We start from the raw sequence: 57,671 nt of genomic DNA, 5'->3' as shown, positions 1-57,671 counted from the left end.
GCAGCTCCATCGGGCGGGCGGCGAGGTTCTGGCCGCCGTTGGCCGGATTGGCCGCGTCGGGCGCGCCATCCATGGCCACCACATGGCCGCTGCCCGTTTCTGCGACAAAGCCCATTCCCGAGCGGGCGCCGCTCGCACCCGTCCACGTTACCGTGCATTCCATTGCAACTCTCCAAAAATCAGACGCCACAGTGTGGCAGATCTGCCCTGACCCCTGCTATTTGTTGCTGTCTATCAACAGCATTGGCAAAAAAAATGGTTGCGCACATTATTTTGCTGCAACGCAGCAGAAACATCGCTATACTTGGACTCATCTGCTGCTCCACAGCCAGGCGAAAGCCCCAACTGCTGGATGTAGCTTGCAAGTTGTCTCCTCCACCTCTCAAATGGTGGTTTCAAGCCCCTGATTCACATCAGGGGCTTTTTTTCTGCCCTGCGCCGGCGCAATTCCACCGCCGATCCGCTCCAGTGAATGCCAGCGGTTATAGTGCATCGGTCTCTCGATCACCTGATGCTCGCCACCCCGCCCATGCCGCCACCCGCGCATGCCCTGCTGGCTGGCGCATCAACCAGGCGCGCCATCCGCATGCGCTACCTTCTCGTTGCCTCCTTTCTCTAGCGTGCATCCCTATGCCCTCCAAGACTGCTGCCGCGCTGACGCCGGCCGATTACCTGAAGAAAATCCTCACTGCGCGTGTCTATGACGTGGCCATTGAATCCAGCCTGGACTCGGCCAAGAACCTCAGCCGCCGCCTGCACAACAAGGTGCTGCTCAAGCGCGAAGACCAGCAGCCGGTGTTCAGCTTCAAGCTGCGCGGCGCCTATAACAAGATGGCCCACCTGACGGCCGAGCAGCTCAAGGCCGGCGTGATCTGTGCATCGGCAGGCAACCATGCCCAGGGCGTCGCGCTGTCGGCCAGCCGCATGGGCACCCGCGCCGTGATCGTGATGCCCACCACCACGCCGCAGCTCAAGGTCGATGCCGTCAAGGGCCTGGGCGGCGAGGTGGTGCTGGCCGGCGAGAGCTTCAGCGATGCCTACGAGCACTCGCTCAAGCTGCAAAAGGAACAGAACCTCACCTTTGTCCACCCCTTCGATGACCCGGACGTGATCGCCGGCCAGGGCACGATTGCGATGGAGATCATGCGCCAGGTGCAGAAAATCGGCTCCTCGCCACTGAACGCGGTCTTTGTCGCGATTGGCGGTGGCGGGCTGATCGCAGGTGTCGCCAACTACATCAAGGCGGTGCGGCCCGAGATCAAGGTCATCGGCGTGCAGATGAACGACTCGGATGCGATGATCCAGTCGACCCGCGAAGGCAAGCGCGTGGCGCTGAACGATGTGGGCCTGTTTGCCGATGGCACCGCGGTCAAGCTGGTGGGCGAGGAGACCTTCCGCGTCGCGCATGGCCTGGTCGATGAATACATCACCGTCGACACCGATGCCGTCTGCGCCGCGATCAAGGACATCTTTGTCGACACCCGCTCCATCGTCGAGCCCTCGGGCGCGCTGGCCGTGGCCGGCATCAAGCAGTATGTGGCCAAGAACAAGACCAAGGGCGAGACCTATGCCGCCATCCTGAGCGGCGCCAACATGAACTTCGACCGCCTGCGCTTTGTCGCCGAGCGGGCCGATGTGGGCGAGGAAAAGGAAGCGCTGTTTGCCGTCACCATCCCCGAAGAGCGCGGCAGCTTCAAGCGGTTTTGCGAAGTTATCGGCAACCTGCCCGGCGGCGCGCGCAGCGTGACCGAGTTCAACTACCGCATCAGCGATGACCGGCGTGCCCATGTCTTTGTCGGCATCTCGACCAACAGCAAGGGCGAGTCGGAAAAAATCTGCCGCAACTTCCAGAAGAACGGCTTTGAAGCGCTGGATTTGACCTTTGATGAGCTGGCCAAGGAGCATGTGCGCCACATGGTGGGCGGGCGCTCCCAGCTCGCGCAGGACGAGCGCCTGCTGCGCTTTGTCTTCCCCGAGCGGCCCGGTGCGCTGTTCAAATTCCTGAGCCTGATGGCGCCCAACTGGAACATTTCGCTGTTCCACTACCGCAACCAGGGCGCGGACTACGGCCGCATCCTTGTGGGCATGCAGGTGCCCCAGGAAGACTCGCACAGCTTTGAGCAGTTCTTGAACAACCTGGGCTACCCCTGGATCGAAGAGACCCAGAACCCGGCCTACAAGCTGTTCCTGCAGGCCTAACGCCAAACGGGCCCAGCCGCAGCATGCAAGCCTTGCGCCATTTTCTGCTCGCGGTGCAGTTTTTCACCCGCATCCCGGTCACCGGCAAGCTGGGCGACTGGGTGGGCTACAGCCCCGAGATGCTGCGCGCCAGCGCCGGCCACTTCCCCGGCGTGGGCTGGATCGTGGGCCTGGTGGCCGCCGGGGTGCTGGCCGCTGGCAGCTTGCTGCTGCCGTCTGGCAATAGCTACAGCCCGCTGGTCGCCGCCGTGCTCAGCACCTTGGCCACCGTGCTGCTCACCGGCTGCTTCCATGAGGATGGCTTGAGCGATGTGGTCGATGGCCTGGGCGGGAGCCACGAGCGCCAGCGCGCACTGGAGATCATGAAGGACTCGCGCATCGGCGCCTATGGCGCGATGGCGATGGTGCTGGCCGTACTCAGCAAGACCGCTCTTGTCGCGCTGCTGGCCAGCCACAGCCTGGCGCTGGCGATGGCAACCTTGGTCACAGCCCATGTGATCGCCCGCCTCTGGCCGATGTTTGTCGTGCGCAGCCTACCCCATGTGGGCGACAGCGCCTCGTCCAAAAGCAAGCCTTTGGCGGCCTTTATCAGCCGCCAAGGCCTGGCCTGCTGCGTAGCCTGGTCCTTGCCCGCTGCCCTGCTGCTGGGCCTCGCCCAAGGCTGGGTGGTTCTGCTGCTGGCCCTGGTGCTTAGCGCCGCCGCCGCGCTGTGGATGCGCCAGTGGCTGCAGCGCCGCCTGCAAGGCTTTACCGGTGATGGCCTGGGCGCTGCCGAGCAGGTCAGCGAGATCGCGTTCTACCTGGGTGCCGCGCTGTCGCTGGGCCCTGCCGGCAGCTTGCTGGCCAAGGCGCTGGCATGACGGCGCTGTGGCTGCAGCGCCATGCCCAGCCCCTGGTGGCGCCGGGCATCTGCTACGGCCGCACCAACATGGCCGCCGATGACAAGGCCACCGCCGCCGCCGCACGGGCCCTGCAAAACGCCTGGGCCGCCGAGGCACTGCCGGCCGGAACGGTCTGGCATTCGCCACTGCAGCGCTGCAGCCAGCTGGCCATGGCCTTGCAGGCGCAGGCACCGGCATTCGCGCTGCGCGCCAGCGACGACCTGGCAGAAATGGACTTTGGCGCCTGGGAAGGCCAGCGCTGGGACGGCATCGCCCGCGAAGAGATGCAGGCCTGGACCGCTGACTTTATGGCCTATGCACCAGGCGGTGGTGAGGCGCTGGCCACGATGATGGCGCGCGTGGCGCGTGCGCTGGATGCCGCGCGCCAGCAGGCGCTGGAAACCGGCCAGCCTGTGCTGTGGATCAGCCACGCAGGTGTGGCGCAATGCACGCATTGGCTGCTGACAAGGGGCCAAAGGCTGCCGCTGGCCAAGGACTGGCCGTCAGTCAAGCTCGCGTATGGGGAATGGCTCCGATTGCCGCTGTTCGGCGAGGTCTGAGAGCCGCGCCAGGCCGCTCCCAACAAACTTTTACGTAAAGTGCCGGCGCCCCATCAGTCGCGCAGGGAGCCGGTGCTGCGGTCCACATTGGGCGCGGTGGGCGGCATAGGCGCTGGTACGGAAGCAGCTTGCGGTGCCGCAGCCACGGCATTTGTGGAATTCTGGGCATTGGGCGCATTCGGCACAGAGGCTGGGATCGGCGCAGCCACCGTATCCACTGGGCGCAAGGCCGGCAGGTTGATCGTCACAGCCGCCGGGCCATCAACACCAGCGCCCAGGCTCACGGCACGGGGCGCATCGCTGCGCAGGGCCTGCAGCACCAGGCCATCGGCCACGACCGTGCCCACGCGGAACACCTTGGCAGGCTGGTCATCCACGGCGATGACGGCCGCGCCGCCGCCACTGTCCTTGCCCACCATCACGCCCAGCAGGCGCCAGCGGGTGGGGGCAGCCGGGGCTGCAACAGGCGCGCCATCCTGCACCCCAAAGAGCCGCGCCATCGCAGCGCCATCGACCTGTACCTGGGCGGGGCCACCGGCCTGCGGGGCCGAGAGCACCTGGCGCGGCGCCGACAGCTTGAGTCCCCAGAACACCGCCAATGCCGCAGCGCCAGCCCACAAAAGGCCGGCCGCCAGCCGAGGAGACCAGGGGTTGCGTGATAGTGTCACCATTCGCAGATTATGATGCAGCCAGATGTCAGTTTCACCACTTTGACCCCCTTTGACCTGAGAGCATGATGTTTTCCTTCCGCCCGCAGTCGGCTGCACGCCGCATCCAAGCCAATATCCAGCGCGGCTTTACCCTGATCGAGCTGATGGTGGTGCTGGTCATCATCGGCGTGCTGGCCGCGCTGATCGTGCCCAATGTGATTGGCGCTGCCGACGAAGCACGCGTGACCGCCGCGCGCACCGATATCACCAACATCAGCGGCGCGCTCAAGCGCTACCGCCTGGACAACCAGCGCTACCCCACCGCCGAGCAAGGCCTGGCCGCGCTGATCAACCGCCCCAGCAGCGGCCCCGCGCCGATGAACTGGAAGCCCTATCTGGAAAAGCTGCCCAATGACCCCTGGGGCCACCCCTACCAGTACCTGAACCCTGGCGTCAAAGGCGAAGTCGATGTAATGAGCTTTGGTGCCGATGGCCAGGCCGGCGGTGAAGGCAACAATGCCGACATCGGCAGCTGGCAATAAGCGGCAATAAGCCCGCCTGATCGCTGCTTTCTGCCTTTTCCCGCTGCCCCGCTCTCCGGCCCCATGCCCTGCGCCCATGCCTCTTTCACACCCCTTCCAGCCGCGCCGCCAGCGCGGCTTTACCTTGATGGAGCTGCTGGTCGTCATCAGCTTGATGGCGCTGGCCAGCGCCGGCGTGGTGTTTGCGATGGGCGACAACAGCCAGGACCAGCTCCAGCGTGAAGGCCAGCGCCTGGCCGCGCAGCTCGAAGCCGCACGGGCCCAGTCCCGCGCCAGCGGCCAGCCGGTACGCTGGCGGGCCGACAGCCAGGGCTTTGTCATCGAAGGCCTGCAAGGCGGCACCCGCCAGGGCGCCTGGCTGCACCCGCCGGTGGCGGTGCGCAGCAGTGGCGATATCATCCTGGGGCCCGAGGCACTGATCGGCCCGCAGACAGTGCTGCTGGCCTACCCCAGCCGCCATGCGGGCAGCATTGCCGTGTCCACCGACGGTGTGCGCCCCTTTGAACTACAGGCCCCCTGAACCTTTTCCCGACCAGCCCCGCGTGCCCAGCAAGTCCTCGCCCCATTCCGGCTTCACCCTGATCGAGGTGCTGGTCGCGCTCGCCATTGTCGCGATCGCCTTGCTCGCCGGCGGCAAGGCGATGAACGCGCTGACCCAGACCGCAGGGCGGCAAAGCGATGTGATGCTCGCGCAGATCTGCGCCGAGAACCAGCTGATCGCCGCGCGCCTGTCGCAACAGCTGCCGGGCCTGGGCACGACCAGCGTGGCCTGCGAGCAGGCCGGCCGCATGTTCGATGTGCGCGTGGGCGTGTTTGCCACGCCCAACCCGGATTTCCGCCGCATCGATGCCCATGTGTTCTCCGGCGGCGCGCCTTTGCTGCGCCTGAGCACCATCGTGGGGAGGTACTGATGCAGCGCCCCCGTTCTAGCCAGCCACGCAGCCAGGGCTTTACCTTGATCGAGCTGCTGATCGCGATCTCCATCCTGGCGGTGATGACCATCGCCAGCTGGCGCGGTATCGACGGCATGGTGCGCGCCCAGCAGCAGGCCCGCGATTACAGCGAAGAGGTGATGGTGGTGCAAGCGGCACTGTCGCAGTGGAACACCGACCTCAATGGCATTGAGCGCGTCGCAGCTACCACGCCCATCGACTGGGATGGCCGCGTGCTGCGGCTCACGCGCCGCAGCAGCGACATCAATGAACAAGGCCTGCGCGTCGTCAGTTGGGCCCAGCGCAGCCTGGGCAACCGCGCCTACTGGGTGCGCTGGCAGTCCTCCCCGGTGCGTGATCTGCAGCAGTGGCAGCAGGCCTGGGACATGGCCGCCCATGCGGTCACCAACAGCGCGCTGACCAACAACTCCGATGGCGGCCCGCAGCAAACAGTGCTGATGCCCCTCAGCGGCTGGCAGCTGCTGTATTTTCGGGGCAACAGCTGGAGCAACCCGCTGTCCAGCCAGGGCGCCAATCCCCAGACCGATGCCAACAACCCCACCACGGTGGCGCTGCCCGACGGCATCCGCCTGCGCCTGGAGCTGCCCGCGCCCGGTGCGCTCTCCGGGGTCATCACCAACGACTGGGTCAACCCCATCGTGTCGGGGAACAAATCATGAAGCGGCTGCACCTAGCCCGCCGCAGCCAGCGCGGCGCAGCGCTGCTGGCGGCCATGCTCACCGTCACCCTGGTGGCCACGATTGCCGCCGGCGCTGTCTGGCAGCAGTGGCGCAATCTGGAGGTGGAAGGCGCAGAGCGCACCCGTGTGCAGGCCGCCTGGCTGCTGCTGGGCGGACTGGATTTTTCGCGCCAGGTGCTGCGCCAGGATGCGCGCGTGGGCGGCCCCGATTCGCTGTCCGAGCCCTGGTCGGTGCCGCTGGCCGAAGCGCGCCTGTCCACCTTTTTGCAGGCCTCCAACAACCAGAGCAATGCCGACGACAGCAGCATCGACGCGGCCCAGGCCTTTTTGTCGGGCGCGATTGTCGATGCCCAGGCGCGCCTCAATATCCGCAACCTGGTGTCCAACGGCCAGATCAATACCGTAGCGCTGCGCCAGTTCCAGCGCCTGTTCGAGCGCCTGGGCCTGCCCGGTGCCGAGCTGACCGTCCTCAGCCAGCAGGCACAGGCCGCGCTGCGCACCGAAGGCAAGGCCGCCAATGCGCCGCTGCTGCCGCGCACCTACAAGGAGCTGGCCTGGTGGGGCCTGTCGCCGTCTACGCTGACCCAGCTGGAGCCCTATGTGGTGCTGCTGCCCCAGGAGAGCAAGGTCAATGTCAACACCGCCTCGGCCACCGTGATCTGGGCCGCTGTCGAGGGCATGGATTTTGCAACTGCCCAGCAAATCGCCCAGCTGCGGCTGAACAAGGCTTTTGAGAGCAGCGCCGAGCTGCAGCAGCGCTTTAGCAGCAACAGCGCGCTCACCAATGCCAACGCGCTGCTCGATGTGAAATCGGTGTATTTCGAGGTCTGGGCGCGGCTGCGCTTTGACGACCTGGTGGTGCAGGAGAAATCCCTGGTCTACCGCCAGGGGCTGAATGTAACAACCGTGGTGCGCGAGCGCGGTGCCGCGCTGGCCACCAGCCTGATGGGCGATGGCAGCGCCAACCCGGTGGCGGCGCGCTAACAGGAACATGATGACAAACGTATTGCAGTTTGGTGAAGCCGGGCCCTCTACAATGCAGCGCACAACACGCTCATGAGTACATTACTGATTTCACTGCCGCTGGCCTCGGGGCCAGATACAGGGCCCAGCTCGGCCTGGAGCTACAGCTATGCCCTGTCGCCCGATGGCGTGACCATCGGCCAGCAAGGCAGCACCACCGCTGGCCTGCTGCCCCAACCCGGCCGCGCCGGTGAGGTGGTGGCCGTGGTGCCCGCAGCCATGCTGTCCTGGCAACGGGTCAGCCTGCCCCAGGGCGTCGGCCCGGGCTCGCCCCGGCTGCGTGCCGTGCTTGAAGGCCTCTTGGAAGAGCGCCTGCTCGACGACCCGGCGCAACTGCACTTTGCCTTGCAACCCGACACCCGTGCCGCCGGCCAGGGCGAGCCGATCTGGATCGCCTGCTGCCCGCGCCAGTGGTTGCGGGACCACCTGCAGGTGCTGGAAGCCGCAGGCCGCGCGGTGGCCCGTGTGGTGCCCAGCCATGCGCCGGGCGAGCCCGCTCCCGATGGCGCGCAGATCCTGGTCACCGGCAGCCCTGAGCTGGCGCAGGCTGTGGTGTTTGGCACCGACAGCGCCGATGCGGTGCTGGTGCTGCCCGTCTCGCGCGAGAGCGCAGCGCTGCTGCCCCCGCTCGGGCCCGACAGCATCGTGCATGCCGAGCCAGCCGTGGTCAGCACTGCCGAGCACTGGCTGCAGCGCCCGGTGCAGCTCTACAGCCCGGCGCAAACCATGCGCGATGCCGCACGCAGCGACTGGGACCTGGCCCAGCTCGAATTTGCCAACAGCGGGCGCAACCGCCTGCAGCGGCGCCTGGGCAGTGGCCTCAATGATGTGCTGCATGCCCCCGCCTGGCGCCCGGCGCGCTGGGCCGTGCTGGCCCTGGTCGTGCTTACGCTCGTGGGTGCCAATATCTGGGCCTGGCAAGAACGCCAACAACTGCAGGCCAAGGCCGCGCTGGTGCGCAGCAGCTTGACGCAGGCCTTCCCCAAGGTGCAGGTGGTTGTCGATGCGCCCGTGCAGATGGCGCGTGAAGTCGCCAACCTGCGCCAGGCCTCGGGCGGCTTGTCGCCATCGGACGCCGAACCGCTGCTGGCCGCCGCCGGCCAGGCGCTGTCCAGCCTGCCCGCCGGCACGGTGCCCAGCACGGTCGAATACAGTGGCGGCGAGCTGCGCCTGCGCGGCCTGCCCACCGATGGCTTTGATGCCTTCAGCCAGAAACTGCAAGCCCAGGGCCTGCAGGCCCAGATGCAAAACGACCAGTGGGTCATCCGCGCGCAGGCCCAGCCATGAAGAAAAATTCCTCCCGACCGTCGGCCTCTGCAGTAGCCAGCTCTTCGGCAGCCCAACTGCTGCGCCAACGCTGGCGCGCACTGGATGCGCGTGAGCGCCGGGGCGTCAGCCTGGCCGCTGGCCTGGTGCTGATTGCGCTCTTGTGGTGGCTGGCGATTGCGCCGGTGCTGCAGACCTGGCGCAGCGCGCCCGCCGCGCATGCCCAGCTCGACCAGCAGCTCGCCCGCATGCAGGCCTTGCAGGCCGAAGCGCGCCAGCTGCAATCGGCCACCACGGTCACCACCACGCAGGCGCGCCAGCAGCTTGAAGCCTCGCTCACGCAGCAGCTGGGCACCAGCGCCAAACTGGCCGTGCTGGGCGAGCGCGTGACCGTCACCTTGAGCCGCGCCTCGGCCGCCTCCACCCAGCGCTGGCTGGGCCAGGTGCGCGCCAATGCGCATGCGATTGCCACCGAGCTGCGCCTGACCCGCGACGAGCCAGCCAAGGGCGCAGGCCCGGCTGCCGCGCCCACTTGGTCGGGCAATATCGTCTTGCAGTTGCCGGCCCAGTAGGCGGCACACAAAGATGGCCCGGCAGCGCTTGAACCCCTCTTCGCCCCACGGTAGCGCCCGTGCGCCCTGGCGCTGGGCCGCCGTGGGCGCCTGCACGGGCGGCCTGGCTGCCTTGCTGCTGTTTGCGCCAGCACACTGGCTGGCGCAAGGCCTGGCCTGGGCCAGCCAGGGCCAGCTGCAGCTGCGCGAGCCGCGTGGCACGGTCTGGAACGGCTCGGCCCAGTGGGTATTTACCGGCGGCCAGGCCAGCCGCGACCAGATGGCCTTGCCCGGCCGGGTGGACTGGGCACTGCGCCCCAGCCTGCGTGGCCTCAACATGCGCTGGAATGCCAGCTGCTGCATGGCCACGCCGATGCCCATCCGCATCCAGCCCCATTGGGGCGGCGCCAAGGTGCAGCTGGGCGCCCATGAAAGCCGCTGGCCGGCATCGCTGCTGGTGGGCCTGGGCACGCCCTGGAACACCATCCAGCCCCAGGGCCAGCTGCTGCTCAAGACCCGTGAGCTGTCGCTGGCACTCAACGCCGGGCGTCTGCAGGTCGAGGGCGGCGCCGATCTTGATGTGATGGCGGTGACCTCGCGCCTGTCCACGATACAGCCGCTGGGCAGCTACCGCCTGCAACTGCAAGGCGGTGACAGCACCAGCTTGCAGCTGTCTACCTTGGACGGCGCGCTCCAGCTCAAAGGCCAGGGCCAATGGGTGGGCCAGCGCCTGCGTTTTCAGGGAGAAGCCTGGGCTGCCGAAGGGCGCGAGGCGGCTCTTGCGAATCTATTGACTATGATTGGGCAGCGCAGCGGAAGCCGCGTGCTGCTCTCGGTTGGCTGAACATATGATGCAATACCACTCTCCCATTTATCGATTTGCGCTGCACTCCATCGCAGCGAGCGTCCTTCTAATGGGCGGCAACGGCGCGGCGCTGGCGCAGACAGCCATCAACACCGGCACGGCCAGCATTCGCCCCGGTGAGCCGGTGACGCTGAACTTCGCCAACGCCGACATCGAGTCGATTGCGCGCACCATGGCCACCATCACCGGCAAGAGCGTGGTGGTCGATCCGCGCATCAAGGGCACGATGAACCTCGTGACCGACCGGCCCGTCTCGCCCCAGGCCGCGTTCGAGCAGTTCCTGGCAGCGCTGCGCCTGCAGAACTACACCGTGGTCGAGGCCGCAGGCCTGTACAAGGTGGTGCCCGAGGCCGATGCCAAGCTGCAAGGCGGCACGGTGCGCATCACCCAGGGCGGCGCGGGCGGCCAGGTGCCCGGTGGCGGCCAGATCGTCACCCAGATCTTCAAGCTCAACTTCGAGAGCGCCAACAACCTGGTGCCGGTGCTGCGTCCGCTGATCAGCCCCAACAACACCATCAATGTGAACCCGGGCAACAACTCCCTGGTCATCACCGACTACGCCGACAACCTGCAACGCCTCTCGCGCATCATCGCGTCGATGGATGTGGCCAACGCCAGCGATGTCGAAGTGGTGCAGCTCGAACACGCGGTCGCCACCGACATCGTGCCCATGCTGCAGCGCCTGCTGGAAGGCGGCCAGACCGTGTCTGCCAGTGGCAGCGCCACTGCCGGTGCAGCCCCCGGCGCCGCGCAGACCGACAATGCCTACCGCACCTCGGTGCTGGCCGACCCGCGCACCAACAGCATCTTGCTGCGCGCGGCCAACCCGGCACGCCTGTCGCAGGCCAAGATGCTGATCGGCAAGCTCGACAGCCCCAGCCGTGGCGGCAATGCCTCGGGCAACATCCATGTGGTCTACCTGCGCAATGCCGATGCTACCGCGCTGGCCACCACCCTGCGCGCGGCCCTCGCCGGCCAGGACGGCAACAGCGCCAGCCCCGCCACCAACCTGTCGAGCAGCGGCAGCAGCGGGGGCCTGAGCAGTAATACGCGCAGCGGTGCCACATCGCTGGGCGGCAGCACCAGCGGCACGCTGGGCAACAGTGCCAGCAGCAGCAGTGCGGGCGGCCTGGGCTCGGGCGCGCGCCTGGGCACCGGCACCTCGCTGGGCACTTCGGGGGAGAGCGGCAGCGCCACCGGCGGCATCATCCAGGCCGACACGGCCACCAACTCGCTGATCATCACCGCGCCCGAGCCGCTGTACCGCCAGATCCGCTCGGTCATCGACCAGCTCGACAGCCGCCGCGCCCAGGTGCTGGTCGAGAGCCTGATCGTCGAAGTCAGCGCCGAGAAGGCCGCGCAGTTTGGCGTGCAGTGGCAAAGCCTGCTGGGCCAGGGCAACAATGTTGTCGGCGTCATCGGCAACAACTTCACCGTGGGCGGTGCCAACCTGTTCAACCTGGCCGCCGGCATTGCCAACAACACCTACAGCACCCTGCCCAGCGCCGGCATGAACGCCGGCATCGCCTTCAAGCACAACGGCGAATATGTGCTGGGCGCGCTGGCCAACCTGCTGCAGTCCAACGCCGACGGCAATGTGCTGGCCACCCCCAACCTGCTGACCCTGGACAACCAGGAAGCGCAGATCCTGGTCGGCCAGAATGTGCCCTTTGTCACCGGCTCCTACGCCAACAGCACCGGCAGCAGCACCGTCAACCCCTTCACCACGGTGGAGCGCAAGGACGTGGGCCTGACCTTGCGCGTGCGCCCGCAGATCAATGCCAATGGCACCGTCAAGCTGACGATCTACCAGGAGACGTCTGACGTGCTCGCCGGCACGACCACCAATGCCAACGGCCCCACCACCAACAAGCGCTCGATCGAATCGACCGTGCTGGTGGACGATGGCTCGGTCATCGTCATTGGCGGCCTGCTGCAGGACCAGTACTCCGGTTCGGTGCAGAAGGTGCCTTACCTGGGCGATATCCCCGGCATTGGCGCGCTGTTCCGCAGCGACACCCGCTCGCGCAAGAAGACCAACCTGATGGTCTTCCTGCGCCCCGTGGTGATGCGCGATGCCGCCGCCACCCAGCAGGTGAGCATGGACCGCTACGAGCTGATGCGCGGCGCGCAGATCGCCGCCCAGCCCGAGCAAAGCACCCGCGTGCCGATCAATGAGTCGTCGATCATCACGCCGCTGGCCCAGCAGACCTCCGGCCTGCCGCTGGGCGCGTCCGAGACGCCGGTGATCGAATCGCGCCCCCTGACCGTGACGCCGCAAGGCATGCGCTTCGAGCCCTGATAGCGCCCACAGAGACCCGAAGCCATGCGCCACCCCCTGCCCTATGCCTTTGCGCGCAGCAGCCAGCTGCTGCTCGAAGAAGATGCCGGCCAGCACCTGCTGTGGCACGGCGCCCAGCCCCAGGGCTCGGCGCTGTCCGAGGTGCTGCGCAAGTACCCCGTGCAGCACCTGGCCCAGCTGGGCGATGCCGAGCTGGCCCAGCGCATCAGTGCCGCCTACTCGCACAGCGAATCGAATGCCGCCACCGTGATCAGCGAGGTGGAAGAAGGCACCGACCTCTCGCGCATGATGCAGGACATCCCCGCCGTCGAGGACTTGCTCGAGTCGGCCGGCGACGCGCCCATCATCCGCATGCTCAACGCCCTGCTCACCCAGGCGGCGCGCGACGGTGCCTCGGACATCCACATCGAGCCCTATGAGCGCCATTCCAGCGTGCGCTTTCGCATCGATGGCTCGCTGCGCGAAGTGGTGCAACCCCACCGCGCCTTGCATGCGGCGCTGATCTCGCGCCTCAAGATTATGGCCGATCTGGACATCTCGGAAAAACGCCTGCCCCAGGACGGCCGCATCAGCCTGCGCCTGGGCACCCGCGCCATCGATGTGCGCGTCTCCACCCTGCCCAGCGCCCATGGCGAGCGCGCCGTGCTGCGTCTGCTCGACAAGAGCGAATCCAAGCTCAGCCTGGGCTCGGTCGGCATGCAGGGCGAGACCCTGCGGCGCTTTGAAAAACTGGTGGCCCAGCCGCACGGCATCGTGCTGGTGACCGGCCCCACCGGTTCGGGCAAGACCACCACCTTGTATGCGGCGCTGAGCGGGCTCGATGCCAGCCAGGGCAACATCATGACGGTGGAAGACCCGATCGAATATGAGCTCTCAGGCATCGGCCAGACCCAGGTCAACCCCAAGATCGACCTGACCTTTGCCAAGGCCTTGCGCGCCATCCTGCGCCAGGACCCGGACATCATCATGATTGGTGAAATCCGCGACTTCGAGACCGCGCAGATCGCGATCCAGGCCTCGCTCACCGGTCACCTGGTGCTGGCCACCTTGCACACCAACGATGCGACCAGCGCCATCACGCGCCTGACCGACATGGGCGTCGAGCCCTTTCTGCTGTCCTCGTCGCTGCTGGGCGTGCTGGCCCAGCGCCTGGTGCGCCGCATCGACGACAGCGACCCCAGCGGCTACCGGGGCCGTACCGGCATCTTCGAGCTGCTGGTGGTGGACGAGGCCATCCGCGCCCAGATCCACGCCCAGGCGCCGGAGACCGAGATCCGCAACCAGGCGATGGCCGCCGGCATGCACCTGATGCGCGAGGACGGCGAGCGCCTGGTGCGCGAAGGCATCACCAGTGCAGAAGAAGTTGTGCGCGTCACGCGTGATTGACCACAATTCTCTAAGAACGTGTTTACGATCTCCTCGCGCCGCGACAGCGGTTTTGCGGGATGGGATGCTAGGCGCAACACCGCAGCAATAGCCGCGCTATTGCGAGGATTTGCAACGACGCAGACCGCCCGCAAAACCCCTGTCCCTACGGGTTGGAGTGAAATCGGGCGATTTCTGCGCGCTGACCCTTGTTTGCACCCCGGTGCAAGCTGCGGACCAGTCCTTCGAACTCATCCCGATTGCACTCCAACGCGGCTGCGTAGAGATCGTAAACACGTTCTATTACCCCGTAGGCGCCGCCCGCGCCAACGGGTATTGGCGATTTGACACAATCGCCCCATGTTGGAATCGCTCAATACCCTCGTAGCGCCCTATGGCGGCATGTTGTTTCTCTGGCTCACCGTGCTGGCCATCGTCAGCCTGGCAGCGCTGCGCCATTTCCAGCCGCGCATGTCCACCGCGCAGCTGCGCCGGCTGATGCGCATCGCCGGCCTGATGGCGCTGGTGATCTCCTGGTTTGCGATGCAGCAAGGCGAGCGCTACCTGGCGACCGCGCTGCTGGTGCTGCTCTGGGGGATTCTGGTGGGGATCAGCTGCGCGCGGGCGATTCGGCAGCGTTGAATTCAAGCGCCTTGCGCACGGCGGCGGTCTGCCAAAAACCAGGCTCTGACCTCCGCATTTGACCCATAACCACAGTCAGCAAAGGATATTTGCCTAGGCAAGAATGTCCGCATGACTGAGACAAAAACACCCCCCGCGCTTTCGATGTTGGACCTGGTGGCTGTGCGCGAAGGCGGCACCGTTGCCCAGGCTTTGCAACTGGCCGTGCGCACGGCGCAGCATGTCGAGTCGCTCGGCTTTACGCGCTACTGGATGGCCGAACACCACAATATGCCGGGCATTGCCAGCTCGTCCACGGCCGTGCTGATCGGCCATGTGGCGGGCGCCACCCAGCACATCCGTGTGGGCTCGGGCGGCATCATGCTGCCCAACCATGCCCCCTTGGTGGTGGCCGAGGCCTTTGGCACCTTGGCCGAGCTCTACCCGGGCCGTATCGACCTGGGCCTGGGCCGCGCGCCCGGCACCGATGGCATGACGATGCGGGCCCTGCGCCGTGACCGGGTCGAGACCGAAGAAGACTTTCCCCGCGATGTGCTGGAGCTGCAGCGCCTGCTGGGCCCCGCCCAACCCGGGCAAAAGCTGGTGGCCACGCCGGGCGCTGGCACCAATGTGCCGCTGTGGCTGCTGGGCTCGAGCCTGTTCTCGGCCCAGCTGGCCGCGCACCTGGGCCTGCCCTATGCCTTTGCCTCGCACTTTGCGCCGCGCATGCTGCAGCAGGCGGTGCAGCTGTACCGCGATCTGTTCAAGCCCTCGGCCACGCTGGACAAGCCCTATGTGATCGTCGGCGCGCCAGTGATTGCAGCGCCTACCGACAGCGAGGCCGAGTTCCTCGCCAGCAGCACCTACCAGCGCGTGCTGGGCATTGTGACGGGCAAGCGCGGCCTGCTGCCGCCACCGGTCGAAGGCTTTATGGAGGGCCTGAACATGGCCGAGCGCCAGGCGATCGAAGGCTTTTTGGCGGTGGCCTCCATCGGCGGCCCCGAGCGTGTGCAGCAGCGCCTCAAGGTGCTGGCCCAGCACACCGGCGCCGACGAGCTGATGCTGGTCTGCGATATCTATGATGGCGATCTGCGTCTGCGCTCGCTCGATATTGCGGCGCAAGCCCTGCGGGCCGGCTACGCAGCCTAAACACGGCCTTTACTCCGCGATCGGCGCCCTTTTTTCAGCAAAAGCGACGCCGATCCCGTCCCACCCAGGCTATGCTTGCGCCATGTCTGTCTCCTATAGAACCACCCTGCCAGCGGCGCTGACGGCCTGCAGCTTGCTGGCTGGCTGCATGCAGCAGCCCCCCGACGATCCCCCAGCTCCCACGCCCCAGGCCCAGGAGGCCGCGCCGGCCGTGGCCCCGCCTACCGCAGCCGCGCAGCCCCAGCCCAGCGCCCGCAGCGAAGACCCGGCCTTGGCCGCGCATATGCAAACGCCCGAGTTCCGCCGCGAATACCGTACCAAGCAGGAGCAATTGCAGACCGAGGCCGAGGTGCAGGAAAGCGCTCCCTGGCTGGGCAGCACCGGCTTGTCGGACGCGCAGGAGCGCTCCGTGCCCCGCTATGTGCGCATGGAGCTGGGCCAGTCGCTCGCCAGCGCCGACCCGGTGCGTGCCGAGGATCTGCAGTACGTCGGCCAGTTTGCCGAGTTGGATGGCATCGTCTACTACTGGCGCATTCCCGACAAGGCCCATGCCCATGGCGATACCCATGCCGGCCCGGCCTATGTCTATATCCGCAAGGATGCGGCGGGCGTGTTCTACACCGACTGGGGCAACCGCACGCCACCGGGCTGACTCGCGGCGGCCGTGCGCGGCGTTATCGCACTGCTGTACATCCCCTGGCCAGGAATAACGTCTATTCCACCTGTGCCTGCCGCCTGCTTTCATAATGGCCAGCGGAGACCTACCGCATGAGCCACACCCCACCACCAGCGCTGGCCGATCCCCGGCGCGATCCCCAGCAGTTTCTTCTGGACCTGTACCAGCGCGCGGTGCAGCGCGCGCAACCGCTGCACAGCATGGCGCAGTACCTGCCCCCGCCGCCCAAAGGCCGCACCGTGGTGCTGGGCGCCGGCAAGGCAGGCGGCTCGATGGCGCAGGCGCTCGAAGCCCTCTGGCCGCAGGACGCGCCGCTGTCGGGCCTGGTCGTCACCCGCTATGGGCATATTCCGCCCCGGCCCGCTGGACTGGCCCAGCGCCTGGAGGTGGTCGAAGCCGCCCACCCCGTGCCCGATGCCGCCGGCCTGGCGGCCGCCGAACGCATGCTGGCGCTGACCCAGGGCCTGACCGCCGATGACCTGGTGCTCTGCCTGATCTCGGGCGGCGGCTCGGCCCTGCTGACCCTGCCAGCCGACGGCATGGACCTGCAGGACAAGCAGCGCATCAACCAGGCGCTGCTGGAGAGCGGTGCCGCCATTGGCGAGATGAACTGCGTGCGCAAGCACCTCTCGCGCATCAAGGGCGGGCGCCTGGCCGCTGCCTGCTACCCCGCCAAGGTGGTGACCTTGACCATCAGCGATGTGCCCGGCGACGACCCCTCGGTCATCGCCAGCGGCCCCACGGTGCCCGATGCCTCGACCTGCGCCGAGGCACTGGCGATTCTGAACCGCTACCAGATCGCGCTGCCCGAGCGCCTGCGCGCTGCGCTGGAGGATGGCTCGCTGGAAACCCCCAAGCCCGGCGATCCGCGCTTTGCCGGCCATGAAGTGCACCTGATCGCCACGCCCCAGCAATCGCTGGATGCGGCAGCCGATGCCACCGTCGCCGCCGGGATCACCGCCCATGTGCTGTCCGACGAGATCGAGGGCGAATCGCGCGAGATTGGCAAAATGCATGCGGCGCTGGCACGTGCCGTGGCCCGCCATGGCAGCCCCTTTGCCAAGCCCTGCGTCATCCTCTCCGGGGGCGAGACCACCGTCACCATTCGCCCGCGCCAGCCCGGTGCTGCCAAGGGGCGTGGCGGGCGCGCTGGCGAGTTCTGCATGGGCCTGGCGCTGGCGCTGCAAGGCCAGGGCGGTGTCTGGGCGTTGGCGGCCGATACCGATGGCATCGATGGCGTCGAAGACAATGCCGGCGCGCGCCTGGCACCCGACAGCTTGCAGCGCGCCGCTGCACTGCAGCTGCGCCTGAGCGACCATCTGGACCGCAACGATGCCTATGGCTTTTTCGAGGCGCTGGGCGACCTGGTGGTGACCGGCCCCACGCACACCAATGTCAACGATTTCCGCGCCATTTTGATCCTGTGATGCGGGCTGCCAGGCTTGCCAGACCCTCTGCGCCTAGCCGCCCTGGGGCAGGTTCTCCCACCAGGCCGCATCAAAGCTGCCCTGCAAGAACGCGATAAAGGACTGCACCTTTTGCGGCACCAGGCGCGGCGAGGGGTAGACGGCGTGGATCTCCTGCTCGGGCAGGCGGCAGGTCTTGAGTACCTCGACCACGCGGCCCGCCTTCAGCGACTCATGCGCCACATAGCGCGGCAGTGCGGCCACGCCCATGTGCGAGCGCGCAGCGGCCAGCAAGGCCGAGAGATTGTTGGAGCGCAGCCGCCCCGTGACCGGCACGGAGACGGACTCGCCACTGGCATTGCGCAGGCGCCAGACATCGTTGCCCTGCACGCTGCTGTAGATCAACGCCGAGTGCTCTTTCAGGTCTGAAGGCCGGCGCGGCGTGCCGTGCTTGCGCAAGTAGGCGGGCGAGGCCACCAGCACCCAGGGATTGACGCCCAGCATGCGCGCACCCAGTGATGAATCGGCCAGCTTGCCCAGGCGCAGCGCCACATCGATGCCCTGGGCCACCAGGTCGGTGTAGCGGTCTTCAAAGCTCAGGTCCACCTGCACCTGCGGGTTGTGCTGCATGAACTCCATCGCCAGCGGAATCAGCACGCGCCGCCCAAACGCGACCGAGCTGCCAATGCGCAGCTGGCCCTGCACCTGCGTTTGCCGCACCTGCACCACATTGTCGGCATCGGCCACATCGCTCACGATGCGCTTGCATTTTTCGTAGTACAGCGCGCCCGCTTCGGTCAGGCTCACGCCACGCGTATTGCGGTTGAGCAGGCGCACCTTGAGCCGCGCCTCCATCGCTGCCACCTGCTTGGTCACCGTGGGCTGGGTCGAGGAAAACTCCTGCGCCACCTTGGTGAAGCTGCCCGTTTCCACCACGCGCACAAACATGTGCATGGCATCGAGTCGGTCCATGGTTGTGTCTCCTGGGATTGCTGCGGCATCGCATGCCGCACGTCACATGGTGGGCGCTTCTTGGAACAGGTTCGCAGCGCCTCTGCGCCCGATGATGCGGCATGCTGCGCCGTGCCGTCCATTCCTGGGTGGAATAAATTTTATGGTCCGCCTGCGCCTTCCGGCAAACGCCCGGCTTCCCTACAGTCGATCCCAACTGTAAAGGAGACCCCATGGCCAAAATGAAAGCGATCGAAGCCGCAGTCCGCGTGCTGGAAAAAGAAGGTGTGAGCGTCGCATTCGGCGTTCCCGGTGCTGCCATCAACCCGCTGTACGCGGCGATGAAGGCGCATGGCGGCATCGGCCATATCCTGGCCCGCCATGTCGAAGGCGCCAGCCACATGGCCGAGGGTTATACCCGCGCCGTGGCGGGCAATATCGGGCTCTGCATCGGCACCAGCGGGCCGGCCGGCACCGACATGATCACCGGCCTGTACTCGGCCAGCGCCGATTCGATCCCGATTCTTTGCATCACCGGCCAGGCGCCGCGCGCCCGGCTGCACAAGGAGGACTTCCAGGCCGTGGACATTGCCTCCATCGCCAAGACCGTGACCAAGTGGGCCGCCACCGTGCTCGAACCCGCCCAGGTGCCCGGCGCCTTCCAGCAGGCCTTCCATCTGATGCGCTCGGGCCGCCCCGGCCCGGTGCTGATTGACCTGCCCATCGATGTGCAGCTGGCCGAGATCGAGTTCGACATCGACACCTATGAGCCCCTGCCGGTCTACAAGCCTGCCGCCACGCGCAAGCAGGCCGAAAAAGCCATAGCCATGCTCAATGCCGCCGAGCGGCCCTTGATCGTCAGCGGCGGCGGCGTCATCAACGCCGATGCGGCGGACTTGCTGGTGGAGCTGGCCGAGACCCTTGATCTGCCGGTGATTCCCACCTTGATGGGCTGGGGCAGCATCCCCGATGACCACCCCTTGATGGCCGGCATGTGCGGCCTGCAGACCAGCCACCGCTATGGCAACGCCAGCATGCTGGCCTCGGATTTTGTGCTGGGCATCGGCAACCGCTGGGCCAACCGCCATACCGGCTCGGTCGATGTCTACACCCGGGGCCGCCAATTCATCCATGTCGATATCGAGCCCACGCAGATCGGCCGCGTGTTTGCGCCCGATTTCGGCATCATCTCGGATGCCAAGGCCGCGCTGCAGCAGTTCGTCGCTGTCGCCAAGGACTGGAAGGCCGCCGGCAAGCTGCGCGACCGCAGCGCCTGGGTGGCCGACTGCCAGGGCCGCAAGAACAGCATCGACTACCTGCGCAAGACCCACTTCGACAACGTGCCGATGAAGCCCCAGCGCGTCTACCAGTGCATGAACCAGAGCCTGGACCGCGACACCACCTATGTCTCCACCATCGGCCTGTCGCAGATTGCCGGGGCGCAGTTTCTGCATGTCTACAAGCCGCGCAACTGGATCAACTGCGGCCAGGCCGGCCCCTTGGGCTGGACCACGCCGGCCGCGCTGGGCGTGCGCGTGGCCGATCCGCAGCGCAAGATCGTCGCGTTGTCGGGCGACTATGACTTCCAGTTCATGATCGAGGAGCTGGCCGTGGGCGCGCAGTTCAAGCTGCCCTATATCCATGTGCTGGTCAACAACAGCTACCTGGGTCTCATCCGCCAGGCGCAGCGCAGCTTCAGCATCGACTACTGCGTGCAGCTGGCCTTTGACAACATCAACATGGAGGCCGACGAGGCCGCACGCGGCTATGGCGTGGACCATGTGAAGGTTGTCGAAGGCCTGGGCTGCAAGGCCATCCGCGTACACCGCCCCGAAGACTTTGCCCCCGCGATGCAGCAGGCCGAGGCCTGGATGGCCGAGCACCGCACGCCGGTCGTCATCGAATGCATCTTGGAGCGCGTGACCAATATCGCGATGGGCACCGAGATCGACAACGTCATCGAGTTCGAAGACCTGGCCAGCGGCAAGGCCGATGCGCCCAGCGCCCTCGCGCTGCTGGATTGATGCCCCCCTCGTTTTTTCACCGGAGTTTTGCCATGCCCCGTTTTGCTGCCAACCTCAGCATGCTGTTTACCGAAGTGCCGTTTCTCGACCGCTTTGAGCGCGCCGCCCAGGCCGGTTTTGAGGCCGTGGAGTTTCTGTTTCCCTATGCCTATACGGTTGAAGAGATCCAGCAGCGGCTCGATGCCACTGGCCTGCAGATTGTGTTGCACAACCTGCCTGCGGGCGACTGGGAAGCGGGCGAGCGCGGCATTGCCTGCGATCCCCGGCGGGTGGACGAGTTCCGCGCCGGCGTCGCCCAGGCCGTCACCTATGCGCATGCACTGGGCGTGCCCCAGCTCAACTGCCTGGCCGGCAAAGCGCCCGCCGATGTGGATGCTGCCACCCTGCGCCGCACGCTGGTGGACAACCTGCGCTTTGCCGCAGCGGCGCTGAAGTTGGCCAAGCTGCGCCTGCTGGTTGAGCCCATCAATACCTTTGATATTCCCGGCTTCTACCTGAACCGCACCGACCAGGCGCTGGCCATTCTGGATGAGGTGGGCGCCGCCAATGCCTTCGTGCAGTATGACATCTACCATGCCCAGCGCACGGAAGGCGAGCTGGCCACCACCTTGGACAAGCACCTGGCGCGCATCGGCCATGTGCAGCTGGCCGACAACCCGGGCCGCCACGAGCCGGGCACGGGCGAGATCCACTACCCCTTCCTGTTCGCGCACCTGGACCGCATCGGCTACAGCGGCTGGGTGGGCTGCGAATACAAGCCCGCGCAGGGCACCGAGGCGGGCCTGCACTGGCTGCAGACCGTGGCGGGCCAAAAGCGCGCGACGGCTACCGCTTGATCGCAGCCCGAGACCCACACCCTTTTCCATAAAAACCAAGGAGATTTCTGCATGCATGCAACGCCACTCAAACTGGGCTTTATCGGCCTGGGCATCATGGGCGCGCCCATGTGCAGCCACCTGATTGCCGCCGGCCACCAGCTGTTCATCAACACGCGCGGCAAGGTGCCGGCCCCCATCGCAGAGAGCAGCGCCACCCAATGCACATCGGTGCGCGGCGTGGCCGAGCGGGCCGATATCGTCTTTGTGATGGTGCCCGACACGCCCGACGTCGAGCAGGTGCTGTTTGCCCCCGATGGCCTGGCCGCCGGCCTCAAGGGCAGCAGCGGCAAGATCGTGGTCGATATGTCGTCGATCTCGCCGGTGGCGACCAAGGACTTTGCCAAACGCATCAGCGCGCTGGGCGCGCAGTACCTGGATGCGCCGGTATCGGGCGGCGAAGTGGGTGCCAAGAATGCGACGCTGTCCATCATGGTGGGCGGGCCTGAGGCGGTCTTTGAGCGGGTCAAGCCGCTGTTCGAGACGCTGGGCAAGAACATCACCCTGGTAGGAGGCAATGGCGACGGCCAGACCGCCAAGGTGGCCAACCAGATCATCGTCGCCTTGAATATCGAGGCGGTGGCCGAGGCACTGCTGTTTGCATCGCGCGCCGGTGCCGACCCAGCGCGGGTGCGCCAGGCGCTGCTGGGCGGCTTTGCCTCGTCCAAGATTCTCGAAGTGCATGCCGAGCGCATGATCAATCGCACGTTTGATCCCGGTTTTCGCATCGCGCTGCACCAAAAGGACCTGAACCTGGCGCTGGCCAGCGCACGCCAGCTGGGCGTGGCGCTGCCCAACACCGCCCAGGCGCAGCAGCTGTTCAACAGCTGCGTGGCCCATGGTGGCGCGGGCTGGGACCACTCCGGCCTGGTGCGCGCGCTGGAGATCCAGGCCAATTTCGAGATCGGACAAAAAGCGCCGGGCTGAGCCGGTTGCAGGGCGGGCAGACCGGCTATGCTTGCGCGATGTCCCGCCCTGCCCGCCTGCTCCGCCTGCTCGATCTGCTGCGCCGCGCCCGCCAGCCCCAAACCGGCCCGGCGCTGGCCCAGACCCTGGAGGTGAGCCTGCGCACCGTCTACCGCGATATCGCCAGCCTGCGCGAGCAAGGCGCGGCCATCGAGGGCGATCCGGGCATTGGCTTTGAGATGCGGCCTGGCTTTTTGCTGCCGCCCTTGATGTTCAATGCCGATGAGCTCGAAGCCTTGCTGCTGGGCGCGCGCTGGGCCAGCCTGCAGGCCGACCCGCAGCTGGCCAATGCCGCCAGCGCCGCGATGGACCGCATCCGCAGCGCCTTGCCGCTGGAGCTGCGCATCGCAGTCGATACCAGCGGCCTGATGGTCCCCAATATGCAACCCAGTCCCCCGCCCGAGCACTGGCAGTCCGGACTGCGCCGCGCGATCCGTGCCGAGCACAAGGTGGTGCTGCACTATGAGGACCAGCACGGCCGCCTGACCGAGCGCCTGGTCTGGCCCTTTGCGATGGCCTATTTCGACCGCAGCCGGGTGGTCTCTGCCTGGTGCGAGCTGCGCCAGGGCTTTCGCCACTTTCGCGCCGACCGGGTGCATGCCATGCAGGAGCTGCAGGAGCGCTACCCGCAAAGCCGGCACAGCCTCATCCAGCAGTGGTTGGCAGAGACCGGCTATACGCTGGACGGCTGGGCCTAACGCGCTCGCCCGCCCGTCATCTAGTTCAGCTGCTGACAGTTTCTGTCAGCCTCCCTGCCTAACCTACGGGCATGGCGATTTTGCCAGTCACCCGAAGGACCAAGACATGACCCCCCACAACGCCCCGCTGCGCTTTTTCTACCACCCCCAGTCCCGCGCCCGCATGGTGCGCTGGATGCTCGAAGAGTGCGATGCCGTCTACGAACCGGTGCGGCTGGAGTTTGGCGGCACGATGAAGTCGCCCGACTACCTGGCGCTCAACCCCATGGGCAAGGTACCGGCACTGCAGCATGGCAACACGGTGGTGAGCGAGACCGGCGCGATCCTGGCCTACCTGGCCGATCTTTACCCCGAGAAAAAGCTGGCACCGGCGCTGGGCAGCCCCGAGCGCGGAAGCTACTACCGCTGGCTGTTCCTGGTGGCTGGCCCGGTCGAGGCGGTGTCCACCGCCAAGGCCGAAGGCTGGCTGAAGAACCAGACCGAGCGCCAGGCACTGTCGGCCGGCTATGGCCGTTTTGACGATGTGCTGCGCAGCCTGCAGCTGGCGGTGAGCGGCAAGCGCTATGCCTGCGGCGACCACTTCACCGCCGCCGACCTGTACCTGGCCAGCTATATCGGCTGGAGCATGCACGAAGGCACCCTGCCGAGCCTGCCCGAATTCCAGGACTACGCGCTGCCGCTGCTGCAGCGCCCCGCTGCCCAGCGCGCCGATGCGCTCGACGGCCCCGTCGAGATGCCCGCCGCAGCCGCTGCCTGATCGGGCCGCTGCCATCTGCATGCCATGGGGATCAGGCACAATAGCCCGGGGTGGCCATGGAGCCACCTTGTTTTATCCACCTGCCCCATGCCCGCTTTTTCGTACGAAGTTCTAGACGCCCAGGGCCAGACCCGCAAGGGCATGATCGAAGCCGACAGCGCCAAGGCCGCGCGCAGCCTGCTGCGTGCCCAGGCCATGGTGCCCTTGGCGGTCGAGCCGCTGGGCGATGTCGACGACAACGGCGCCAGCACCGTGCGCAGCCGGCGCGCGGTCTTCAATGCCACGAGCCTGGCGGTCTGGACGCGCCAGCTCGCCGGCCTCATCAGCTCGGGACTGCCGCTCGAGCGCGCGCTGACCGCGCTGATGGAAGAGATCGACAGCGAGCCCCAGCGCCAGCTGGTCGCCAGCCTGCGCGCCGAAGTCAATGGCGGCTCCACCTTTGCCAAGTCGCTGGCCCTCTACCCCCGTGATTTTTCGCAGATCTACCGCGCCGTGATCGACGCGGGCGAGCACAGCGGCCACCTCGACCAGGTGCTCTCGCGGCTGGCCGATGATTTGGAAGAGCGCGACCAGCTCAAGAACAGCCTCATTGGTGCCTCGCTCTACCCGGCCATCGTCACCTGCTTTGCCTTTGTCGTGGTGATGGTGCTGATGAGCTATGTGGTGCCCCAGGTGGCCGAGGTGTTCTCGGGTACCAAGCATGCGCTGCCGCTGCTCACCCGCATCATGCTGGGCTTTAGCGACCTGATCCGCCACTGGTGGTGGCTGGGCGCGGGCTTGGCCATTGTCGGCACCGTGCTGCTGCGCCTGTCGCTGCGCCAGCCCGCCTTTCGCCAGCGCTTTGATGCCGGCTGGCTGCAGCTGCCGGTCGTCGGCAAGCTCTCGCGCAACTACAATGCCGCCCGTTTTGCCTCGACCCTGGCCATGCTCAGCAATGCCGGCGTGCCCATCTTGAAGGCGCTGCAGGCCGCTGCGCAGACCGTCTCCAACCAAGCGATGCGCCAGGACGCCATCGATGCGCTGGACCAGGTGCGCGAGGGCGCGCCGCTCGCCTCGGCCTTGGCGCAGAAAAAGCGCTTCCCCGCGCTGCTGTCGATGTTTGCCCGCCTGGGCGAGCAGACCGGCGAGCTGCCGCAAATGCTGCAGCGCGTGGCCAACCAGCTGGCCGGTGATGTGAAGCGCCGCGCGATGCGCCTGGCCACCATCCTGGAGCCGCTGCTGATCGTCGGCATGGGCATCATTGTCGGCATCATCGTGATGGCGGTGTTGATGCCCATCATCCAGCTCAACCAGTTTGTGCGCTAAACAACCAGTCTGACCCCGCTTGGCCCGGTCAGGCTAGCGGGGCCCAATTTCACTCCGCGTGGATCTTGTTGGCCTTGACCACATCGCCCCAGAGCTTGTACTGCGCGCGCGTCATCGCATCGAGCTGCTCAGGCGTGCCGCCGCCAGGCTGGTCACCGCGCTCCTGAAAGCTGCGGATGACGGCTGGCTCCTTCAGCACCGTGTTGATGGCGGCATTGAGCTTTTGCACCACCTCCGGGCGGGTTCCGGGCGGGCCATACATGCCGATAAAGGAGATGATCTCGAAATCCTTCAGGCCCACCTCGGCGGGGGTCGGCACATCGGGCAACGAGGCCACGCGGCTGCTGCTGGTGACCAGGATGGGGCGCACCTTGCCGGACTTGATATAGGGATCAAACACCGAGGTCGCATCAAACATGGCCTCGATGCGGCCGGCCATCAGGTCGATCACGGCAGGGCCACTGCCCTTGTAGGGCACATGGTTCATCGCCGGGCTGCCCAGGCGCTCGCGCATCAGCTCGGTGGTCACATGCACCAGCGAGCCGGCACCGGGCGTGCCATAGTCCACGCCCTTGCCAGCCTTGGCGCGCTCCTTGACGAGGGCGGCAAACTGCGCAAAGTCCTTGACCGGTGACGAGGTGGGCACCACCAGCACCAGTGGCGACTGCAGCAAGATGCCCACGGGCACAAACTTGGTTGGGTCCACAATGCCCAGGGTCGGGAAGACGTGCGGGGTCACCGTCATCGAGCCATTGCCCACCAGCATGCGGTAGCCATCGGGGGCCGAACGCATGATGTCGGCCGAGCCCAGGTTGCCGTTGACGCCAGCCTTGTTCTCGATGACCACGCCCTGGCCCAGATTGGCCGCCAGGCTGTTGCTGAGCACGCGGGCGGCAAAATCGGTCTGACCCCCTGGCGGAAAGCCCACCATCAGGGTGACCGGCTTGGTCGGGTAGGCGGTTTGCGCCAGCGCCGGGGCGCCGACCAGGCTGGTTCCCAGCGCCAGGCCCAGGGCCAGGCCTTGGGTCAGTTGGCGGCGCAGCATCGCGTGCTGTGTTGTCTTGGTCTTCATTGTTATGTCTCCTTGGTGTGAAATCAGAGGGCAGCAGGCGCTGCGCTGTCTTGCTGCTCGGGCGAGAACTTGTCCACCGCTTCCCACAGGCCGTTGATGTAGACGGCGCCCAGTGCCCGGTCGTAGAGGCCATAGCCGGGCTTGCCGGTTTCGCCCCAGATCATGCGGCCGTGGTCCGGGCGCACATAGCCTGCAAAGCCCACATCGTGGTAGGCCTTGACGATGGCCGCGATATCGAGCGAGCCACAGGTCGAGAGGTGGGCGGTTTCTTCAAAGTCGCCCTCGGGCGATACCTTGACATTGCGGATATGCGCAAAGTGGATGCGGCCGCGCCCGCCAAACTCGCGCACCAGCGCCTCGACATTGTTCTGCGGGCCGGCGCCCAGCGAGCCCGAGCACAGGGTCAGGCCATTGGCGGGGCTGTCGATCAGATCGACGATGCGGGCGAGGTCATCGCGGTTCTTCACGATGCGCGGCAGGCCAAAGATCGGGCGCGGTGGGTCATCGGGGTGGATGGCCATCTTGATGCCGCATTCCTCGGCCACCGGGATGACCGCCTGCAGAAAATAGGCCAGGTTCTGCCAGAGCTGCTCGGCATCGACCTGGCGGTAGGCCTGCAGCAGGCCTTGCAGCTCATCGCTGCGGTAGCTGCTGTCCCAGCCGGGCAGCGAGATGCCTTTTTCCGCATCGATGCTGTCGGCCTGGCGGCTGTCAAAGGCCAGGCAGGTGGAGCCATCGGGCAGCTGCTTGGCCAGCTCGGTGCGGGTCCAGTCAAACACCGGCATGAAGTTGTAGCAAACCACCTGCACCCCGGCGGCAGCCAGATGGCGCAGGGTTTGCTGGTAGTTGGCGATCAGCTGGTCGCGGCTGTCGCGGCCCAGCTTGATGTCTTCGTGCACCGGCACCGATTCCACCAGCTCAAAAGCCAGGCCCGCGTCTTCAATCTGCTGCTTGAGCGCCTCGACCTTGGCCAGCGGCCAGACGGCACCGACCGGCTCGTCGTAGATCGCCGAGACGATATGCGTGACCCCGGGGATCTGGCGGATATAGGCCAGGGACACCGGGTCCGCGCTGCCAAACCAACGAAACGACATCTTCATGGAAAACCTTTTGCTGCAATCAAAAATCTGGTTAGACCAATTCTACAAACTGGCTAGACCATTTAGATTGATGGTTTACCACTATGTCCGGTATTTGCCGCGTTTGGCCCAGACGGCGGCTTACACTGCTGCTGGCCTTCCGGTTTTGGCGGAGCGGCCCATGAACGGAATACGCGCAAGATGCCCAACAAGCTGGTCCCTCCGGTTGACGACGACAGCCGCACCACCGGTGTCAGGTCCTACCAGGACCTCGCCAGAAAAATCCTGGAAGAAACTGCCACAGACAGCGCGGCGGCCGACCAGCGCCTGCCGTCGGAGCGCACGCTGGCCGACATGTTTGGCGTCAGCCGCACTGCCGTGCGCGAGGCCATCATTGCGCTGGAGGTGCAGGGCCTCGTCGAGGTGCGCCTGGGCTCGGGCATCTACCTGCAGCCAACGGGTGCCAATGGCCCCAGCCGCCTACCCGCCTTTGATGTGCCCACCGGCCCCGGCCCGCTCGAGACCCTGCGCGCGCGCGTGCTGGTCGAGGCCGAGATAGCTGCCGCCGCTGCCAGCGAGCGCCGCGATGCCGACCTGGACCGCATGCTCGACGCCCTGGCCACCATGCGCCTGCAGTTGGCCGACAAGGACGCCTATGACGCCGCCGACCGGCGTTTTCACCTTGCCATCGCCGAGGCCACCGGCAACCGCGTGCTGCAGCACATGGTGGAGGCCATGTGGGACAACGCCCGCCAGGACCCGCGCTGGGACAAGATCGAGCAGCATTTCCACTCCGAGCAGCTGCGCGAGGCCAGCCTCAAGGACCACCAGGCCATCTTTGCGGCGATCGCCGAGCGCCAGCCCGCGCAGGCGCGCCAGGCGATGCAGCAGCATTTGGGGCGCGTGATCTCGCAGTTCTCCCAGGCTTGGTATTAAGTCAAGAACAGCGCAGCCACTGCGCTATATTGGCCCTCAGTTCAGCAACAAGGACGGCCATGGCTGCCACTCTCGAAAACAAGCTGGTGGTCGCGATCTCGTCGCGGGCGCTGTTCAACTTTGAAGAAGAAAACCGGGTTTTCGAGCAGGACAAGGACCAGGCCTATGCTCAGCTGCAGCTGCAGCGGCTCGATATCCCCGCGCCACCCGGCGTGGCGTTCTCCTTGGTGCGCAAGCTGCTGGCCTTCAACAGTGGCACGGTGCAGAAGGTGGAGGTGGTGCTGCTCTCGCGCAATGACCCGGTCAGCGGCATGCGGGTGTTCCGCAGCTGCAAGGCCCATGGGCTTAACTCCATCCAGCGCGGGGTGTTCACCCAGGGGCGCGACCCTTTTCGCTACCTCAAGCCGCTGGGCGCGCATTTGTTCCTGTCGGCCAATGCCACCGATGTGCAGCAGGCGCTGCAGCTGGGCTTTCCGGCCGCGCGTGTGCTGACCGAATCGGCCCAGGCGCAGGACAGCCACCCCGATGAAGTGCGCATTGCCTTTGACGGCGATGCGGTGCTGTTCTCCGATGAGGCCGAGCGCGTCTTCCAGGCCCAGGGGCTAGATGCGTTCCAGCGCCATGAGATCGAGCATGCCACCCGGCCGCTGCCCGATGGCCCCTTCAAGCCGCTGCTGGCGGCGCTCCACCGGCTGCAGCAAGACACGCAAAGCCAGATGCGCATCCGCACCGCCCTGGTCACCGCCCGCAGCGCCCCCGCGCATGAGCGCGCCATCCGCACCCTGATGGACTGGAACATCGGCGTCGATGAAACCATGTTCTTGGGCGGCCTGGCCAAGGGCGAATTTCTGCGCGAGTTCGAGCCCGACTTCTTCTTTGACGACCAGACCGGCCATGTGACCAGCGCAGCGGCCCATGTGCCGGCCGGGCATGTGAGCAGCGGCATCTCCAACCTCTGATCGCCTCCGCCCAAGCAAAACACAAACGCAAAAAAGCCGCTGGCTCCTGGTGGAGACAGCGGCTTTGGCGCTCAGGCCTGGGTTATCAGCTGCTTAGAACTGCTTGATAAAGCCCAGCGAGACCGCACGGCCCTGCAGCGGCGCCGCGTTCTTGATGAACGAGGTGTGCACATAGGCCAGCTTGTTGGTCAGGTTGTCCAGCTTCAGGTAGACCTGCCATGGCGTGCCATCGCTGGAGGTCTGGTGATAGCTCACGCGCCAGTTCAGCATGCCGTAGCCAGGGGTCTCGGTTTCATAGTCCGCGACCTTGTTCTGGCGCTTGACCAGCTGCCACTGCGCTTCGCTCCTCCAGTTGGCCCATTTCCCGGCCACGCGCAAGCCTACGCGGGCGGGAGCCAGGCGCGGGATCTTGCTGCCGTCTTCGAGCTTGGCATGCACCAGGTCACCGGTGGCGCCCACCGTCCAGTTCGCATTGATGCGGTGCTGGATCTGACCCTCCAGACCGGTGAAGGTGGCGGTCTGCTGCGCATACTGCAGCAGCTGCAGGCCGTCGTGCTCATCGACGGTGCGGCCATAGATGTAGTTGTTCACCCGGTTGCGGTAGACATTGACCGAGTAGGTCGTGTCGCCCGCAGTGCGCGCAATGCCGATGTCGATATTGCCCGAGCGCTCCTTGCGCAGGTCGGGGTTGCCCAGCTCATAGGTCGAGGTGGCCATGTGCAGGCCGCGTGCATACAGCTCTTCGGCCGTGGGCAGGCGGCTGGCCGAGGTGACATGGGCACTCAGGCGGTAACCCGGCATAAAGCGCCAGCTGCCGCCCAGCGACAGCGAATTGCCCTTGTGCTTGCGCACCAGGCCGTCGTCGTTGGCATAGACGCTTTGCCAGTCGTGGCGCAGTGCGGCTTCCACACCAAAATCGCCAAAGCGGCGCTCTTCGAGCAGATAGACGCCCTGGCTTTGCGTGCGGGTCGGCTGCACATAGGCTTCCTCACCGGTGGCGCTGAATCGGCGCTGCGCGGCCTCAAAGCCGACCAGACCGGTCCAGCCGGCAATCGGCTCATGCAGCACATCGACACGCATGTCATGCGCGCGGTTCTTGAAGCTGGTGGAGATCTCGCCGCCTTCGATCTCGTCGTGGTGGTAGCGCGTCACGCCGCCGCGCACACGGATGGCCGACACACCGGCAAACGGCTGGCGCCACTCGGAGCGCAGGTCATAGCGCTCGCTGTGCATGTCCACCACCGGCACGCCTTCTTCCTCATGGTCGTGGTCATGGTCGTCATCCCCATGGTCATGGCCATCATGGCCGCCGCAGTGCAGGTGCAGGCCGTGGGTGTGGCAGCCTTCAAAGCTGTGGTTGTGGCCGGGCAGGCCGTAGCGCGCCTGGGTACGGGTGTAGGCCAGGCCCACATAGCCGCTGTCGCCGATCCAGGACAGCCCGATGCTGCCGCCGGCATTGCGCGCGCGGCTGCCGTCCACCTTGTTGCCCAGGCCCCAGCCGCTGCCCACGCGATAGTCATCGGCATTGCGGGCCATGCCCTCCATATGCAGGGCAAAGGGGCCCGAACCCGCGGTCAGCGACAGGGCCGTCGCCGCATCGTTGGCGCCCGTGCCGGCACGCACTTCGACCTGGCCTTCGTAGCCCTTCTCAGGCACCTTGGTGGGGATCTTGTTGTCCAGCACATTGACCACGCCGCCAATCGCGCCGGCGCCATAGATCAGCGCCGAGGGGCCGCGCAGCACCTCGATCTGGGTGGCCAGCATGGGCTCGCTCACCACGGCATGGTCGGGGCTGATGGTCGAGGCATCCTGGATCACCGCGCCATCGTTCAGTACCTTGACCCGCGCACCATCCATGCCGCGAATCACCGGGCGGCTCGCACCCGCACCAAAGTGCGTGGCCTGGATGCCGGGCTCATTGGCCAGCGTCTCGCCCAGGCTGGCACCGCGCTTTTGCACCAGCTCATCGCCTTGCAGCACGGTCACCGGCGTGGTCATGTCGTCGACCGTGCGGTTGGTGCCGCTGGCCGACACCGTCACCTCAGGCAAGGTGGTGGTCGCAGTGGTCGCGGTGGCCGTTGCCGGCGTGCTGCCCTCGGCGTTCTGCGCCAGCGCGGCGCTGCTCAGCAGCAGGCCGATCACCGCTGCTGCAACCGGGCGCAGATCCCGCGCCTGCGGTTTGAAAATTGCTGTGCGCGCCACCAGCGGCTGCGCCTGTTGTGCATGGAAACCCATGGTCTACCCCTCGAAAAGCACATGCATCCAGCGCATGTGCGCGCGCAGCCCAGCACTGCTGGCTGAACCGGCCCGGCGCCATAACGCCCGGCAGCTGCGCGGAAAAAACAAGACAGACCGGCCTGCGCTGCCCTGCACCATCAAAGGTCAGGGGTCAACGGCCGTGTCACTGGAACTAGGAGGGAGTGAGAGAGGGAGGGCCACGCGCAAAGAACAGCGCCGGGCTTTGGCGCAGCAAGATGGCCAGCACGGTCGGCGCCGCTTCCTGCACCGCCCGCAGCAAGGGCGCCTGCAGCGGATCGCAGAGCAGGCCAGCTCCCAGCGCCATGTGGGAAAAGCCTTGGCAGTCGGCCTCGGAATGCTTGCCAAACAGGTCATGCGCGCCATGGCCGGGGCTGACCACGGTATCGCTGCTGTCACGCTCGCCAGCCGATGCTGTGGCCGTGAGCGCAGCCGTCTGCAGCGCGCGGGCATGGAGGTGGCTGATGTCATGGACCTTGCCCAAGAGCGGCAGGCACAGCTGCGCAAAACACAGCCAGCACAGCAGCGCCATCGCCCAGCCACACAGCGGCCTGGGCGCATGCGCCGAGACAGACAGGGGGTGGAGAGCGCGCAGGGAAGACACAGGCCGGGCAGACAATCAAACCAGGGGGCCGCGCAGACGACGGCCACTATTGCAAATGAATTGCATTATGCCTGTAAATGCCAGGCAAAGCAGCACCTGGGGGACAAGGCCCGCAAAAAGGCAAGGGCCCGCAATTCCGGGCCCTGCACTGCAGCTTACGGTAGGGGCAGCTTACAAAAAGCGCTCCAGCAGCTTGCGCGACGCCTTGTCGAGGCGGTTCGTATCGGGCAGGCGGTAGTGCACGCCATCGGCCGAGGTGATCAGCAGGTTCTGGCGGCCATGCAGCTTGCGGATGTCCTCTTCGGCCTTCAAGGTCATGTGGACGGGGCCCCGGTCGGTCTCCAGGGTCCAGATGCTGGGGACGGAGAACGTGGAGACGCTGACGATGCGCTCGATCAGCGGCTGGAACTCGCGCGCGGCCAGGTCTTCGTCGAGCAGCGCGCGGGCGGCTGGGTCCACCGCGTCCATATCGGCGATCCACAGCACCTCCTTGCCGTCTTCGCCGACCAGGGAGATGCCCAGCGATGGTGCCGACAGCGGAAAGGCGCGCACCGGGTTGACCTGGTGGGGCCTGCCGTCCTTGTCCAGAACCAGACGGCCAAAGGGATTGCGGCTGAGCGCCAGCGGAGAGGAAATGGTTGTCATGAAAGGGCTTTCCTGGGCTGCTGATCAGCGGTTGTCATCGGACCCGTCCACATGGGACTTGGGCAGGGGCTGCATGTCATAGGTCACGCCCGCAGCGCGCGCGGTGACCACGCCAGCGGCTTCGGCATCTTCCTCGGCGCGGCGCGCCTGCGCCATGTACAAGCGCCAGTAGGCGCCTTCCTGGGCCATCAGCGCATCATGCGATCCGACTTCGACAATCTCGCCGCGGTCCATCACCACCAGGCGGTCGGCCTTGCGCAGGGTCGAGAGGCGGTGGGCAATCGCAATAGTGGTGCGGCCTTGCACCAGGTTATCCAGCGCCCGCTGGATTTCCTTTTCAGTCTCGGTATCGACGGCCGAGGTCGCCTCGTCCAGGATCAGGATGCGTGGGTCGATCAGCAGCGCGCGCGCAATCGAGATGCGCTGGCGCTCACCGCCGGACAGGCCCTGGCCGCGCTCGCCGACCAGCGAGTCATAGCCATGGGGCAGGCGCAGGATGAACTCATGCGCATGGGCGGCGCGGGCAGCGGCCACAATCTCTTCGCGTGTCGCATCGGGCTTGCCGTAGGCAATGTTCTCGGCAATGGTGCCAAAGAACAGGAAGGGCTCCTGCAGCACCAGGCCGATATTGCTGCGGTAGTCGGACACGGCGATGCGGCGCACATCGACGCCATCGAGCTGGATCGAGCCATCGGTCACGTCGTAGAAACGGCTGATCAAGTTGACCAGGGTGCTTTTGCCCGAGCCGCTGTGGCCCACCAGGCCAATCATCTCGCCGGGGCGGATCTGCAGGTTCAGGTCCTTGATGACGGTGCGGCTGCCATAGCGGAAACCGACGTTCTCCATCGTGATGGAGCCCTGCACCTTGCCCAGCTTGACCGGGTTGACCGGGTCGGGCACGTTGCTCACATGGTCGAGGATGTCAAAGATGCGCTTGGCGCCGGCAGCGGCCTTTTGCGTGACCGACACAATGCGGCTCATCGAATCGAGACGCGTGTAGAAGCGGCCGATGTAGGCGATGAAGGCGGTCAGCACACCGACGGTGATCGAGCCACCCGCCACCAGGTAGATACCAAAGGCCCAGACGATCAACAGGCCGATTTCGGTCAGCAAGGTGACCGTGGGGGTGAACAGCGACCAGGTCTTGTTGACCCGGTCATTGGCTTCGAGGTTGACCTGGTTGGCGGCAGCAAAACGGTCGGCCTCGCGCTGCTCTTGGGCAAAGGCCTTGACGACGCGGATACCGGGAATCGTGTCAGCCAGCACATTGGTCACTTCGGACCAGACGCGGTCGATCTTCTCGAAGCCGGTGCGCAGCTTGTCGCGCACGGTGTGGATCATCCAGGCGATGAAGGGCAGCGGCACCAGGGTCACCAGGGCCAGCCAGGGGTTGATCGAGAACAGGATCGCCGAGGTCATCACGATCATCAGCACATCGGTCGCAAAATCCAGCGCGTTGAGCGAGAGAAACAGGTTGATGCGGTCGGTTTCGGCGCCGATACGGGCCATCAGGTCACCGGTGCGCTTGCTGCCGTAAAAATCGAGCGACAGCTTGAGCAGGTGGTTGTAAGTGGTGGTGCGCAGGTTGGCGCCGATGCGCTCGGAGACGCGCGCCAGCACAAAGGTGCGCGCCCAGCCCAGCAGCCAGGCGATCAGTGCCGAAATCAGCAGCGCGCCCAGGTAGAAACGCACCAAGCCCGCATCGATCTTCTCGCCGTTCTGGAACGGGATCAGGATCTTGTCCATCAGCGGAATCGTCAGGTACGGCGCCACCAGCTGGGCGGCCGTGGTGCAGAGCGTCAGGACGAAACCCAACAACAATTGCATTTTGTAGGGTTTGGCAAAGCGCCACAGGCGCAGCAGCACCCAGCTCGAGGTCGGTGCATTCTGCTGGCGGGCACAGGCCGGGCATTCTTCGCTGTCGGGGGGCAGCACACTGCCGCAGACCGGGCAGAGCGAGCGCTCGTCCTCGACCACCTGGTAGGCCTCGTTGCGCAGCAAGCGCTCACGTTGGCGCTCGAACTGCTGCATCAAGCCCAGCACCGCCGTCTGGTGGCTCAGGGTGATGCGCCACAGGCCCAGGCGCTGCGCGCTGTCATGCAGCTCCAGGCTGCCCACGCCGCCATGGTCAAAAAAACGCAGGCTCAAATCCGTTGATAGTACCCACTCACTCCACTGCTGGGCATCGGGATCAAAGGCCAGAAGGCGCTCCGAGGTCAGCACCACCTGGCCGCTGCCGAAGCGCAAATCCGAGGTCAGGTCAACGGGAGTGACGGCAAGCACGTTTTCCAGGGTGTTGAGCTTGGCTCGCAATTGGGTTCCTAGCGGACCCGCAAAGAATGCTGACGCGTCCGCGGAATGAAGATGTTGCATAAGGCGTTTTTTCTCTCCGCACGGGGCGGTGGCAGTGGTCCGGTGAACAACCGCATATTATTGTGGCGAACGGCGGCATGGGTCGCCCCGCCCTCATCTGTCTTTAACGTCTGACATGCCCAATAGGCTGACAGCGATTAATCTGCCTCATTTGGGCGCACAATGCTTTCCCATCTACGGCGATTCCCCCCGGAATTGTTACTTATGTTTATCCGTTGATCGATATGGCGAAATTCAATACCATCCAACTCTTGCGCACTACCTTTTTGCGCGGCCCCAGCGTCTGGACTTACCGCCCCGTATTGGAGGTCTGGCTGGACCTTGGAGAGCTGGAGGACTATCCCTCGAACAAGATCCCCGGGCTGAACGAGCGCCTCACCACCTGGCTGCCCGACCTGATCGAGCACACCTGCGGCGTCGGTGAACGCGGCGGCTTTATCCAGCGCCTCGAAGGCGGCACCTGGATGGGCCATGTGATGGAGCACGTGATCATCGAGCTGCTGAACCTGGCGGGCATGCCGGCCGAATTTGGCCAGACGCGCGAGATCTCCAAGCGCGGCGTCTACCGCATGGTGTTCCGCTGCCCCGAAGAGGCCGTGGCCCGCGTCGCGCTGGAGCATGGCCACCAGCTGCTGATGGCCGCGATCAACGACGAGCCCTACGACATCAAGCCGGCGGTCCATGCAATCAAGACGGCGATCAATGACCGCTACCTCGGCCCCTCGACTGGCTGCATCGTCGATGCCGCCAGCGAGCGCCGCATTCCCCATATCCGCCTCAACGATGGCAACCTGGTGCAGCTGGGCTATGGCGCTGCGCAGCGCCGCATCTGGACGGCCGAGTCCGACCAGACCAGCGCGATTGCCGAAGGCATTGCCCAGGACAAGGATTTCACCAAGCGCCTGCTGACCGCCTGCGGCGTGCCGGTGCCCGAAGGCCAGATCGTGGCCACCGCCGAAGAAGCCTGGGAAGTCGCCCAGGACATCGGCTTCCCCGTCACCGTCAAGCCGTCTGACGGCAACCACGCCCGGGGCGTGACCTTGGAGCTGTCGCAAGAGGCCGATATCAAGGCCGCGTTTGCGCTGGCCCAGCCCGAAGGCTCGGATGTCATCGTCGAGAAGTTCATCGATGGCGTCGAGCACCGCCTGCTGGTGGTGGGCGACAAGGTGGTCGCGGCCACCAAGGGCGAGACCGTCAGCGTCTACGGCAATGGCAAGGCCACCTTGCGCGAGCTGGTGGCTGTGCTCAATGAAGACCCCCGCCGGGGCCCCGAGCAGGAGTACCCGCTCGACTGGATCAAGCTCGAGGCCGGCGCCGTCAAGCTCGAACTCAACCGCCAGCATGTCACGCCCGATTCGGTCATTCCGCAAGGCCAGGGCGTGCTGCTGCAACGCAATGGCAACATGGCCATTGATTGCCTCGATGATGTGCACCCGGATGTGGCCTACTACGCGGTGCTGGCGGCCAAGATCGTCGGCCTGGACATCGCCGGCATGGACATGATCCTGAAGGACGTCTCCCAGCCGATGCAAGGCCAGGGCGCGATTCTCGAAGTCAACGCTGGCCCGGGCCTGTTGATGCACCTCAAGCCCACCAGTGGCGCGCCGCGCCCGGTGGGCATGGCCATTGCCGACCACCTCTTCCCGCGCGAAGAAGGTGCCGGCGCAGGCCGCATCCCGATCGTCGGCATTGTCGGCACGCAGAACAATGCGTTCATCGCGCGCCTCGTAGGCTGGCTGCTGCAGCTGTCGGGCAAGCTCACCGGTGTGGCCAGCGATGAGGGCATGTTCCTGTCCAACCGCCAGACCCAGAAGACCAATACCGCCAACTGGGCCGGTGCGCACCGCCTGCTCACCAACCGCCTGGCGCAAGCGGCGGTGATCCAGACGACAGCCCGCTCCATTCTGGAAGAAGGCCTGGCCTATGACCGCTGCCTGGTCGGTGTCGTGACCGACATGCAGGGCTTCGAATCGCTGCCCGACCACGATGTGCTCGAAGCCGGCCAGATGCGCCGCGTGATGCGCACCCAGATCGATGTGGTGCTGGACGAAGGCGCTGGCGTGCTCAACGCCGACCTGCCCGAAGTGGCCGACCTGGCCGAGCTCTGCGACGGCGAAGTGGTGCTCTACACCACCGATGCGAACAACGAGGCTGTGGCCGCCCACCGCGCCAACACCGAAGCCCAGCACGAAGGCGGCCGCGCCGTTCTCATCAAGGGCAACAATGTGGTGCTGGCCACCGGCGCGCAAGAGCGCGTACTGGGCACCCTCGATGCGCTGAGCCTGCCGGGCGGCAAGAAGCCCGACACCTCGGCCCTGCTTGCCGCCATCGCCACGGCCTGGGCGCTGGATATCACCCCCGATCTGATCGGCGCCGGTATCAAGACCTTCGAGTACAACGCCTGATACGCCGGACACGGATCTCCACGACGACAAGCATGCACGGCCCGCTGATTCAGCGGGCCCTCCATCTGAAAGAAACACTATGCAGCTCTCCCGCACCCGTGCCTTGCGTGGCCCCAACCTCTGGACCCGCAGCACCGCCATCGAGACCATCGTGCGCTGTGAAGACAGCGAACAGCGCTACAGCACCATCCCCGGTTTTGAAGAAAAACTGCGTGCGCGCTTCCCCAATATCGCCCCGCTGCAGCCCCATGGCGCCGACCAGGCGCTGTCGCTCGCCCATGTGCTCGAAATCGCTGCGCTGTCGCTGCAGGCACAAGCCGGCTGCCCGGTCACCTTCAGCCGCACCCATGTAACGACCGAGCCCGGTACCTACCAGGTCGTTGTCGAATACACCGAAGAGGCGGTGGGCAAGCTGGCGATGGAAAAGGCCGAAGCGCTGATCCAGGCCACCTTGAACGACAGCCCCTTTGATGCCGACGCCGCCATTGCCGCGCTGCGCGAGTTGGATGAAGACGAGCGCATTGGCCCCTCGACCGGCGCGATTGTGGACGCCGCCGTCGCCCGGGGCATCCCGTTTCGCCGTCTGACCAGCGGCTCGCTGGTGCAGCTGGGCTGGGGCTCCAAGGCGCGCCGCTTCCAGGCGGCCGAGATTGATTCGACCAGCGCTGTGGCCGAATCCATTGCGCAGGACAAGGACCTGACCAAGCGCCTGCTGCATGCCGCCGGCGTGCCCGTGCCCATGGGCCGCCCTGTCGCCGATGTGAACGAGGCCTGGGAAGTGGCCTTGGAAGTGGGCCTGCCCGTCGTGGTCAAGCCCCAGGATGGCAACCAGGGCAAGGGCGTAGTGGTCAACATCACGACCCGCGAAGGCCTGGAAGCGGCCTACAAGACCGCCAGCGAATTTGGCGACGAGATCATGGTCGAGCGCTTTTTGCCCGGCCACGACTTCCGCCTGCTCGTGGTGGGCGGCCAACTGGTCGCTGCTGCCCGCCGCGAGCCGCCCCAGGTGCTGGGCGACGGCCAGCACACCATCCGCGAGCTGGTGAACCTGGTCAACCAGGACCCACGCCGGGGCACCGGCCACGGCACCGCGCTCACCAAGATCCGCCTGGACGACATCGCCATCGCCCGCATTGCCAGCGAAGGCATGACCCCCGACAGCGTGCCCGGCCAAGGCCAGCGCGTGGTGCTGCGCAACAATGCCAACCTGTCCACCGGCGGCAGCGCCACCGATGTGACCGATGACGTGCACCCCGAAATCGCCGCCCGCGCGATCGAAGCGGCCCAGACCATTGGCCTGCACATCTGCGGCGTGGACGTGGTCTGCGAGACCATGCTCAAGCCGCTCGAAGAGCAAAGTGGCGGCATTGTCGAAGTCAACGCCGCCCCTGGCCTGCGCATGCACCTGGCGCCCTCGTTCGGCAAGCCCCGCCATGTCGGCGTGCCCATGGTCGACGAGATGTTCAGCGCCGGCAACGACGGCCGCATTCCGCTCGTTGCCGTGACCGGCACCAACGGCAAGACCACGACCACCCGTGTCATCGCCCATCTGTTCACCTCGCACGGCTGGCGCACCGCGATGACCAATACCGATGGCGTCTACGTCAACGGCCGCCAGATCGACAGCGGCGATTGCTCGGGCCCGCGCAGCGCGCGCAACGCCCTGGCCCACCCCGAGACCGATGCCGCCGTGCTCGAATGCGCACGCGGCGGCATTCTGCGCGAGGGCCTGGGTTTTGACCGCTGCCAGGTGGCCGTGGTCACCAACGTCGGCGAAGGCGACCACCTGGGTCTGAACTTCATCACCACCAAGGAAGATGTGGGTGTCTTGAAGCGCGTGATCGTGCAGAACGTCGCCCCCACCGGCTATGCGGTGCTCAACGCCGCCGACCCGCTGGTCGCCGCGATGGCCCATGTCTGCCCCGGCAAGGTGATCTTCTTTGCCGCCGACCGCCACCACCCCGTGATGGCCACGCACCGCGCCCAAGGCAGCCGCGTGGTCTATGTCGACGGCGACAGCATCGTGGCCGCCGAAGGCTCCTGGCGCGAGTCGATCCCGCTGCGCGAGATCCCGATCACCCGCAATGGCGCGATCACCTTCCAGGTCGAGAACGTCATGGCCTCGATTGGCGCCGCCTGGGCCGCCGGCCTGCCCTGGCAGACCATCCGCCGAGGCCTGGCCGGCTTTGTCAACGACAGCGACAACGCCCCGGGCCGCTTCAATGTGATGGACTACCGGGGTGCGACCATCATTGCCGACTACGGCCACAACCCGGACGCCATCCGCGCACTGATCCAGGCCGTGGAAGCCATGCCCGCCAACAAGCGCAGCGTGGTCATCAGCGGCGCCGGTGACCGCCGCGACGAAGACATCCGCGTGCAGACCGAGATGCTGGGCGAGGCCTTCGACGACGTCATCCTCTACCAGGATGCCGCCCAGCGCGGCCGCGCCGACGGCGAAGTCATCGCGCTGCTGCGCCAAGGCCTGCAAGGCGCCAGCCGCACCAGCTACGTGACCGATATCCACGGCGAGTTCATCGCCATCGACCACGCGCTCGCACGCCTGCAACCGGGCGACCTCTGCCTGGTGCTGGTCGACCAGGTCGAAGAAGCGCTGGAGCACCTGCAGCGCCACGTGGCCCAGGCCGCCGCCCAGGCCTGATCCAGCCCCCGCATGCACCGGCCAGCGCGCCGGTGCAGCCCTCTCTCCTTTTCGGACGCCCTCCATGCTGACCACCTCTTCCTGGCGCCGCACCCTCGTCGCCGCAGGCTGCCTGGCCGCCACCGCCGCCTGGGCCCAACCGGACACCATCGGCTCGGTGGACACGGTGTTCAAGTTCATCGGCCCCGACCACAAGATCGTTGTCGAGGCCTATGACGACCCTTTGGTCAAGGGGGTGACCTGCTATGTCTCCCGCGCCCGCACGGGCGGCGTCAAGGGCGCGCTGGGCCTGGCAGAAGACCGCTCGGAGGCCTCGATTGCCTGTGTGCAGGCCGGGCCGATCAGCATCGACAAGCCTCTGAAGCAGCAGGAAGAGGTGTTCAGCGAGCGGACCTCGCTGCTGTTCAAGCGTTTGCGGGTGGTGCGCATGGTGGATGCGGCGCGGAATACTTTGGTGTATATGACGTATTCGGACAAGGTGATTGAGGGCTCGCCGCAGAACAGTGTGACGGCGGTGGCGGTGCCTGCTTCTACGGTTATTCCGGTGAAGTGACCGCTCTTCCTTTGCGCTGATCGCCGCTACGGCTGCGCTTCTTAAATTGCGCTGTTTTCTACTGGCGTAGGGCAGCTGGCCGGGTCTCGCCCCGGCGGGCGAGGTACTTTTCTTGGCGACCCCGGATCGCCGGCCGAAGAAAAGTACCCAAAAGAAGGTCGCCCCTGCTGCTTGCGACCCTTCGCTTTGCGAAGGGCAACCTGTGTCGTGGCGTTTGCGGGGTGTGCCGCGAAACTCTCTACGCGCCAAAGGCGCTCCGTTCGGACAGACGCGGCAAGCTAGTTCACGAAGCGGGGGGGCGCGGGGGGGGGCCCGGCGCCCCCCCCACCCCCCCCCCCCCCCGCCCCCCCCCCCCCCCCCCCCCACCCACCCCCCCCCCCGCCCCCCCCCCCCCCCCCCCCCCCCCCACCCCACAAACACCACGCCCCAGGCGCAAGCAAAAGGGGAATGCGAACACCCCAACAGCCAAATACCAATAGGCCATCGCTGCGCTCGGCCCCCCCGAACAGGCCGAGCGTAGCGATGGCCTGCGTCTGCTCAGTCCCCTTCTGAATGCGCCGAGGAGCACAGGGTATGGGCTGGGCAGTTGCACCGCAGAGTGCAACTGCTTTGTGAACTGACTCACCGCGTCTGTCCGAACGCAGCGCAAAGCGCGTAGTGAGTTTCGCGGTGCAGCCCATACCCGAGCACCACAGGTTGCCCGCAGCGCAGCGAAGGGACGCAGTCAGCAGGGGCAGCCTTCTTTTGGGTACTTTTCTTGGCTGAGCAAGAAAAGTACCTCGCCCGCCGGGGCGAGACCCGGCCAGCCGCCCTACGCCAGTAGTAAACAGAGCAAATTAAAAGGCGCTGCTCAAAACTAAACAGCAAACAAAATCAAGCCTGCCGCTCCAAAGGCTCCACCAGCCCTTGCCACAACAAACTAGCATCCGCCAACCCAGCCACCTTCCCGATGACCATCATGCAAGGACTCCCCAACCCACTCCCCTGCAAACAACTCACCAAGCAAGCCAAAGACGTCAACACCGACCGCTGACTCGGCAAACTGGCGTTCTGCACCAAGGCCACCGGCGTATCCGGCGCCAGGCCACCGGCCAGCAAGCCCGCCTCGATCAAAGGCGCCGCCGCCACCCCCATGTACACCACCAGGCTGAGCGACAAGGCCTCAGCCGTAGCGCCCAGCTGGCACCAATCCAAAGGCGCGCCACCGGGCTTGGCATGGCCGGTCACAAAGACCACGCCATGGGCGTAGTCGCGGTGGGTCAGTGGCACACCCAGGCTGGTCGCGGCGGCCAGGCCGGAAGTGATGCCGTTGATGACTTCCACCTGCACACCCTGGGCCTGCAGGTGGGCGACCTCCTCGCCGCCCCGGCCAAAGATAAAGGGGTCGCCCCCCTTGAGGCGCACCACCGTCTCACCCTGGCGGGCGGCCATCACCATCAGCTTTTCAATAAAGGCCTGCGAAGTGCTGGCCCGGCCGCCGCGCTTGCCCACATAGATGGTGCGGGTGGCAGCGGGCGCCAGCGCCACGATGTCGGCGGAGACCAGGTCGTCGACCAGCAGCAAGGTGGCGGCCTGGATCGCGCGCCAGGCGCGCAGGGTCAGCAGCTCGGGGTCGCCCGGGCCGGCGCCTACCAAGTAGCAGCGGCCGGCAGCGAAGGGGGTGGTGGCAATGGCATGCATGGCAAGACCTTTCAAAAGCATCAGACAGAGGGCGCGAGCGCGACAGGGGCTACGCGCTGCACCAGCTGCTTGAGTTGGGGAATGCAAGAGCCGCAGCGTGTGCCGCAGCCCAGCGCGTTTTTGAGCTGCACCAGGCGCTGCTCCGGCGCGCCGTCGATGCGGGCCAGGGCCTCGCCAATCGCAGCCTCGTCCACATTCATGCAGGCGCAGACCTGGCGCGCACGGGGGGGTAAAGCGGCAGGTGCCTGGCTGCCCGAGGACAGCAGCAGGCGGCCAAAGCTGCGGGTGGATTGCTCATCGCGCAGCACCGGCGCCAGCCACTGGCCAGCACTGGCATCGCCACAGAGCAAGAAGGCCTGCAGCACCGGATCGCCCGCCTGCTCGCCCATGGTGATGGCGCGGCTGCACTGGCGCTGGGCGTCGGCATAGCGCAGGGTCTGCGGGCCATCGAGCTGCAGCAGCTGCTGCAAACGCGCCAGCAAGGCCGCGGGCGGCGCTTGGCGCGCGGCAGCGCGGAACTGCACACCATTGCGCCCCTGGCCGGCAGCGCCATCGAGCGGCACGGCCCGGCCAAACAGCACGCTGCTGCCAAAGTCGAACTCGCCCATCAAGGCCGCCAGCGCCTGGCGCGTGGCCAGCACCTGCTGGTCATCGAGCCAGGCCATGCCCAGGCACTGCCAGGGCAGCTCGGCTTTTTCCAGCTGCACCGCCACATGCTTCAACTCGGGCTGCTTGGAGCGCGGGCAGCGCTCGGGCGTGGTCAGTGCATTCACCCCTGCCAGGCGTTGGCCGTCCACCGTGCTGCCGCTCAGATGCATGCTGCCCCAGTGCATCGGCAGATTCAGCTGCGCGGGCTGTAGGCCGGCATCGGCTTGCACCGGCAGCACCAGGCTGCCGTAGCGGCTGTGCAGCTGCACCAGGTCGCCGTCTTGCAGTTGCAGCCGGCGCATGTCCTGCGGGTGGGCTTGCACGCTGGGCTCGCTCGCCTGGGCAAACAGGCGGCCGAGCTGACCGGTGCGGCTCATGCCATGCCACTGGTCGCGCAGCCGGCTCGTGTTGAGGCTGAAGGGGAACTGCGCATCGCGCGGCACCGCGACCGGCTTCCAGGGCTGGGCATCAAAGCGGGCGCGGCCATCGCCGGTGGCAAACTGGCCATCGCTGTAGAGGCGCTGGCGCCCTTGGGCCGCGCCGCTGGGCAGCGGCCACTGCTGCGGGCCTTGCGCTTCCAGCAGCGCCCAGCTCAGGCCCGTGATGTCCAGGTCGCGCCCGCGTGTGCTGTCGCGGTGCTCCATCCAGATGGCTTCGCAGCCGCGCTCGGCCTGCCCGGTGTCGTAGGCAAACAGGCTGGGGCGGCCGGGGCGCAGATGGCGCTCCAGCCGCTGGGCCAGCTGCACGCCAATCTGCCAATCATGGCGCGCCTGGCCGGGCGCGGCCACCGCCGCGCGCACCCGCGATATGCGCCGCTCGCTGTTGGTGACCGTGCCCAGCTTCTCGCCCCAGGTGGTGGCGGGCAGCAGCCAGTCGGCATAGGCCGTCGTCTCGGTCTGGGCAAAGGCCTCCTGCACCACCACCAGCTCAGCCCGCTCCAGCGCCCGGCGCACCATGGCCTGCTCGGGCAGGCTCTGCGCCGGGTTGGTGCAGGCAATCCACAGCGCCTTGATCTGGCCATCGGCCGCTGCTTCGAACATCTCCAGCGCCGACTTGCCCGGCAGCGCCGGCACGGCATCTACGCCCCACAGCTGGGCCACCTCGGCCCGGTGCTGCGGGTTGGCCATGTCGCGGTGGGCGCTGAGCAGGTTGGACAGGCCGCCGACCTCGCGCCCGCCCATCGCATTGGGCTGGCCGGTCAAGGACAAGGGGCCGGCGCCCGGCTTGCCGATCTGGCCGGTGGCCAGGTGCAGGTTGATCAGTGCCGCATTGTTGGCCGTGCCGCTGCTGCTTTGGTTGAGCCCCTGGCAGTACAGGCTGAGCGTGGGCAGGCGCTCGCTGTTGGTGCCCGGCGCATCGGCCCCGCCCCAGGCCAGCCATTGGGCGGCCAGGTACAGGTCGGCCAGCGCCAGGCCGCAGACCTGGGCCACCCTCTCCGGCGTCGCCTCACGCACGATCGCATGCAGCTGCGCAAAGCCGCTGGTGTGCGCATCGATAAAGTCCGCATCGGCCCAGCCCTGGGCCAGCATGATGTGCAAGAGGCCATGGCAGAGCATCACATCGGTGCCCGGCTGCAGCGCCAGGTGCAGATCGGCCAGCTCGGCGGTCTCGGTGCGGCGCGGGTCGACAACGATGATCTTGCGCTCGGGGTGGCACGCCTTGGCCTCTTCCACGCGCCGGAACAGGATCGGATGCGCCCAGGCCATATTGCTGCCGCTGATGAACAGGCAGCCGGCCAGGTCGATGTCTTCGTAGCAGGCCGGTGGTGCATCCGCCCCCAGGGTGGCCTTGTAGCCGGCCACCGCGCTGCTCATGCACAGGCGCGAGTTGGTGTCCAGGTTGTTCGTGCCCAGCAAGCCCTTGACCAGCTTGTTGAACACGTAGTAGTCCTCGGTCAGCAGCTGGCCGCTCAGGTAAAAGCCCAGCGCATCGGGGCCATGGTCGGCGCGGATCTGCAGCAAGTGGGCGGCCAGGCTGTCCAGCGCCGTGTCCCAGCTGCGGGCCTCGGGCGCGGCGCGGCGCTGCAGGCGCTGCATCGGCTGCAACAAGCGGCTTTGCCGCGCCAGCGCGGGCGCTGCTGTCAGGTGCAGGCTGCTGCCCTTGGTGCAGAGCTTGCCCTGGTTGGCGGGGTGCGCCGGGTCGCCGCGCACGGCGGTGATCTGCTGGCCGTCGGACGTGATGATCACGCCGCAGCCCACGCCGCAATAGGGGCAGGTGGATCGGGTCTCGGGCATGGCGGCTCGCTCCGGTGTGCGGCCTCAGGCGGCCGCCGTGGATGGCGATGGGCTGCAGCTCGAAGCCGCAGAACCGCAGCGCCCCAGGCCCACCGGCCCGGCCACAGGCCGGGTCTGCGCCAGCGCATGCCCGGCCAGCTCATCGGCGCGCAGCTGCACCGCGCTGCCCTCCAGCCGCACCGCAAAGCGCGGGGTGCAGCCCTCATCGGGGGCTGCGGCCTCGCCGGTGGCCAGCGCAATCGTCCAGTTGTGCAAGGGGCAGGCCACGCTGCTGCCAAACACCAGGCCTTGCGACAAGGGCCCGCCCTTGTGCGGGCAGCGGTCCAGCAGCGCAAACACCTCGCCGCTGGCGGTGCGGAACACCGCCACATCCAGGCCCTGGGCGCGGGCCACGCGGCGGGCGCCCAGCACCGGAATCTCATCGATGGCGCAGATGGTGATCCATTCATTCATGTCGGTCTCCTGGCGGCGCGGCATCATGCGCCGGCGGTGGTGAGGGGAGCAGAAAGGGACGGCAGCGCGGGTAGTGCCTGCAGGGGCTGGAACTGGCGCAGGTCCACCGCCGCCTTGTCGGTCTCGAACCAGGGGTCGGGCTCGCCGTCGAGCGCCTGCTGCAGCTGGGCCCAGAGCGCCTGGCGGCCAGCTGTATCGTCCAGAATGCGGCGCTTGACATGGTCGAGCCCCACGCGGCTCACGTAGTGCACCGTGCGCTCCAGGTACCAGCCCTCCAGCCGGTAGAGCTGCATGAAGGCGCCGGTGTACTCCAGCACTTCCTCGGCAGTCTTGAGCTTGGTGAGAAAGTGCGCCACCTCGGTCTTGATGCCGCCATTGCCGGCGATGTACATCTCCCAGCCCGAATCCACGCCGATAATGCCCACGTCCTTGATGCCCGATTCGGCACAGTTGCGCGGGCAGCCGCTGACGGCAAACTTCACCTTGTGCGGCGCATACATGCGCCACATCGCGCGTTCGAGGTCCTTGCCCATCTGCGTGCTGTCCTGCGTGCCCATGCGGCACCACTCGCTGCCCACACAGGTCTTGACGGTGCGCAGCGCCTTGGCATAGGCATGGCCGCAGGGCATGCCTATGTCGTTCCACACGCCTTGCAGGTCTTCCTTTTTCACGCCCAGCAGGTCAATGCGCTGGCCGCCGGTCACCTTCACGGTGGGGATCTGGTACTTGTCCACCACATCGGCAATGCGGCGCAGCTCGGCGGCCGTGGTCTCTCCCCCCCACATGCGCGGGATCACGCTGTAGGTGCCATCCTTTTGGATATTGGCGTGGCTGCGCTCGTTGATAAAGCGGCTTTGCGGGTCATCGCGCGCCTCCTTGGGCCAGGTGCTGATCAGGTAGTAGTTGATGGCCGGGCGGCAGCTGGCGCAGCCGTTAGGTGTCTTCCACTCCATGAAGCGGAAGACGCTGTCGGTCGTCAGCAGCCGCTGCTCGCGGATCGCATCGCGCACCGCCTGGTGGCCGTGCTCCGTGCAGCTGCACATCGGCTTGGTCTTGGGCGATGCCGAATAGTCGCCACCAACGGTGAACATGATGATCTGCTCTACGAGGCCGGTGCAGGAGCCGCAGCTGGCGCTGGCCTTGGTGTGCTTGCGCACGTCATCCAGGGTGAACAAACCCTTGTCCTTGATGGCCTTGCAGATGGCGCCCTTGCTCACGCCATTGCAGCCGCAGACCTCGTCGGCATCGGCCAGCGCGGCGGCCTTGTTCTGGCCCTGGTGGCCGGCATCGCCCAGGTTGGATTCGCCAAACATCAGCTTGTCGCGGATATCGGCCACGCTGCGCCCTTCGCGCAGCAGCTTGAAGTACCAGCTGCCATCAACCGTGTCGCCATACAGGCACGCGCCCACCAGCCGGTCTTCCTTGATCACCAGCTTTTTGTAGACGCCCGAGTAGGGGTCGCTCAGCACGATCTGCTCGGTGCCCTCCCCACCCTGGAAATCGCCGGCCGAGAACAGATCGATGCCGGTGACCTTGAGCTTGGTGGAGGTGAGCGAGCCCTGGTAGCGGCCAATGCCCATCTCGGCCAGGTGGTTGGCCAGCACCTTGCCCTGCTCAAACAAAGGCGCCACCAAGCCATAGGCAATGCCCCGGTGCGCGGCGCACTCGCCCACCGCATAGATGCGCGGGTCGGTGATGGTCTGCATGGTGTCGCTGACGACGATGCCCCGGTTCACATGCACGTGCATGGCCTCGGCCAGCGCCGTGTTGGGGCGGATGCCGACGGCCATCACCACCAGATCGGCCTCGATCTCGCGGCCATCGGCAAAGCGCAGCGCACGCACCCGGCCTTCAGCATTGCCCAGCAGCTCCTGCGTCTGCGCCTGCATGAAGAACTGCATGCCCCGCTCGATCAGCGATTTCTTCAGCAGCTGCCCGGCCTGGTCATCCAACTGCCGCTCCATCAGCCACTCGCCGGCATGCACCACTGCCACCTGCATGCCGCGCTTCATCAGGCCGTTGGCCGCCTCCAGCCCCAGCAGGCCGCCGCCAATGACCACCGCATGGCGCCAGTGCCGGGCCGCATCGATCATCGCCTGGGTATCGGCAATATCGCGGTAGGCCAGCACGCCTTGCAGCTCCTTGCCGGCAATGGGCAGCATGAAGGGGTTGGAGCCCGTTGCCAGAATCAGCCGGTCGTAGTCGGCCGTCACCGCTTCGCCATCGGCATTGCGGGCATGCACCACGCGGCGGGCGCGGTCTACCGCATGCACCGTGCAGCCGGCATGCAGGCGCACGCCATGCGTCTCGTACCAGCGCCAGTCGTTGAGCACGATGTCATCCAGGGTCTGCTCGCCCGCCAGCACCGGCGACAGCAGGATGCGGTTGTAGTTGGGGTGGGGCTCTGCACCAAATACCGTTATCTCGTACAGATCCGGCGCCAGCGCCAGCAGCTCTTCGAGCGCACGCACACCCGCCATACCGTTGCCAACCATGACCAACTTGATTTTTTTCATAGCATTTCCCGTGGGCAGCACAAAAAAAAGACGTCTAGGCGCCGCATGCCAGGCATGCGCGCTTAGACGTCTTTGTCTTTGGACGGTAGCGCCACTGTGCACCACCACCCGGTGGCCGCCATGGCCACGCCAAGAGCTATGCAAGTTCCATACCAAGTTGGCTGTCGACGCGAACCCGCAGCCGCGCATCGCCTGTGCACATTTTTTGTGCTGCCTCGGTGCCACACTGGCGCCGCCCTGCCTCATTTGCGTGCACAAAAAAGGCGCTCCCTATGAAGCGCCTGTTGCTAGCTAAGTAGGCTTTATCAGGCCACCTTCTCCACATGGGCCTGGCGGGTGTAGAGAAAGTCGATCACCGCCTTGCGGCAGGCCTGGTACTGCGCATCCTCGGCCAAGGCCACCCGGTTGCGCGGGCGGGCCAGTGGTACCGGCAGCACCTCGCCAATCGTCGCAGCCGGCCCATTGGTCATCATCACGATCTTGTCGGACAGCAGCACGGCCTCATCGACATCATGGGTCACCATGACCACGGTGCTGCGCGTGCGCGCAACGATCTCCAGCAGCTCGTCCTGCAGCTTGGCGCGCGTGAGTGCATCCAACGCGCCAAAGGGCTCGTCCATCAGCAGCACCTGGGGCTCCATCGACAGCGCCCGGGCAATGCCCACGCGCTGCTTCATGCCGCCCGAGATCTCGCCGGGGCGCTTGTGCGCTGCATGCGTGAGGCCCACCAGCGCCAGCGCGGCATCGGTGCGGGCGGCGAGCTGGGCCTTGCGCTCGCGCGCGCCAAACACCCGCTCCACCGCCAGGTGCACATTCGCCCAGCAGGTGAGCCAGGGCAGCAGCGAATGATTCTGGAATACCACGGCGCGCTGCGGCCCCGGCCCCTTGATCTCGCGGTTGGCGCAGAGCAAGGTGCCCTCGCTGGGGCTGGTGAGGCCGGCAATCAGGTTCAGCAAGGTCGATTTGCCGCAGCCCGAGTGGCCGATCAGGCTGACAAACTCGCCCTGGGCAATCTCCAGGTTGATGCCCTGCAGCGCCTGGAACAGGCCCTTGGCGGTCTTGAAGCTTTGCGCCACCTGCTGGATCTCGATGTACTTGCCCTGGGGCGTGGCGGGGATGTTGAGCGTGTTGGGCGTCATGCCTTGACCTCCTCAAAAGTGAATGCCGAAGCCAGGCGGATCAGCGCCCATTCCAGCAGCAGGCCGACCAGGCCGATGACAAAGATCGCAATGATGATGTTCTTGACATTGAGGTTGTTCCACTCGTCCCAGACCCAAAAGCCAATGCCCACGCCACCGGTCAGCATCTCGGCAGCAACGATCACCAGCCAGGCGGTGCCGACGGCCAGGCGCACGCCCGTCAGCATATAGGGCAGCACGGCGGGGAAGAGGATGGTGGTGGCAATCTTCCATTCACTGAGGTTCAGCACCCGCGCCACATTCATATAGTCCTGCGGCACGCGCTGCACGCCGACGGCCGTGTTGATCACCATCGGCCAGATCGAGCAGATGAAGATGGTCCAGATCGCCGCCGGGTTCGCGCCCTTGAACACCAGCAGGCCAATCGGCAGCCAGGCCAGGGGCGATACCGGGCGCAGCAGGCTGATCACCGGGTTGAACATGCGCGAGAGAAAGTCAAAGCGGCCAATGACAAAGCCCAGCGGAATGCCGACCAGTGCCGCCAGGCCAAAGCCGATGCTCACCCGCTGCAACGAGGCCAGCACGTTCCAGCCCACGCCCTGGTCATTGGGGCCGTTGCGGTAGAAGGGATCGCGAAAAATCTCCTGCGCCTGGGTCCAGGTCTCCTGCGGGCCCGGAATGCCGGGGTTGCCCTGGGCGATGATGGACCACAGCACCAGCAGCAGGCCAAAGCCCAGCACGGGCGGCAGCAGGCTTTGCACCAGCGCGCCAAAGCGCTGCTGCCAGGCGGCAGCCAGATCGCGCGGGGCCGCAGCAGCAGGCCCGGATGGCGCTGATGGCTCGGCCGTCGCAGCCAGCCCAGCAGTGGGCAGGCTGCGCGCCATGTGCTCATGGATGGACAACACCTTGCGTTCAGCCAAGGCCGGGGCCGTGGCCGGTGTCGGCAAGGACGACACACTCTCTCGCAATGCAGCTGGCATGGGGTGCTCCTTATCAGGCCTTGAGGGCAAAGCTGTCGGCGTACTTGGCGGGGTCCGAGCCATCCCAGACCTTGCCGTCGATCAGCTGGCTGCTGCGCATGTCCGACTTGGGCACGGCGATCTTCAGCTGCGCAGCCGCTTCCTTGTACAGGGCGGTCTGGTTGATCTTCTTGGCAACGGCCAGGTAGTCGGGGTGGCTCTTGAGCAAACCCCAGCGCTTGTGCTGGGTCAGGAACCACATGCCATCGGACAGATAGGGGTAGCTGGCCTCGCCATCGGCAAAGAACTTCATGTGGTTAGGGTCGTCCCAGGTCTTGCCCAGGCCATTTTGGTAGCGGCCCAGAATGCGCTGGTTGATGGCATCGACGCTGGTGTTCACATAGGCCTTGCCGGCAATGGTCTCGGCCATCTTCTGCTTGTTCTGCAAGCTGGCATCAATCCAGCGGCCCGCCTCCAGGATGGCCATGGTCACGGCGCGCGCGGTGTTGGGGTGGCGGCTGACAAAGTCCTGCGTGCAGCCCAGCACCTTTTCCGGGTGGTCACGCCAGATGTCCTGGGTGGTGACGGCCGTGATGCCAATGCCATCCATGATCGCGCGATGGCCCCAGGGCTCGCCCACGCAAAAGCCATCCATATTGCCCACGCGCATATTGGCCACCATCTGCGGCGGCGGCACGGTGATCACTTTCGCATCCTTGAGCGGGTGGATGCCCGCGCTCGCCAGCCAGTAGTACAGCCACATCGCATGGGTGCCGGTCGGAAAGGTCTGCGCAAAGGTGTATTCGCGCTTTTCCGCGCCCATCAGCTTGGCCAGCGACGCCGCATCGACGGCGCCCTTGTCGGCCAGCTTTTTGGACAAGGTAATCGCCTGGCCATTGCGGTTGAGCGTCATCAGCACCGCCATGTCCTTTTGCGGGCTGCCCACGCCCAGCTGCACGCCGTAGACCAGGCCGTAGAGCACATGGGCAAAGTCCAGGTCGCCATTGACCAGCTTGTCGCGCACGCCGGCCCAGCTCGCTTCCTTGGTCGGCGTGATCTTGACGCCGTACTTTTGGTCCAGGCCCAGCACCGAGGCCATCACCACGCTGGCGCAGTCGGTCAGCGGGATAAAGCCAATGTTGACCTCTTTTTTCTCCGGCGCATCCGAGCCGGCGGCCCAGACGCCCTGGTGGCCCAGCGCGCTGTAGACAAAGGTGGCGGCAGCTGCCTGGGCGCCATGGCGCAAGAACTGGCGGCGGCCGGCCAGCGGCGAAGAAGCGGGCGAAGCCTCTGCCGCCGGGGCGGTGTCAGGGGTGGGGCGTATCGTCATTCTTGTCAAACTCCATCGAAGGCGTTGCAGATTCCAAAAACAAAAAACGGCGTCCTTTCGCTGAGGGCTTGCACCATCAGGAAAGGGACGCCGTTGTCCCGAAATAACTCGCGATTACCGGAAACAGGCCGCCTTTGGCCTGGTTGAGGAGATCAATGCATATTCCATGCCAATTCAAAAATTGCAGCGCGTCCCTCTAGAGAGCCGACCTGGGCGGGCACTACACAGCGGCCCGCGTCCCTGCAATGGTGCATTGCAGCAGCCTGCGGGCCAGCGGCTGCCATGCTTTGGTGCGCGGGGGGAAAGCTGCTAGCGCTCAGTTGCAGCAGGGGCTGCAGGGGCTGCAGGCGCTTGGGGCACCAAGGCCGCCATTGCCAGCACGGCCTCGGCCACCTCCAGCATGCGCTTGTTCTGGTTCATCGCCGTCTGGCGCAGCAGCTGGTAGGCATCGCTCTCGCTGAGCTGGTGCTGGGCCATCAGCAGGCCCTTGGCGCGCTCCAGGGTCTTGCGCTCATGCAGGGCCGTCCTGGCTTCATCAATCTGGGTTTGCATGGTCTGCAGCCGCTGCGATTGCTGCTGCACCAGCGACAGGATATCGCGCCCCAGCGCCGGCGCGCCCACGGCATCGAGCGACCAGGTATCGGGCGGCGCCGAGGCCTCAAAAAAGGCCATACCGCCTTCGCTGCCCTCGGCGCCCTCTGCGCCCTTTACGCCCTCTTGGGCAGGTTCAGCACCCGGTGGCAACGCCTGCAAGGCCGCCAGCGCTTGCTCCTGCGCCTGCAGCTTGTGCAGGCACAGCACCTGCAGCTCCTGCGCGACCAAGGTCTCCACGCCATGCAAGGCATCGAGCCGGTGGCTGCAGGCGGCAAACCAGTCGGCGCTCCAGCTGCGGCTCAGGCTCGCTCCGCTCGCGGTATGGGCCACACGGCGCATGCGCTCCACCGCCGCCATGTCGGTATCGCCCGCCATATGGGCCTGCCACAGCACCAGCACGCGCGGCGTCGCCAGGCTGGCAAACACCTCAAAACAGCGCTCCTGCGATTCGATCAAATGCAGCCACTGCGCCCGGGCACTGGGCTGCAGCTGGCCCGAGGCAAAGGCGCTGGTGCCGCAGGCGCGCTCCTGCCCGGCCAGCTCCTTGCCCTGCATCAGATGAAACAGGGACACCAGCATGCGCGATATCTCGGGCTCGTTGGCGCTGTCGGCCGCCTCAAACACGACGGACAGACAGCCGGCAATCAGGCGCGCAAAGGCGTCGGTACAAGCAGGGGGCGTGAGCCGCCCGGCCTGCACCTGGGCGCGCAGCGCAGGCAGCGCCGTCACGCCTTGCAAGGTATAGGCAATCGCATTGCACAGCCGCGCGCCGCTGCCGCCGGAGGGGTGCGGGCCCAGGCGATCGAGCTCATCGCGCACATTGGCGATCTGCGCATCCGCCAGCAGCCGCTGGGGTGCCAATAGCTCGGCGCCCTGAGCGCCGCCACTGGCCAGCACCATGTTCGACAGCCCGCGCTCTTTTTGCAGCGCATGCACCAGGCCCGACATCGCCACCACCAGCGAGCAGGCCTTGCCCAGCTGCTCCAGCGCGGCCATCTCATGCTGGCGGGCAGCGACCAGAAAATGCAGGGAAGACTTCATAAACGCGCACCACCGATGTTGAGCGCTCTACCCAGCAGGTTTCATGCCATGCCAGCCTGGGTATGGCCGCAGGCCGCTCAGCGCAGCATGCTGGACATGGCCGAGAGGCAATTGGTCATGCGCACCGCCGATTCAATGTCCGGCGCGCTGAAACGCACGGTGCGGCCATCGACCCGCTCCAGCGTCGGCCACTGGCAGAACAGATCGGCCATGCCGGGCGAGGTGGCCGCAATCTGCACCTGCACCGGGCTGGCGGTGTGCAGTGGCTGGCAGCGCCCGCGCCCGGCCAGGCCCTGCTCCACCCCGGCGCGGATGGCTTTTTGCGCCTGCTCGGGCGAGAGGCTGATGCCGCTGCCCTGGCCGGTGGCGCGCTTGGTCTGCACAAACACCGCCTGCGGGAAGATCGCCTGGTTCTCCTCGCGCAGCACATCGTCACCGGCCAGCATCACCACCGGCGCGCCATAGGCGCCTGCCAAGGCGCCGTAGAGGCTGGCCTCGCTGGCCTCCTGCCCATTGATATGGATGCTGGCAAAGGCAAAGCTGTTGATGGTGTGGGCCAGAATGCCCCGGCCCTGCGCGCGCGAGTGGTAGCCGACCATGCAGACCGCATCCACCCCCAGCTCCACGCCAGCGACCATGCTCAGGTAGCGCGGTTTGCCCTGGATGACCTGGGCGCGCGCATCGAGCAGATCGGGCGGCATATTGCGAAAGCCGCCATGCGAATCGTTGACATAGACCTCGAGCGCGCCAGCGGCAAAAGCGCCTTCGACGGCGGCATTGGCCTCCTGGGCCATCAGGCGGCGCGCGCGCTCATACTCGGGGTTGCCCGCACGCACCTGCTCAGGGTGGTAGACACCGGCCACGCCTTCGATATCGACAGAAATCAGTACTTTCATCGCCTCAGTCCTTGCACAGTTCTTGCAGCCCCCAGCGCTGGTGGCCGTCGCGCCCTTGCACGCTCTGGGCATGCCACAGCGCATTCAAAATCGATTGCTCCACCGCATCGGCCGCCGCGCGGAACAGCGGGTCCAGCTGCGCCTCATGCAGCATCGCCAGCGCTGGCATCGGCGTGGCCGCATCGGCCGGCAGGCTGTAGGCGGTCGAGAACGCCAGCGCAATATCGCCGCTGCCATGGCCGTAGCACGATCCCGTATTGGCCAGACCGGCAGCGGCACGGCGCGCCACGCGGCTGAGCTGGCGGCTGTCCAACGGCGCATCGGTGGCCAGCAGCATGATGATGCTGCCCTTGTCGACGCCGTCGCCCGCTGTGCTGGCAGCTGGTACCCCCGCCGCCAGCTTGGCCTGCAGACGCCGCTCCAGCGCCGCGCCCACGGCCTGGCCGCCCCAGCGCAGATCGGCCAGCTTGCCCATATTGGCCAGCACCAGCGCGCCGACGGTATAGCGCTCGTCGCCCAGTGCTACCAGGCGCGATGCGCTGCCGATGCCGCCCTTGAGCTGGAAGCTCGACATGCCCCGGCCCGCGCCCACGGCGCCCTGCACCACGTCGGTCGAGGCGCTGTCCAGCGCCGCCTGGTAGTGCGCCGGGCCAATGGCCATGCGCTGGATATCGCTCAGGTAACCATCATTGCATTCCAGCACCAGCGCATTCACCGTCGGCAGGCTGCGGCCGCATTCGGGGTTGGCGGCAATGCATTGCGCAATCTGCGCCTGCACGACGGCAGAGACGCCAAAGGTATTGGTCAGTGCAATCGGCGTTTCAATCTGGCCCAGCTCGGACAGTTGCACCAGGCCGGCGCTTTTGCCAAAGCCATTGATAACGGCCAGGCCCGCAGGCAGCTTGTGCATAAAGGGGTTGTCCAGCGGCGGGATCAGCACCGTGACCCCCGTCTGCAGATCGCCATCAGCCAGCGTGCAATGCCCCAGGCGCAGCCCCGCCACATCGGTGATGGCATTGCGCGGGCCCGCAGGCAGCAGGCCGACGACCGGCAATTGCCTGCAGGCGGCCAGCAGCGCCGTGTCTTGGGGCTCAGTCAATGTGCGCTCCCGAGTCCTGCACCACCTGCTTCCAGTAGGCCAGCTCGGCCGGCAGGCTGGCCTTGAAGCTTTGCGGCTTCGACACCACCGATTCGGCGCCCAAGGTCTTCAGGCGCTCGGCCATCACCGGTGTGGCCAGCACCTTGGTGATGGCGGCATGCAGGCGCACGACGACGGTCTCGGGCGTGCCGGCCGGCGCAAACAGGCCATACCAGCTGGTAACAGCCAGGCCCTTGCCCAGCGGCACGATCTCTGGCGCCAACTGGGTCGGCTTGTCCGAGGCCACGCCCAGCACCCGCAGCTTGCCGCTAGTGACAAAGGGCATCACGCCGGGAAAGCTGCCAAAGGTCATCGGCAGCTGGCCGGCCACCACATCGGTGGCAGCGGCCGAGGCGCCCTTGTAGGGCACATGCAGCAGGTCCACACCCTTTTGCTTTTTCAGCATCTCGCCCAGCAAATGGTTCAAGGTGCCATTTCCGGCCGATGCGTACTCCACCTTGCCCGGGTGCTGCTTGGCATAGGCCACCAGCTCATCGAGGTTCTTGGCCGGAAAGTTCGGGTTAACCACCAGCAAATACGGGGCGACTGCCAGCTGCATCACCGGCGTGAAATCCTTGATCGGGTCAAACGGCACCGAGCTGTAAAGCGCCGGATTGATCGTATAGGCGCTCTGCGCCGTGACCAAAAAGGTGTAGCCATCGGCCGCGCTGCGCGCCACCTGGCTGGTGCCCACATTGCCATTGGCCCCTGCCCGGTTCTCCACAATCACCGGCTGCCCCAGCGACTGGCCCAGGCCCTGCGCCACCGCACGGGCGATCACATCATTGGCACCACCGGGTGCCTGGGGCACCACAAAGGTGATGGGCTTGCTGGGCCAGTTGGCGGTGCTGGCTTGTGCCCAGGCCTGGGGTAGCACGCCGCCCGCCAGCACTACGGCCAGCGCCGTACCCAGCGCGGCGCGGCGCGGCAAGAAAGCTGAAGAGCGGGTCGTGTCAAACATCATTGCAATATCTCCTGGAAAAAGGCCCAGCGCCGGCAGTCCCGCGCGGCACAGCCGCCATTGTTGCACTGGCCGGGGGGTAGAATGCCGCGCCAGGCGCGCCCACGCATCGCGATTGCAGCAGAGGCCAGCGCCCAAATACGGGGCGTCGCAGCTGTTTACAGCAGCACCAGCCCCGGCGGCAGGCTGTCGCCCAGACTGCGTTGCTGGTCTTCGGCGTCCATCTCCACCACCTGGCTCACCATCGCGATCCAGCGCTCGGGCGCGCCGCTGCTGCGCATCTTGTCCAGCACGTCCGTGCGCAGCGCATCGGGCAGGTCGCGGGCGCGGTCGCCGGTCATGCGGGCCATCTGCAGCGCCGCAAACATGGCGGTCTCGTTGCGGCGCCAGTCCTGGGCCAGGGTGGCCTGTACAAATTCCTGGGCAGCGGCAGGCGGCATCACCAAGTGTGCATTGGCGGCCATTGGCTGGCGGGCGGCCAGGCGGCCGATGGCCCACCAGGTCTGCACGGTTTCGCCCTCGCGCTTCAAGCGCTGCAGCATCCACTGGCCCATCTCCTGGCGGTACTGCCAGGGGACGGCCTCCATCGCGGCAAACAGGCGCAGCATGTCGTCATAGCTGCCATGGCTACTCTTGCCGCCACTGCCATCGCCGCGCTTGCGGGCGGTTTGCTGCACGGCCTTTTGCATGTGGCCGGCCACATCTTCGAGCAGCTCCATCTGCTGCGCTTCATTCAGCCCGGCAGCCACGCGGCGCCAGAACACCCACCACTCGGTCCAGTTGCCCGGATCCTTGCCATGGCCCAGGCCTTGCGGGTACAGCGCCCAGACCTGCTCCACGCGCCAGGCATCGAGCTGCGCGCCCAGGCCCGGGCGCAGGCACCAGCCGGCCAGGTTCAGCCAAGCGCGTTCGTGCTCGGGCGTGCGGCGGCGGCGCTTGGCACGCGCAAGCAGCGCATCAAACATGGCCCGCAGCAGGGCCAGGTCCCAGCTCGTGCGCGGGCCCAAGAGCCGCTCGAGCACCTGGCGCAGTTGGCGCACTTCCTTGGCGTCCACCGCCTGCGCCTGGTTGCCAAAAATGCGGTCGATCTGCGCAATCGCCTGCTCCCGGCGCGCACTGGCCCGCGCATCGTCGGCACTGTCATTGGTGGGCGCGCTGTCATCCGTTGCCTGCACGGCGCCGCGCAGGCTGAGCGGCAGCAGCCAGGATTGGCGGGGGTCATCGACGGCCAGGCAGCGCACCTCCAAGGTGCCGACTTCGGTCATGCTGGCTTG

49 protein-coding genes (2 of these 49 only partly in view) are annotated in these 57,671 nt (G+C 66.3%); 28 read left to right on the top strand and 21 right to left on the bottom strand.

What is annotated here, in order from left to right; all coding sequences use genetic code 11:
• On the bottom strand, positions 1 to 163 hold the 5' end (the start) of the coding sequence (locus WH303_RS05050) for an OsmC family protein (RefSeq protein WP_021025737.1). 287 nt of this gene lie to the left of the window's left edge; only the first 163 of its 450 coding nucleotides appear in the window; it begins with the start codon at positions 161 to 163; the stop codon falls past the left edge of the window.
• A gap of 467 nt (positions 164 to 630) precedes the next feature.
• Here WH303_RS05050 and ilvA point away from each other — a divergent pair, with 467 nt between their 5' ends.
• The 3 genes from ilvA to WH303_RS05035 are packed head-to-tail and all read left to right on the top strand — an operon-like array spanning position 631 to position 3,640.
• Complete coding sequence (ilvA, locus tag WH303_RS05045) at positions 631 to 2,199, top strand: threonine ammonia-lyase, biosynthetic (protein WP_339517267.1); 1,569 nt, start codon at positions 631 to 633, stop codon at positions 2,197 to 2,199.
• Positions 2,200 to 2,222: 23 nt separating this feature from the next.
• The gene (cobS, locus tag WH303_RS05040; RefSeq protein ID WP_021025735.1) at positions 2,223 to 3,059 is read left to right on the top strand and encodes an adenosylcobinamide-GDP ribazoletransferase; all 837 of its coding nucleotides are present in this window, start codon (positions 2,223 to 2,225) and stop codon (positions 3,057 to 3,059) included.
• A complete protein-coding gene (locus WH303_RS05035) occupies positions 3,056 to 3,640 on the top strand; it encodes a histidine phosphatase family protein (protein ID WP_339517266.1) in 585 nt (194 codons plus the stop codon). Before cobS ends, WH303_RS05035 begins: the two co-directional genes overlap by 4 nt.
• Positions 3,641 to 3,693: 53 nt before the next feature.
• Here WH303_RS05035 and WH303_RS05030 read toward each other — a convergent pair whose 3' ends face one another.
• The gene (locus tag WH303_RS05030) at positions 3,694 to 4,311 is read right to left on the bottom strand and encodes a type II secretion system protein N (protein WP_339517265.1); all 618 of its coding nucleotides are present in this window, start codon (positions 4,309 to 4,311) and stop codon (positions 3,694 to 3,696) included.
• Between the two features lie 65 nt (positions 4,312 to 4,376).
• Between WH303_RS05030 and gspG the strand changes: the two genes are divergently transcribed.
• From gspG to WH303_RS04960, 14 genes are all read left to right on the top strand, one after another.
• Complete coding sequence (gene gspG, locus WH303_RS05025; RefSeq protein ID WP_182345023.1) at positions 4,377 to 4,832, top strand: type II secretion system major pseudopilin GspG; 456 nt, start codon at positions 4,377 to 4,379, stop codon at positions 4,830 to 4,832.
• Between the two features lie 76 nt (positions 4,833 to 4,908).
• The gene (locus WH303_RS05020; RefSeq protein WP_339517264.1) at positions 4,909 to 5,352 is read left to right on the top strand and encodes a pilus assembly FimT family protein; all 444 of its coding nucleotides are present in this window, start codon (positions 4,909 to 4,911) and stop codon (positions 5,350 to 5,352) included.
• A gap of 22 nt (positions 5,353 to 5,374) precedes the next feature.
• A complete protein-coding gene (gene gspI, locus WH303_RS05015; RefSeq protein WP_021025731.1) occupies positions 5,375 to 5,743 on the top strand; it encodes a type II secretion system minor pseudopilin GspI in 369 nt (122 codons plus the stop codon).
• Positions 5,743 to 6,444 (top strand): PulJ/GspJ family protein, encoded by a 702-nt coding sequence (locus WH303_RS05010; protein WP_021025730.1) that lies wholly within the window; start codon positions 5,743 to 5,745, stop codon positions 6,442 to 6,444. The genes gspI and WH303_RS05010 overlap by 1 nt, the downstream gene beginning before the upstream one ends.
• A complete protein-coding gene (gene gspK / locus WH303_RS05005; RefSeq protein ID WP_339517263.1) occupies positions 6,441 to 7,448 on the top strand; it encodes a type II secretion system minor pseudopilin GspK in 1,008 nt (335 codons plus the stop codon). Before WH303_RS05010 ends, gspK begins: the two co-directional genes overlap by 4 nt.
• A gap of 72 nt (positions 7,449 to 7,520) precedes the next feature.
• Positions 7,521 to 8,774, top strand: a complete 1,254-nt coding sequence (gene gspL / locus WH303_RS05000) for a type II secretion system protein GspL (RefSeq protein WP_339517262.1) — start codon at positions 7,521 to 7,523, stop codon at positions 8,772 to 8,774.
• Complete coding sequence (gene gspM / locus WH303_RS04995) at positions 8,771 to 9,325, top strand: type II secretion system protein GspM (protein ID WP_339517261.1); 555 nt, start codon at positions 8,771 to 8,773, stop codon at positions 9,323 to 9,325. Before gspL ends, gspM begins: the two co-directional genes overlap by 4 nt.
• 13 nt (positions 9,326 to 9,338) lie before the next feature.
• Entirely contained in the window at positions 9,339 to 10,148 is an 810-nt protein-coding gene (gene gspN / locus WH303_RS04990) for a type II secretion system protein N (protein WP_445228254.1), read from the top strand.
• A gap of 7 nt (positions 10,149 to 10,155) precedes the next feature.
• Positions 10,156 to 12,471 carry a type II secretion system secretin GspD gene (gene gspD, locus WH303_RS04985; protein ID WP_243419228.1) on the top strand — a complete coding sequence of 772 codons (2,316 nt, stop codon included), beginning with the start codon at positions 10,156 to 10,158 and terminating at the stop codon, positions 12,469 to 12,471.
• Positions 12,472 to 12,495: 24 nt separating this feature from the next.
• Positions 12,496 to 13,857, top strand: coding sequence for a GspE/PulE family protein (locus WH303_RS04980; protein ID WP_021025525.1), 1,362 nt, complete (start codon positions 12,496 to 12,498; stop codon positions 13,855 to 13,857).
• A gap of 339 nt (positions 13,858 to 14,196) precedes the next feature.
• The gene (locus WH303_RS04975; protein ID WP_339517259.1) at positions 14,197 to 14,478 is read left to right on the top strand and encodes a hypothetical protein; all 282 of its coding nucleotides are present in this window, start codon (positions 14,197 to 14,199) and stop codon (positions 14,476 to 14,478) included.
• Positions 14,479 to 14,589: 111 nt separating this feature from the next.
• On the top strand, positions 14,590 to 15,606 hold the full coding sequence (locus WH303_RS04970; protein WP_339517258.1) for an LLM class flavin-dependent oxidoreductase: 1,017 nt from the start codon (positions 14,590 to 14,592) through the stop codon (positions 15,604 to 15,606).
• An 82-nt stretch (positions 15,607 to 15,688) separates the two neighbouring features.
• A complete protein-coding gene (locus WH303_RS04965) occupies positions 15,689 to 16,258 on the top strand; it encodes a hypothetical protein (protein ID WP_339517257.1) in 570 nt (189 codons plus the stop codon).
• Between the two features lie 116 nt (positions 16,259 to 16,374).
• Positions 16,375 to 17,709 (top strand): glycerate kinase type-2 family protein, encoded by a 1,335-nt coding sequence (locus tag WH303_RS04960; protein WP_339517256.1) that lies wholly within the window; start codon positions 16,375 to 16,377, stop codon positions 17,707 to 17,709.
• A 33-nt stretch (positions 17,710 to 17,742) separates the two neighbouring features.
• Here the strand turns inward: WH303_RS04960 and WH303_RS04955 are convergent, their stop codons facing one another.
• Positions 17,743 to 18,660 (bottom strand): LysR family transcriptional regulator, encoded by a 918-nt coding sequence (locus WH303_RS04955; protein ID WP_339517255.1) that lies wholly within the window; start codon positions 18,658 to 18,660, stop codon positions 17,743 to 17,745.
• Between the two features lie 212 nt (positions 18,661 to 18,872).
• On the opposite strand from WH303_RS04955, the gene gcl reads away from it, so the two are divergent.
• The 6 genes from gcl to gspF all read left to right on the top strand — a co-directional run bounded on the left by gcl (position 18,873) and on the right by gspF (position 25,264).
• Positions 18,873 to 20,663 carry a glyoxylate carboligase gene (gene gcl / locus WH303_RS04950; RefSeq protein ID WP_339517254.1) on the top strand — a complete coding sequence of 597 codons (1,791 nt, stop codon included), beginning with the start codon at positions 18,873 to 18,875 and terminating at the stop codon, positions 20,661 to 20,663.
• Between the two features lie 32 nt (positions 20,664 to 20,695).
• On the top strand, positions 20,696 to 21,499 hold the full coding sequence (hyi, locus tag WH303_RS04945; protein ID WP_339517253.1) for a hydroxypyruvate isomerase: 804 nt from the start codon (positions 20,696 to 20,698) through the stop codon (positions 21,497 to 21,499).
• Between the two features lie 51 nt (positions 21,500 to 21,550).
• Positions 21,551 to 22,465 carry a 2-hydroxy-3-oxopropionate reductase gene (gene glxR / locus WH303_RS04940; protein ID WP_339517252.1) on the top strand — a complete coding sequence of 305 codons (915 nt, stop codon included), beginning with the start codon at positions 21,551 to 21,553 and terminating at the stop codon, positions 22,463 to 22,465.
• A gap of 38 nt (positions 22,466 to 22,503) precedes the next feature.
• Positions 22,504 to 23,202 (top strand): helix-turn-helix transcriptional regulator, encoded by a 699-nt coding sequence (locus WH303_RS04935; protein WP_339517251.1) that lies wholly within the window; start codon positions 22,504 to 22,506, stop codon positions 23,200 to 23,202.
• A gap of 106 nt (positions 23,203 to 23,308) precedes the next feature.
• The gene (locus WH303_RS04930; protein ID WP_339517250.1) at positions 23,309 to 23,959 is read left to right on the top strand and encodes a glutathione S-transferase family protein; all 651 of its coding nucleotides are present in this window, start codon (positions 23,309 to 23,311) and stop codon (positions 23,957 to 23,959) included.
• 87 nt (positions 23,960 to 24,046) lie between these two features.
• Entirely contained in the window at positions 24,047 to 25,264 is a 1,218-nt protein-coding gene (gspF, locus tag WH303_RS04925) for a type II secretion system inner membrane protein GspF (protein ID WP_339517249.1), read from the top strand.
• A 49-nt stretch (positions 25,265 to 25,313) separates the two neighbouring features.
• On the opposite strand, the gene WH303_RS04920 is transcribed toward gspF, so the two are convergent.
• Both WH303_RS04920 and uxuA read right to left on the bottom strand, forming a co-directional pair.
• Positions 25,314 to 26,336 (bottom strand): Bug family tripartite tricarboxylate transporter substrate binding protein, encoded by a 1,023-nt coding sequence (locus WH303_RS04920; RefSeq protein WP_339517248.1) that lies wholly within the window; start codon positions 26,334 to 26,336, stop codon positions 25,314 to 25,316.
• A 23-nt stretch (positions 26,337 to 26,359) separates the two neighbouring features.
• Positions 26,360 to 27,436: a mannonate dehydratase gene (gene uxuA, locus WH303_RS04915; RefSeq protein ID WP_339517247.1), complete on the bottom strand. Its 1,077-nt coding sequence runs from the start codon at positions 27,434 to 27,436 to the stop codon at positions 26,360 to 26,362.
• 180 nt (positions 27,437 to 27,616) lie between these two features.
• On the opposite strand from uxuA, the gene WH303_RS04910 reads away from it, so the two are divergent.
• A complete protein-coding gene (locus WH303_RS04910) occupies positions 27,617 to 28,351 on the top strand; it encodes a FadR/GntR family transcriptional regulator (RefSeq protein ID WP_339517246.1) in 735 nt (244 codons plus the stop codon).
• Between the two features lie 59 nt (positions 28,352 to 28,410).
• Positions 28,411 to 29,310, top strand: a complete 900-nt coding sequence (locus tag WH303_RS04905) for a 5'-nucleotidase (RefSeq protein ID WP_339517245.1) — start codon at positions 28,411 to 28,413, stop codon at positions 29,308 to 29,310.
• A 93-nt stretch (positions 29,311 to 29,403) separates the two neighbouring features.
• Here the strand turns inward: WH303_RS04905 and WH303_RS04900 are convergent, their stop codons facing one another.
• The 4 genes from WH303_RS04900 to WH303_RS04885 all read right to left on the bottom strand — a co-directional run bounded on the left by WH303_RS04900 (position 29,404) and on the right by WH303_RS04885 (position 35,188).
• Entirely contained in the window at positions 29,404 to 31,545 is a 2,142-nt protein-coding gene (locus WH303_RS04900; RefSeq protein ID WP_339517244.1) for a TonB-dependent receptor domain-containing protein, read from the bottom strand.
• 175 nt (positions 31,546 to 31,720) lie between these two features.
• Positions 31,721 to 32,170, bottom strand: coding sequence for a hypothetical protein (locus tag WH303_RS04895; RefSeq protein ID WP_339517243.1), 450 nt, complete (start codon positions 32,168 to 32,170; stop codon positions 31,721 to 31,723).
• A gap of 171 nt (positions 32,171 to 32,341) precedes the next feature.
• A complete protein-coding gene (locus WH303_RS04890; protein ID WP_312988878.1) occupies positions 32,342 to 32,815 on the bottom strand; it encodes a cyanophycin metabolism-associated DUF1854 family protein in 474 nt (157 codons plus the stop codon).
• A gap of 24 nt (positions 32,816 to 32,839) precedes the next feature.
• Complete coding sequence (locus WH303_RS04885) at positions 32,840 to 35,188, bottom strand: cyanophycin metabolism-associated ABC transporter (protein ID WP_339517242.1); 2,349 nt, start codon at positions 35,186 to 35,188, stop codon at positions 32,840 to 32,842.
• 224 nt (positions 35,189 to 35,412) lie between these two features.
• Here WH303_RS04885 and WH303_RS04880 point away from each other — a divergent pair, with 224 nt between their 5' ends.
• From WH303_RS04880 to WH303_RS04870, 3 genes are all read left to right on the top strand, one after another.
• Positions 35,413 to 37,593 carry a cyanophycin synthetase gene (locus WH303_RS04880; protein WP_339517241.1) on the top strand — a complete coding sequence of 727 codons (2,181 nt, stop codon included), beginning with the start codon at positions 35,413 to 35,415 and terminating at the stop codon, positions 37,591 to 37,593.
• 79 nt (positions 37,594 to 37,672) lie between these two features.
• Positions 37,673 to 40,255, top strand: a complete 2,583-nt coding sequence (gene cphA / locus WH303_RS04875; RefSeq protein WP_339517240.1) for a cyanophycin synthetase — start codon at positions 37,673 to 37,675, stop codon at positions 40,253 to 40,255.
• Between the two features lie 64 nt (positions 40,256 to 40,319).
• Entirely contained in the window at positions 40,320 to 40,808 is a 489-nt protein-coding gene (locus tag WH303_RS04870) for a CreA family protein (RefSeq protein WP_339517239.1), read from the top strand.
• 873 nt (positions 40,809 to 41,681) lie between these two features.
• Here the strand turns inward: WH303_RS04870 and cobA are convergent.
• The 12 genes from cobA to WH303_RS04810 all read right to left on the bottom strand — a co-directional run.
• Entirely contained in the window at positions 41,682 to 42,488 is an 807-nt protein-coding gene (cobA, locus tag WH303_RS04865; RefSeq protein ID WP_339517238.1) for a uroporphyrinogen-III C-methyltransferase, read from the bottom strand.
• A 20-nt stretch (positions 42,489 to 42,508) separates the two neighbouring features.
• A complete protein-coding gene (locus tag WH303_RS04860; RefSeq protein ID WP_339517237.1) occupies positions 42,509 to 45,370 on the bottom strand; it encodes a nitrate reductase in 2,862 nt (953 codons plus the stop codon).
• 24 nt (positions 45,371 to 45,394) lie between these two features.
• Entirely contained in the window at positions 45,395 to 45,823 is a 429-nt protein-coding gene (gene nirD, locus WH303_RS04855; RefSeq protein WP_339517236.1) for a nitrite reductase small subunit NirD, read from the bottom strand.
• 23 nt (positions 45,824 to 45,846) lie between these two features.
• A complete protein-coding gene (gene nirB, locus WH303_RS04850; RefSeq protein WP_339517235.1) occupies positions 45,847 to 48,339 on the bottom strand; it encodes a nitrite reductase large subunit NirB in 2,493 nt (830 codons plus the stop codon).
• Positions 48,340 to 48,644: 305 nt separating this feature from the next.
• Positions 48,645 to 49,478 carry an ABC transporter ATP-binding protein gene (locus tag WH303_RS04845; RefSeq protein WP_339517234.1) on the bottom strand — a complete coding sequence of 278 codons (834 nt, stop codon included), beginning with the start codon at positions 49,476 to 49,478 and terminating at the stop codon, positions 48,645 to 48,647.
• Positions 49,475 to 50,362, bottom strand: a complete 888-nt coding sequence (gene ntrB, locus WH303_RS04840; protein ID WP_339517448.1) for a nitrate ABC transporter permease — start codon at positions 50,360 to 50,362, stop codon at positions 49,475 to 49,477. Before ntrB ends, WH303_RS04845 begins: the two co-directional genes overlap by 4 nt.
• A gap of 109 nt (positions 50,363 to 50,471) precedes the next feature.
• Positions 50,472 to 51,767 carry a CmpA/NrtA family ABC transporter substrate-binding protein gene (locus tag WH303_RS04835; protein WP_339517233.1) on the bottom strand — a complete coding sequence of 432 codons (1,296 nt, stop codon included), beginning with the start codon at positions 51,765 to 51,767 and terminating at the stop codon, positions 50,472 to 50,474.
• Positions 51,768 to 52,076: 309 nt separating this feature from the next.
• Positions 52,077 to 53,402, bottom strand: a complete 1,326-nt coding sequence (locus tag WH303_RS04830; RefSeq protein WP_339517232.1) for a nitrate- and nitrite sensing domain-containing protein — start codon at positions 53,400 to 53,402, stop codon at positions 52,077 to 52,079.
• A 77-nt stretch (positions 53,403 to 53,479) separates the two neighbouring features.
• Positions 53,480 to 54,298, bottom strand: a complete 819-nt coding sequence (locus tag WH303_RS04825; protein WP_339517231.1) for a M55 family metallopeptidase — start codon at positions 54,296 to 54,298, stop codon at positions 53,480 to 53,482.
• Between the two features lie 4 nt (positions 54,299 to 54,302).
• Entirely contained in the window at positions 54,303 to 55,397 is a 1,095-nt protein-coding gene (locus WH303_RS04820) for a P1 family peptidase (protein ID WP_339517230.1), read from the bottom strand.
• Complete coding sequence (locus WH303_RS04815; RefSeq protein WP_445228262.1) at positions 55,390 to 56,397, bottom strand: Bug family tripartite tricarboxylate transporter substrate binding protein; 1,008 nt, start codon at positions 56,395 to 56,397, stop codon at positions 55,390 to 55,392. The genes WH303_RS04820 and WH303_RS04815 overlap by 8 nt, the downstream gene beginning before the upstream one ends.
• Before the next feature lie 158 nt (positions 56,398 to 56,555).
• On the bottom strand, positions 56,556 to 57,671 hold the 3' portion of the coding sequence (locus WH303_RS04810) for an Hsp70 family protein (protein WP_339517228.1). Its footprint extends 1,758 nt past the window's final position; only the last 1,116 of its 2,874 coding nucleotides appear in the window; its start codon lies off the right edge, out of view; it ends in the stop codon at positions 56,556 to 56,558.

The organism is Comamonas sp. MYb69, from assembly GCF_037479315.1.
Taxonomy (GTDB): domain Bacteria; phylum Pseudomonadota; class Gammaproteobacteria; order Burkholderiales; family Burkholderiaceae_C; genus Comamonas.
Note: the sequence above shows the minus strand (reverse complement) of the source record. Positions and strands in the feature narration are given on the sequence as shown.

Coding starts and splice junctions, on each gene's coding strand:
- WH303_RS04905 (WP_339517245.1), top strand. CDS start 28,411: ATGGCTGCCACTCTCGAAAACAAGCTGGTGGTCGCGATCTCGTCGCGG.
- glxR (WP_339517252.1), top strand. CDS start 21,551: ATGCATGCAACGCCACTCAAACTGGGCTTTATCGGCCTGGGCATCATG.
- cphA (WP_339517240.1), top strand. CDS start 37,673: ATGCAGCTCTCCCGCACCCGTGCCTTGCGTGGCCCCAACCTCTGGACC.
- hyi (WP_339517253.1), top strand. CDS start 20,696: ATGCCCCGTTTTGCTGCCAACCTCAGCATGCTGTTTACCGAAGTGCCG.
- WH303_RS04965 (WP_339517257.1), top strand. CDS start 15,689: ATGTCTGTCTCCTATAGAACCACCCTGCCAGCGGCGCTGACGGCCTGC.
- WH303_RS04960 (WP_339517256.1), top strand. CDS start 16,375: ATGAGCCACACCCCACCACCAGCGCTGGCCGATCCCCGGCGCGATCCC.
- cobA (WP_339517238.1), bottom strand. CDS start 42,488: ATGCATGCCATTGCCACCACCCCCTTCGCTGCCGGCCGCTGCTACTTG.
- WH303_RS04845 (WP_339517234.1), bottom strand. CDS start 49,478: ATGACGCCCAACACGCTCAACATCCCCGCCACGCCCCAGGGCAAGTAC.
- WH303_RS04860 (WP_339517237.1), bottom strand. CDS start 45,370: ATGCCCGAGACCCGATCCACCTGCCCCTATTGCGGCGTGGGCTGCGGC.
- cobS (WP_021025735.1), top strand. CDS start 2,223: ATGCAAGCCTTGCGCCATTTTCTGCTCGCGGTGCAGTTTTTCACCCGC.
- WH303_RS04920 (WP_339517248.1), bottom strand. CDS start 26,336: ATGAAGACCAAGACAACACAGCACGCGATGCTGCGCCGCCAACTGACC.
- WH303_RS04880 (WP_339517241.1), top strand. CDS start 35,413: ATGGCGAAATTCAATACCATCCAACTCTTGCGCACTACCTTTTTGCGC.
- WH303_RS04885 (WP_339517242.1), bottom strand. CDS start 35,188: ATGCAACATCTTCATTCCGCGGACGCGTCAGCATTCTTTGCGGGTCCG.
- WH303_RS04975 (WP_339517259.1), top strand. CDS start 14,197: ATGTTGGAATCGCTCAATACCCTCGTAGCGCCCTATGGCGGCATGTTG.
- WH303_RS04890 (WP_312988878.1), bottom strand. CDS start 32,815: ATGACAACCATTTCCTCTCCGCTGGCGCTCAGCCGCAATCCCTTTGGC.
- WH303_RS04980 (WP_021025525.1), top strand. CDS start 12,496: ATGCGCCACCCCCTGCCCTATGCCTTTGCGCGCAGCAGCCAGCTGCTG.
- WH303_RS05020 (WP_339517264.1), top strand. CDS start 4,909: ATGCCTCTTTCACACCCCTTCCAGCCGCGCCGCCAGCGCGGCTTTACC.
- nirB (WP_339517235.1), bottom strand. CDS start 48,339: ATGAAAAAAATCAAGTTGGTCATGGTTGGCAACGGTATGGCGGGTGTG.
- gspN (WP_445228254.1), top strand. CDS start 9,339: ATGGCCCGGCAGCGCTTGAACCCCTCTTCGCCCCACGGTAGCGCCCGT.
- WH303_RS04815 (WP_445228262.1), bottom strand. CDS start 56,397: ATGTTTGACACGACCCGCTCTTCAGCTTTCTTGCCGCGCCGCGCCGCG.
- ntrB (WP_339517448.1), bottom strand. CDS start 50,362: ATGGCGCGCAGCCTGCCCACTGCTGGGCTGGCTGCGACGGCCGAGCCA.
- WH303_RS05030 (WP_339517265.1), bottom strand. CDS start 4,311: ATGGTGACACTATCACGCAACCCCTGGTCTCCTCGGCTGGCGGCCGGC.
- gspL (WP_339517262.1), top strand. CDS start 7,521: ATGAGTACATTACTGATTTCACTGCCGCTGGCCTCGGGGCCAGATACA.
- WH303_RS05035 (WP_339517266.1), top strand. CDS start 3,056: ATGACGGCGCTGTGGCTGCAGCGCCATGCCCAGCCCCTGGTGGCGCCG.
- WH303_RS04900 (WP_339517244.1), bottom strand. CDS start 31,545: ATGGGTTTCCATGCACAACAGGCGCAGCCGCTGGTGGCGCGCACAGCA.
- gspK (WP_339517263.1), top strand. CDS start 6,441: ATGAAGCGGCTGCACCTAGCCCGCCGCAGCCAGCGCGGCGCAGCGCTG.
- WH303_RS04870 (WP_339517239.1), top strand. CDS start 40,320: ATGCTGACCACCTCTTCCTGGCGCCGCACCCTCGTCGCCGCAGGCTGC.
- WH303_RS04825 (WP_339517231.1), bottom strand. CDS start 54,298: ATGAAAGTACTGATTTCTGTCGATATCGAAGGCGTGGCCGGTGTCTAC.
- gspF (WP_339517249.1), top strand. CDS start 24,047: ATGCCCGCTTTTTCGTACGAAGTTCTAGACGCCCAGGGCCAGACCCGC.
- WH303_RS04935 (WP_339517251.1), top strand. CDS start 22,504: ATGTCCCGCCCTGCCCGCCTGCTCCGCCTGCTCGATCTGCTGCGCCGC.
- gspD (WP_243419228.1), top strand. CDS start 10,156: ATGCAATACCACTCTCCCATTTATCGATTTGCGCTGCACTCCATCGCA.
- nirD (WP_339517236.1), bottom strand. CDS start 45,823: ATGAATGAATGGATCACCATCTGCGCCATCGATGAGATTCCGGTGCTG.
- uxuA (WP_339517247.1), bottom strand. CDS start 27,436: ATGAAGATGTCGTTTCGTTGGTTTGGCAGCGCGGACCCGGTGTCCCTG.
- WH303_RS04830 (WP_339517232.1), bottom strand. CDS start 53,402: ATGAAGTCTTCCCTGCATTTTCTGGTCGCTGCCCGCCAGCATGAGATG.
- WH303_RS04910 (WP_339517246.1), top strand. CDS start 27,617: ATGCCCAACAAGCTGGTCCCTCCGGTTGACGACGACAGCCGCACCACC.
- gcl (WP_339517254.1), top strand. CDS start 18,873: ATGGCCAAAATGAAAGCGATCGAAGCCGCAGTCCGCGTGCTGGAAAAA.
- WH303_RS04970 (WP_339517258.1), top strand. CDS start 14,590: ATGACTGAGACAAAAACACCCCCCGCGCTTTCGATGTTGGACCTGGTG.
- WH303_RS05010 (WP_021025730.1), top strand. CDS start 5,743: ATGCAGCGCCCCCGTTCTAGCCAGCCACGCAGCCAGGGCTTTACCTTG.
- WH303_RS04835 (WP_339517233.1), bottom strand. CDS start 51,767: ATGACGATACGCCCCACCCCTGACACCGCCCCGGCGGCAGAGGCTTCG.
- WH303_RS04955 (WP_339517255.1), bottom strand. CDS start 18,660: ATGGACCGACTCGATGCCATGCACATGTTTGTGCGCGTGGTGGAAACG.
- gspM (WP_339517261.1), top strand. CDS start 8,771: ATGAAGAAAAATTCCTCCCGACCGTCGGCCTCTGCAGTAGCCAGCTCT.
- ilvA (WP_339517267.1), top strand. CDS start 631: ATGCCCTCCAAGACTGCTGCCGCGCTGACGCCGGCCGATTACCTGAAG.
- WH303_RS04930 (WP_339517250.1), top strand. CDS start 23,309: ATGACCCCCCACAACGCCCCGCTGCGCTTTTTCTACCACCCCCAGTCC.
- gspG (WP_182345023.1), top strand. CDS start 4,377: ATGTTTTCCTTCCGCCCGCAGTCGGCTGCACGCCGCATCCAAGCCAAT.